At 44.2% G+C, this 57,671-nt stretch carries 44 protein-coding genes (2 of these 44 cut by a window edge); 16 read left to right on the top strand and 28 right to left on the bottom strand.

Annotation, left to right across the window (positions count from 1 at the left end):
* On the bottom strand, positions 1 to 1,104 hold the 5' portion of the coding sequence (locus BW716_RS00470) for a TonB-dependent receptor (RefSeq protein ID WP_083720130.1). It extends 1,896 nt beyond the left edge of the window; 1,104 of the gene's 3,000 nt are visible here — the first part of the coding sequence; the start codon lies at positions 1,102 to 1,104; its stop codon lies beyond the left edge, outside the window.
* A 312-nt stretch (positions 1,105 to 1,416) separates the two neighbouring features.
* Between BW716_RS00470 and BW716_RS00465 the strand changes: the two genes are divergently transcribed.
* From BW716_RS00465 to BW716_RS00455, 3 genes are all read left to right on the top strand, one after another.
* On the top strand, positions 1,417 to 2,787 hold the full coding sequence (locus BW716_RS00465) for a DUF1080 domain-containing protein (protein WP_083720129.1): 1,371 nt from the start codon (positions 1,417 to 1,419) through the stop codon (positions 2,785 to 2,787).
* A 269-nt stretch (positions 2,788 to 3,056) separates the two neighbouring features.
* Positions 3,057 to 4,802, top strand: a complete 1,746-nt coding sequence (locus BW716_RS00460) for a DUF885 family protein (RefSeq protein ID WP_235643380.1) — start codon at positions 3,057 to 3,059, stop codon at positions 4,800 to 4,802.
* 365 nt (positions 4,803 to 5,167) lie between these two features.
* Entirely contained in the window at positions 5,168 to 5,512 is a 345-nt protein-coding gene (locus BW716_RS00455) for an MmcQ/YjbR family DNA-binding protein (RefSeq protein ID WP_220388690.1), read from the top strand.
* A 142-nt stretch (positions 5,513 to 5,654) separates the two neighbouring features.
* On the opposite strand, the gene BW716_RS00450 is transcribed toward BW716_RS00455, so the two are convergent.
* The 12 genes from BW716_RS00450 to BW716_RS00395 form a co-directional block, all read right to left on the bottom strand.
* Entirely contained in the window at positions 5,655 to 6,449 is a 795-nt protein-coding gene (locus BW716_RS00450) for a sulfite exporter TauE/SafE family protein (RefSeq protein WP_235643378.1), read from the bottom strand.
* Between the two features lie 473 nt (positions 6,450 to 6,922).
* Entirely contained in the window at positions 6,923 to 8,287 is a 1,365-nt protein-coding gene (locus tag BW716_RS00445) for an alkaline phosphatase family protein (protein WP_083720126.1), read from the bottom strand.
* A 40-nt stretch (positions 8,288 to 8,327) separates the two neighbouring features.
* Positions 8,328 to 9,545 (bottom strand): metabolite traffic protein EboE, encoded by a 1,218-nt coding sequence (gene eboE / locus BW716_RS00440; RefSeq protein ID WP_083720125.1) that lies wholly within the window; start codon positions 9,543 to 9,545, stop codon positions 8,328 to 8,330.
* Between the two features lie 11 nt (positions 9,546 to 9,556).
* Positions 9,557 to 10,762 carry a 3-dehydroquinate synthase gene (locus tag BW716_RS00435; protein WP_235643376.1) on the bottom strand — a complete coding sequence of 402 codons (1,206 nt, stop codon included), beginning with the start codon at positions 10,760 to 10,762 and terminating at the stop codon, positions 9,557 to 9,559.
* Positions 10,763 to 10,839: 77 nt separating this feature from the next.
* The gene (gene eboC, locus BW716_RS00430) at positions 10,840 to 11,799 is read right to left on the bottom strand and encodes a UbiA-like protein EboC (RefSeq protein ID WP_235643374.1); all 960 of its coding nucleotides are present in this window, start codon (positions 11,797 to 11,799) and stop codon (positions 10,840 to 10,842) included.
* 127 nt (positions 11,800 to 11,926) lie between these two features.
* Entirely contained in the window at positions 11,927 to 12,910 is a 984-nt protein-coding gene (locus tag BW716_RS00425; RefSeq protein WP_083720122.1) for a TatD family hydrolase, read from the bottom strand.
* 213 nt (positions 12,911 to 13,123) lie between these two features.
* Positions 13,124 to 13,999, bottom strand: coding sequence for an EboA domain-containing protein (locus BW716_RS00420; RefSeq protein ID WP_083720121.1), 876 nt, complete (start codon positions 13,997 to 13,999; stop codon positions 13,124 to 13,126).
* A gap of 417 nt (positions 14,000 to 14,416) precedes the next feature.
* Positions 14,417 to 15,847 carry a VCBS repeat-containing protein gene (locus BW716_RS00415; RefSeq protein WP_083720120.1) on the bottom strand — a complete coding sequence of 477 codons (1,431 nt, stop codon included), beginning with the start codon at positions 15,845 to 15,847 and terminating at the stop codon, positions 14,417 to 14,419.
* Between the two features lie 127 nt (positions 15,848 to 15,974).
* Positions 15,975 to 17,759, bottom strand: a complete 1,785-nt coding sequence (locus tag BW716_RS00410; RefSeq protein ID WP_083720119.1) for a RagB/SusD family nutrient uptake outer membrane protein — start codon at positions 17,757 to 17,759, stop codon at positions 15,975 to 15,977.
* Between the two features lie 21 nt (positions 17,760 to 17,780).
* The gene (locus BW716_RS00405) at positions 17,781 to 21,026 is read right to left on the bottom strand and encodes a TonB-dependent receptor (protein WP_083720118.1); all 3,246 of its coding nucleotides are present in this window, start codon (positions 21,024 to 21,026) and stop codon (positions 17,781 to 17,783) included.
* A gap of 511 nt (positions 21,027 to 21,537) precedes the next feature.
* On the bottom strand, positions 21,538 to 22,149 hold the full coding sequence (prfH, locus tag BW716_RS00400) for a peptide chain release factor H (protein ID WP_083720117.1): 612 nt from the start codon (positions 22,147 to 22,149) through the stop codon (positions 21,538 to 21,540).
* Between the two features lie 3 nt (positions 22,150 to 22,152).
* Complete coding sequence (locus BW716_RS00395; RefSeq protein WP_083720116.1) at positions 22,153 to 23,553, bottom strand: RtcB family protein; 1,401 nt, start codon at positions 23,551 to 23,553, stop codon at positions 22,153 to 22,155.
* A gap of 228 nt (positions 23,554 to 23,781) precedes the next feature.
* On the opposite strand from BW716_RS00395, the gene BW716_RS00390 reads away from it, so the two are divergent.
* Positions 23,782 to 24,162 carry a transmembrane 220 family protein gene (locus tag BW716_RS00390; RefSeq protein WP_143708669.1) on the top strand — a complete coding sequence of 127 codons (381 nt, stop codon included), beginning with the start codon at positions 23,782 to 23,784 and terminating at the stop codon, positions 24,160 to 24,162.
* Positions 24,163 to 24,267: 105 nt separating this feature from the next.
* Complete coding sequence (locus BW716_RS00385) at positions 24,268 to 24,579, top strand: hypothetical protein (protein WP_083720114.1); 312 nt, start codon at positions 24,268 to 24,270, stop codon at positions 24,577 to 24,579.
* 61 nt (positions 24,580 to 24,640) lie between these two features.
* Here BW716_RS00385 and BW716_RS00380 read toward each other — a convergent pair whose 3' ends face one another.
* From BW716_RS00380 to BW716_RS00355, 6 genes are all read right to left on the bottom strand, one after another.
* The gene (locus tag BW716_RS00380; RefSeq protein WP_083720113.1) at positions 24,641 to 28,036 is read right to left on the bottom strand and encodes a ThuA domain-containing protein; all 3,396 of its coding nucleotides are present in this window, start codon (positions 28,034 to 28,036) and stop codon (positions 24,641 to 24,643) included.
* A 51-nt stretch (positions 28,037 to 28,087) separates the two neighbouring features.
* Complete coding sequence (locus BW716_RS00375; protein WP_083720337.1) at positions 28,088 to 28,855, bottom strand: ThuA domain-containing protein; 768 nt, start codon at positions 28,853 to 28,855, stop codon at positions 28,088 to 28,090.
* 5 nt (positions 28,856 to 28,860) lie between these two features.
* On the bottom strand, positions 28,861 to 29,565 hold the full coding sequence (locus tag BW716_RS00370) for a DUF1080 domain-containing protein (protein ID WP_083720112.1): 705 nt from the start codon (positions 29,563 to 29,565) through the stop codon (positions 28,861 to 28,863).
* 158 nt (positions 29,566 to 29,723) lie between these two features.
* A complete protein-coding gene (locus tag BW716_RS00365; RefSeq protein ID WP_083720336.1) occupies positions 29,724 to 30,137 on the bottom strand; it encodes a c-type cytochrome in 414 nt (137 codons plus the stop codon).
* A gap of 104 nt (positions 30,138 to 30,241) precedes the next feature.
* A complete protein-coding gene (locus tag BW716_RS00360; protein WP_083720111.1) occupies positions 30,242 to 31,297 on the bottom strand; it encodes a sugar phosphate isomerase/epimerase in 1,056 nt (351 codons plus the stop codon).
* A gap of 6 nt (positions 31,298 to 31,303) precedes the next feature.
* Positions 31,304 to 32,467, bottom strand: coding sequence for a Gfo/Idh/MocA family protein (locus tag BW716_RS00355; protein ID WP_083720110.1), 1,164 nt, complete (start codon positions 32,465 to 32,467; stop codon positions 31,304 to 31,306).
* 625 nt (positions 32,468 to 33,092) lie between these two features.
* On the opposite strand from BW716_RS00355, the gene BW716_RS00350 reads away from it, so the two are divergent.
* Positions 33,093 to 33,716, top strand: a complete 624-nt coding sequence (locus BW716_RS00350) for a DUF4253 domain-containing protein (RefSeq protein ID WP_083720109.1) — start codon at positions 33,093 to 33,095, stop codon at positions 33,714 to 33,716.
* 217 nt (positions 33,717 to 33,933) lie between these two features.
* A complete protein-coding gene (gene secA, locus BW716_RS00345) occupies positions 33,934 to 37,278 on the top strand; it encodes a preprotein translocase subunit SecA (RefSeq protein ID WP_083720108.1) in 3,345 nt (1,114 codons plus the stop codon).
* 68 nt (positions 37,279 to 37,346) lie between these two features.
* Here secA and BW716_RS00340 read toward each other — a convergent pair whose 3' ends face one another.
* Positions 37,347 to 37,976, bottom strand: a complete 630-nt coding sequence (locus BW716_RS00340; RefSeq protein WP_083720107.1) for a hypothetical protein — start codon at positions 37,974 to 37,976, stop codon at positions 37,347 to 37,349.
* A complete protein-coding gene (locus BW716_RS36020; RefSeq protein WP_143708668.1) occupies positions 37,969 to 38,181 on the bottom strand; it encodes a hypothetical protein in 213 nt (70 codons plus the stop codon). The genes BW716_RS00340 and BW716_RS36020 overlap by 8 nt, the downstream gene beginning before the upstream one ends.
* Positions 38,182 to 38,365: 184 nt before the next feature.
* On the opposite strand from BW716_RS36020, the gene deoC reads away from it, so the two are divergent.
* Genes deoC through BW716_RS00320 form a run of 3 tightly spaced genes read left to right on the top strand, consistent with a single transcriptional unit; the run spans position 38,366 to position 40,693 of the window.
* Complete coding sequence (gene deoC / locus BW716_RS00330; RefSeq protein WP_083720105.1) at positions 38,366 to 39,058, top strand: deoxyribose-phosphate aldolase; 693 nt, start codon at positions 38,366 to 38,368, stop codon at positions 39,056 to 39,058.
* 29 nt (positions 39,059 to 39,087) lie between these two features.
* Positions 39,088 to 39,534, top strand: a complete 447-nt coding sequence (locus tag BW716_RS00325) for an SPOR domain-containing protein (protein WP_083720104.1) — start codon at positions 39,088 to 39,090, stop codon at positions 39,532 to 39,534.
* Positions 39,518 to 40,693: a M20 family metallopeptidase gene (locus tag BW716_RS00320; protein WP_083720103.1), complete on the top strand. Its 1,176-nt coding sequence runs from the start codon at positions 39,518 to 39,520 to the stop codon at positions 40,691 to 40,693. Before BW716_RS00325 ends, BW716_RS00320 begins: the two co-directional genes overlap by 17 nt.
* 218 nt (positions 40,694 to 40,911) lie before the next feature.
* Here BW716_RS00320 and BW716_RS00315 read toward each other — a convergent pair whose 3' ends face one another.
* Genes BW716_RS00315 through BW716_RS00300 form a run of 4 tightly spaced genes read right to left on the bottom strand, consistent with a single transcriptional unit; the run spans position 40,912 to position 43,654 of the window.
* A complete protein-coding gene (locus tag BW716_RS00315) occupies positions 40,912 to 41,598 on the bottom strand; it encodes a hypothetical protein (protein ID WP_083720102.1) in 687 nt (228 codons plus the stop codon).
* A 15-nt stretch (positions 41,599 to 41,613) separates the two neighbouring features.
* Complete coding sequence (locus BW716_RS00310) at positions 41,614 to 41,985, bottom strand: GntR family transcriptional regulator (RefSeq protein WP_083720101.1); 372 nt, start codon at positions 41,983 to 41,985, stop codon at positions 41,614 to 41,616.
* An 11-nt stretch (positions 41,986 to 41,996) separates the two neighbouring features.
* A complete protein-coding gene (locus BW716_RS00305; protein WP_083720100.1) occupies positions 41,997 to 42,815 on the bottom strand; it encodes a hypothetical protein in 819 nt (272 codons plus the stop codon).
* 8 nt (positions 42,816 to 42,823) lie between these two features.
* Entirely contained in the window at positions 42,824 to 43,654 is an 831-nt protein-coding gene (locus BW716_RS00300) for an ATP-binding cassette domain-containing protein (protein WP_083720099.1), read from the bottom strand.
* A 461-nt stretch (positions 43,655 to 44,115) separates the two neighbouring features.
* Between BW716_RS00300 and BW716_RS00290 the strand changes: the two genes are divergently transcribed.
* Complete coding sequence (locus BW716_RS00290; protein ID WP_083720097.1) at positions 44,116 to 45,159, top strand: hypothetical protein; 1,044 nt, start codon at positions 44,116 to 44,118, stop codon at positions 45,157 to 45,159.
* Between the two features lie 123 nt (positions 45,160 to 45,282).
* Here the strand turns inward: BW716_RS00290 and glyA are convergent, their stop codons facing one another.
* Positions 45,283 to 46,560, bottom strand: a complete 1,278-nt coding sequence (glyA, locus tag BW716_RS00285; RefSeq protein WP_083720096.1) for a serine hydroxymethyltransferase — start codon at positions 46,558 to 46,560, stop codon at positions 45,283 to 45,285.
* Positions 46,561 to 46,794: 234 nt separating this feature from the next.
* On the opposite strand from glyA, the gene BW716_RS00280 reads away from it, so the two are divergent.
* Both BW716_RS00280 and BW716_RS00275 read left to right on the top strand, forming a co-directional pair.
* Positions 46,795 to 47,787, top strand: a complete 993-nt coding sequence (locus BW716_RS00280) for a sugar phosphate nucleotidyltransferase (RefSeq protein ID WP_083720095.1) — start codon at positions 46,795 to 46,797, stop codon at positions 47,785 to 47,787.
* A 211-nt stretch (positions 47,788 to 47,998) separates the two neighbouring features.
* Complete coding sequence (locus tag BW716_RS00275; RefSeq protein ID WP_083720094.1) at positions 47,999 to 48,940, top strand: nitronate monooxygenase family protein; 942 nt, start codon at positions 47,999 to 48,001, stop codon at positions 48,938 to 48,940.
* Between the two features lie 148 nt (positions 48,941 to 49,088).
* On the opposite strand, the gene BW716_RS00270 is transcribed toward BW716_RS00275, so the two are convergent.
* On the bottom strand, positions 49,089 to 50,372 hold the full coding sequence (locus BW716_RS00270; protein ID WP_083720093.1) for an ABC transporter permease: 1,284 nt from the start codon (positions 50,370 to 50,372) through the stop codon (positions 49,089 to 49,091).
* 4 nt (positions 50,373 to 50,376) lie between these two features.
* Positions 50,377 to 51,303 (bottom strand): ABC transporter ATP-binding protein, encoded by a 927-nt coding sequence (locus BW716_RS00265; protein ID WP_083720092.1) that lies wholly within the window; start codon positions 51,301 to 51,303, stop codon positions 50,377 to 50,379.
* A gap of 599 nt (positions 51,304 to 51,902) precedes the next feature.
* On the opposite strand from BW716_RS00265, the gene BW716_RS00260 reads away from it, so the two are divergent.
* The 3 genes from BW716_RS00260 to BW716_RS00250 all read left to right on the top strand — a co-directional run.
* Positions 51,903 to 54,929 (top strand): TonB-dependent receptor, encoded by a 3,027-nt coding sequence (locus tag BW716_RS00260; protein WP_083720091.1) that lies wholly within the window; start codon positions 51,903 to 51,905, stop codon positions 54,927 to 54,929.
* A gap of 12 nt (positions 54,930 to 54,941) precedes the next feature.
* On the top strand, positions 54,942 to 56,495 hold the full coding sequence (locus BW716_RS00255) for a RagB/SusD family nutrient uptake outer membrane protein (RefSeq protein ID WP_083720090.1): 1,554 nt from the start codon (positions 54,942 to 54,944) through the stop codon (positions 56,493 to 56,495).
* Positions 56,496 to 56,608: 113 nt separating this feature from the next.
* Positions 56,609 to 57,671, top strand: partial view of an RICIN domain-containing protein gene (locus BW716_RS00250; RefSeq protein WP_083720089.1) — the 5' portion only. 404 nt of this gene lie beyond the right edge of the window; only the first 1,063 of its 1,467 coding nucleotides appear in the window; its start codon is at positions 56,609 to 56,611; its stop codon lies off the right edge, out of view.

The raw sequence follows: 57,671 nt of genomic DNA, 5'->3' as shown, positions 1-57,671 counted from the left end.
AATACGTTTACTGATTTCCTGGTCCACTGCCACATGCAGGTTATAGCGCTCATAACTTTGTAATTTCAATACCCCCTGATCTTTGAAGTATCCACCCGTCACTGCATACTTTGTTTTATCTGATCCTCCACTCACACCCAGGGAATGCCTCGTTTGCCAACCCGGACTAATCAACAACTTCTGCCAATCTGTATTCACGCCTCTCTTGATATTCGCCAACTCTGTTGCATTAAATATCTTCGCATCCGAAGCATCCGGGTTACTATCATCATAAGCCCCTGTGGTACGATACGCCTCTCTTTTCATTTCGGTATACTGCTGGGCATCCATCATATCCGTACGCCCCAGTGCATGCACATACCCATACAACCCTCCATAACTCACTACTGGTTTATTCCCACTTTTCCCTTTTCGCGTAGTCACCAGCACCACTCCATTCGCACCTCGCGAACCATAAATAGCAGTCGCAGATGCATCTTTCAAAATATCCATCGACATGATATCCGCCGGATTGATATCATTCATCGCCCCTGCAAAAGGAATTCCATCTACTACATACAAAGGATCATTTCCGGCAGAAAGCGATCGCGTTCCCCGCACACGTACTCTCGGCTCATCACCCGGCTTCGCACTATTATTAATGACATCTATACCAGGGGTCCTTCCCTGCAGCGCCTGTTGCGCATTTGTAACCGGTACTTCCATGATCGCCTTGCTACTGATCGAAGCAATAGACCCGGTCACATCTTTCTTCTTTTGCTGTCCATAACCAACTACGACCACTTCTTCGAGTTTCTTGTTGTCTTCGGCCAACATCACATCAATAGACGATCGGTTGTTGAGGGGGATTTCCTGTGGCAAATAACCAATAAATGAGATGACGATTGTGGCGCCGGGCGAGACTTTCAACTTATAAGCACCCATGTTGTCGGTGACAGTACCGGTCGATTTGCCTTTCACAGCTACAGTAGCACCTATCACGGGTGTTCCATCTGGTGCTGTCACCCTTCCCGAAAGGTTCACCAACTGTTGTGCGCGTACCAGGGTTCCCAACAATAGCAGATACAGGAGTATCACCCCCGTTTTCGATAACGTGTTTTTCATTACGTAGAATTTTAGAGTAACAGAATAAGTACTAGTTTATTTTGAGTATACAATGAGCCCTTCCTTTTCCCGGCGGGTAATAACTACAGCTTATTTATGTTCAATTTTAATCCAGGTTTTTCTTACAATTCCGGGTCGGGGCAATACAAGTTAAGTAGATTCGTTATAAATTGCAAACGATTGCATAAATTTAGAGACAAGTTAGTACTCCTTGGATAAATTGAATTTCTACCGTTCATCACATAAATGGTGCAATCGGTTGAATAAATGAAGGTTAATATTTATTTTTAAAACTAGTTTTGGTTCAATGTTATGAAAAACACGTTACTGGTCTGTAGTGTCCTGTTCCTCAGTAGTTGGGCAACGGCACAAAAGAAAGCTCAATGGCATTCACTCTACAATGGTAAGGACCTCACGGGATGGAAAGAAGTAAATGGGACAGCTACCTATGAGGCCAAAAAAGATGAAATAGTAGGCACATCCGTCACAGGAAGCCCAAATTCTTTTCTTGCTACCACAAAAGACTACGGTGATTTTATTTTAGAGCTGGAACTCAAGCTCGATGCGGAAATGAACTATGGTATTCAATTCCGCTCGGAAAGCAAACCTGACTATAACAATGGTCGGGTACATGGTTACCAGATGGAAGTAGACCCCAGCGACAGAGCATGGAGTGGTGGTGTATATGATGAAGCTCGTCGTGGTTGGCTCTATCCGCTGGACCTGAATCCAGGTGCGCAAAAGGCGTTCAAAAAGAGTGACTGGAATAAATATAGAATAGAATGCCGTGGATCGGAGATCAGAACATGGATCAATGGCGTTGCCTGTGCACATGTGATCGACGATATGACACTAAAGGGTTTCATCGCCCTGCAGGTGCACCAGATCTACAAGCCCGAAGATAAAGGCAAACAGATCCACTGGCGCAATATCCGCATATTAGAAAACCCGGATGCTTCACAATATTCTCCTTACGATAATATCTATGTGGTGAATAATGTACCGAACACGGTGTCTCCACAGGAGCAGAAGAATGGGTATGCGTTATTATGGGATGGCAAAACATCGAAAGGATGGAGAAGAGTGAATAAACAAGACTTCCCCACCACCGGCTGGACAATGGAAGATGGTTTACTCACTATCCACCAGTCTACCGGCGATGAAGAAGGTTCCGGTGGCGACATCATCACCGACAAACAATACGGTGCGTTCGATCTCGAGTTCGATTTCAAACTCACAGAAGGCGCTAACAGCGGTGTCAAATACTTTGTAAAAGAAGATTACGATACCAAAGGGAAATCAGCCATAGGCCTGGAATTCCAGGTACTGGACGATGAGCGTCATCCGGATGCCAAACTGGGCCGCGATGGAGACAGAACCCTGTCTTCTCTGTACGACCTGATCCCCAGGAAAAAAGATGCTAACCAGAATGCATTTAGAAAAATCGGTGAATGGAACCATGGCCGTGTCATTGTATATCCAAATAATCATGTGGAACATTGGCTGAATGGCATAAAGATGGTAGAGTATGAAAGAGGGTCTAAAGAATTTAAAGACCTCGTAGCGATTTCTAAATACAAAAATTGGAATAACTTTGGTCTTTGGCCAGAAGGGCACATCCTCCTCCAGGATCATGGTAATACTGTATCCTTTCGTAGCATAAAAATCAAAAATTTAAAATAGGTTAACAAGTTGCTTTTAATTATTAACCTAATTTTGCAGCGGGTATATAAAGCCGGAGTCGACTGTAATGTGGAAATTTCCAAATGAAACCAGGCTGAAGCTTAAACGATTGAGTAAACCAGCAAGCATTTGAAAATGAATGGAGTTACGCTGATAAATACCTGGTATTAATAAGTTTTCATTGTTCACTGTTCTATATAAAACATTCCGATTCTTCGGAGTGTTTTTTTATTTTACGCCAGTTTCCATCAACAAAATCTAAGTTAACAATGCTGTTTAAAAAGCACTATCTCCTACTGCCATCGATTCTGCTGGCAATGGCTTGTGGTCAGCCTGGCAAGAAATCCGGCAATAACGCCGATTCGCTGCACCACCTCGTCCAGAAATATTATGATGACAGAATGGAACTGTTTCCACTGGAAGCAACCATGAATGGAGAACATCAGTATGATAGTCTCCTGCAAATTGACATCAGCGAGCAATTCCGTCATCGCACTGATAGCTTTTACACCAGCTATTTAACAGCACTCAACGGAGTAGATACTGCAGGCCTTACGCCCAATGACCTGATCAGTTATCTCATGTTGCAACGCGACCTCACCCTGAGCAAAGAGCGCCTGAAATTCCCTGATCATTACATGCCGTTTGATCAATTCAGTGGCCTTACTTTAATGCTCCCTTTACTAGGCTCCGGCGCCAGCGCACAACCATTCAAAACGAATGACGACTACCGCCACTTCATGTCACGCATGAAATCATTCTCTGAATGGGCCGACACGGCTATTGCTAACATGCGCAAAGGCATGGAAACAGGTGTCGTATTACCCAAAACACTGGTTGTAAAAATACTCCCGCAACTGGCTGAAATCGCTAAGAAAGATACCGGCAATGTTTTCTATGCACCACTCAGAACCCTGAAGGATACTGCACTCGCCACTGCTTACAAAGCAAGCATCGAACAGTATATTTTGCCTTCTTATGCACGGCTGCATGACTTTATCGAAAAAGAATACCTGCCCAAAGCACGCACTACCAGCGGTTATGGCGCACTACCTAACGGTAAAGACTGGTACGCGCTCTACAGCAAATACTGGACAACCACCAACTTCACACCTGATGAGATCTTTGCCATCGGTGAAAAAGAAGTAGCCCGCATCAAAGGTGAAATGGAAAAGGTAATGACGGAGACTGGCTGGAAAGGCGATCTGCCCTCCTTCTTTACTTACATCAGAACCGACAAAAAATTCAAGATCTTCTCTACCCCAAAACAAATCCTCGATAGCTTCGCAAGCATCAAAGACAGGATTATGCCAAAGGTAAAAGAACTATACGGTCACCTGCCCAAAACACCTTTCGAAATCAGGCAGACAGAAGCTTTCCGCGCCGCTTCTGCAAGTGCGGAATACATGCAGGGTGCTGCTGATGGTTCAAGACCAGGCGTATTCTACGTACCCATTTTGAATGCAAAAGAATTTGGTTACACTGGTATGCAATGCCTGTTTCTGCACGAAGCAATACCCGGTCACCACTTCCAGATCTCTATACAACAAGAGAACGATTCGTTGCCTAAATTCCGCAGATTTAACTGGATCGGCGCATATGGGGAAGGTTATGCACTATACTGCGAAAGCCTGGGAAAAGAGTTAGGAATATATACAGATCCATACATGTACTTCGGCAGATTAAGTGACGAAATTCATCGCGCTATCAGACTCGTTGTGGATGTAGGTTTGCACTATAAAGGATGGACCCGTGAGCAAGCCATCAAGTATATGCTTGATTATGAACCAACAAGCGAGCAGGAAGCGATTGCCGAAATTGAACGTTATATGGCGTTGCCGGCACAGGCTTTGTCTTATAAAATAGGCGAAATGAAAATCCGCGAATTGAGGAATAAGTATACTGCTGAGTTGGGAGATAAATTTAATATCAAAGATTTCCACGACGAATTGTTGAAAGATGGTTGTGTACCATTGGATGTGTTGGAAGAAAAGATGGCGAGGAAGTTCAAATAAAACCATTTTGCCCTTTGCAGGATGCATTCATACTGCAAAGGGCAAACATTATGAAAAAATCTATATACCCACAATTACTGCACAGCTTCCTGATAATCCGGATTTAACAATAAAATATGTGTCTGCTTTGAGAAAAGATACTTAAATTTATAGAAGTAAATATAGAATTACTGGGAACATCGGAACCACCAAGGTTTTAAGGAACGTTGCCATATCACTAAGAGACTCATCTATATCGAAAGCTATCTGCTCAACGCGCCTTTTACCATTTCACGTTACAAAAGATATTGCACGCTTGTGCCTTATAATTATCACTGAGAGAAAAGGAATTTTTTAACTTTTAAGCTGCCAGTATTATGTTTGACATGACCCTTAATTACTGCCTTGCTTTCCCTGCCGTGGTGCGGGAAGATAAGTGGGATGATGATGTACGGTTTTCCGTAGGTGAAAAGCTTTTTTGCATGATCTCTAAGGCTTTTCCACATCAGGTATCTCTGAAATGCAGGCTGGAAGATTTCCACCGCCTCATTTCCCAACCAGGTATCGTACCGGCGCCATATTTGGCCCGTTATCACTGGGTACAGATCAAACAATTGGAAACTTTGCCAGTTCCCGAATTACAGTCTTTATTACAGAATGCCTACGATCTGGTGGTGAATTCATTACCTCCGGAAGAAAGGGCGCAGATTTTGCGTGAGCAAAGGGTATAGGACCCCTGGATTTTTTGTGGTAGGAAGGTTTGCGCCTGACGCTGGCAGCGTTCAGGACTTCTAATTACCCTGAAAATATTAAAAGCTTTTACCCAATCAGGTAAAAGCTTTTTTATTTGGTGGGTGGCCAATGGCCGACATTTTAAAAGAAGACGGTGTAGATGATATCATACACCCCAAACACGATCAGCGTACACGCAAATACTTTTTCAAGTAAGGGTGATTTCATTTTCACCGCTGTTTTCGCCCCTAAATATGAAGATGGTATCGCTGTGAGCGCCAGCAAAAGCGCTATGTTCCAGTCGATATGACCCAGGTACCAGTGCGCGATTGCCCCGGGTATAGATAAGATGGCAGATAATACGATGGAACATGCCAGCGCCTGCTTGATAGGCATTTTTAACCGCTTAATAAAGAAACTACTAAACAATACCCCGCCCGCGTTCGCCAATAAACCAGATAATAAACCAATACCTATCGCCGCCACGATCATTAACCCGGTATGAAACGCCTCTTTTTCAGCAACTTCCTCAGACTTCTTTCTTAAAAATGAAATCAACAACGTCGTACCGATGCCCATGATGAATAACGCGGTACAGATCATCAATGTTTCACCCTTTAAGTAATGGCTAAAATAAGCCCCTAATACCGTAGCAGGCACGCCAAATATTGCCCCTAATCCAATCACTCTTTTATCGAAAAGCTTCTCCTTGCTGTAAACCGCCGTTGCTGATATCGTACTCGTAATGGCCGCAGGTAATGGAGAGGCCAGGGCATAAAAGGGGTTGATGCCGGCAAAGATCTGTAAAGCCGGCGTACTCACCGCACTCCCTCCTTTGCCCAGTAAACCGGAAAGATAGCCCACTACCAATCCTATGGATAATATTACCCAATAATCTGTCTGTTGAAATAACGCAATCATATACAGGTTAGACACACACGTGCCGGTTGGCAGGTCGTCGGTTGGTTTTGATGAATTTCCTTTTTAGCAAAAATAAGTGTCGCGTACAAGCCAAAAGTACTGTGTTGACAGAGGTTCAACAAAATAATCAGGGGGATTAGGTCATTACTAAAAGTTATGGGATATAACTTTATGTTATGATTCTGACTGTCGTGAGTTTGAAGGGGAATAGCCTACCAAGTCTAGGAAATATAGGAAATATAGGAAATCAGGGGATTAGCTGAAATAATCCCCTGACAGCCAGTTTTATTGAAACAAGGTTCATTTTCGATGGTGAAACGATGGTGAAACCTGCTTTTTTTATAAAAACAGATTTCTCTTTTTTAGAACCAGACACCTTTTTTAGCCAATGCTTACCTGGAACTCATTTCATAAATGGATATTTGTAATTGATAGTCAATGCTTGAAGGGTAATTATGAAATGAGTTCTAGTATTAAATGAATACGCTCTATTGCATCGTTTTCCAGATCACATCATATATATCAATCGCCTCTACCGCACTCGTCTCCTCCCCTTTCGCCGTTATCAACACCGGGTGATACTGGCTATCTTCCGAAATTCGCCCATGTGACCCCTTAATTAATGTCGCATCCAGCGGAATCACATTCATCAGGTACCGGAAACCCAATTTCTTCTTTAACAGCTTAAAACCTGCCTTTAATTTGATCAAGGGATCTGCAGGGTTCATAAACATCTCCACCGGGTCATACCCTGGCTTACGATGAATATCTACCAACCTGGCAAAATCCGGCGCCTTCGCATCGTCCAGCCAATAATAGTAAGTAAACCAGCTATTGGTATCTGCTACCAATACCAACTCCCCACTCCTTGCATGATGCATATTGTGTGCACGCTTGCCTTCGCGATCCAATACCAGTTGTACACCAGGCGTATTTTCCACAATCGCCCTTACCTTCTTATACACCGAAGGATCATTTACATACACATGCGCAACCTGGTGATCCGCTACCACAAATGCTTTGGAAGCTCCTGCATCCAGCAGCTCCAACCCACGCTCTTCTCTTACCGCTATCAAACCTTCCTGCCGGAAAATGCGATTCAGATGAATAGGGTTATTCACATTCGTAATACCATATTCTGAAAGAATGATCACACGGGTATCCTTCTTTTCATAATGATTCACAAGCTGTTTCACCACCTCATCTACCTCACGCAATTCCTTGCTGATGCGGGGCAGATCCTGCCCGAATTTTTGTAAACAATAATCCAGGTGGGGTAGGTAGATCAATGTCAGGGTAGGATCATACATATCATCCGTCATTACAGATGCATCTGCAATCCACTGGGTAGATTTGATATTCGCACCCGGTCCCCAGAACTGAAACAGCGGAAATGTGCCTAACTCTTTTTGCAAATGATCACGCAGGGATGATGGATGTGCATAACAATCGGGCGCCTTACGGCCATCTGCTAAATACTGCGGACGCGGCGTCACAGAATAATCTGCACTGGAATACATGTTGTACCACCAGAACATTTTGGAAACAGTAAAGGAAGGATCTATCTTCCTCGCTCTTTCCCATATTTTCGGTGCATCTACCAGCTTATTTGATTGTTTCCAGAACTTGATTTCACAATCCTCACGGTCATACCAGCCATTACCGACTATGCCATGCTCCGCAGGCCATTGTCCGGTGACATAAGTACTCTGTACCGCTGTGGTGACTGCAGGCACCATAGGTTTAATTGTGCGTAACTGGTGCTGCTGTACATACCCCTTTAAAAAAGGTGTATGTTCTCCAATCAGGGAGGAGGAGAGACCTACGACGTCAATAACAACTGTCTTTTTCATGATCGTTGAGCCATTCTTAGGATATGATTCTTGTTCAAATCTAGCCTTCCATTTTCAGAATTCCAAGCTGTTGCATCACCCAGCTCACCTCGCGCGAAACTGATTGATCCATTGGCAGTTTCAATGCTGCTGGTAATACGCCCCATGTGTAGGTTTCTACCTCCATATGCTGCGTAAATAACTGTTCAATTTGCAACGCCAATACTTCACGAATATCAGACTGTGTTGAATATAGTAACTCGTAGTGTTCTAAAAATACCGGTACATGAAAGTGTGATCGCCACTCCACTACATCCTTATTGTCCGCATCTTCCAGTGCCTGCGGTAAGTCAGGATAATGCAGAAAATCACCGTTCGATTTTCGCGCAATGACCTGGTGTAAATAAGTCGGTTCGTTGAATGCACTGAATGCCTGCACCACCGCTTCTCTTTCTACAGGAGCTGCTGGCATAGCAGCTTTCAGCGCTGCACTGATTTGTAATTTACCAACTTTCAACCCATACTCCTGCAACTTTCCTAATACAAATGCAGGCGACTCATATACCAATGCAAAGTGGCATACGTCATAGCATAATTGAATATGCATTTTTATAGTAGCACCAGCTTCTTTTTCTGTCATATCAAACTGGTCCAGCAGATAGTTAATACCCAATGGCATCAGGTAAGCAAAGTACCAGTCTATATACTCCTGAATATTCTCCATCAATCCATCTGGCTCGGGTTCTATATCCAGGTGCATCACAGGACCCCCTGCGCGATGTATACGTACTAACTGACCCAGTACCTGCAACATATTGAACGTGGCAGTTTCCATCGCCGCTTCTGTATCATCATGCCATAGTTTGTACGACAAGGGCGCTGTAGAAATACCACCTTCCATATCTGCCGGCAACAAAGCAGCGAGAATACGGAACAAACGAATGGTATATTCCACTCTGTCCGAAGTGGTCCAGTCAGGTGTATGTACCTGATCTTTTACCACGGTATGATGAAAGCCTCCGTATGGAAAACCATTCATCGTAAATACATAGCAACCCTGTTCTTTCAGCCATTGCTTGAAAGCCAGCAGATTGGTTTCTTTAGAAAGCTCTAAACTCGCCGTGTTGGCAAGACGCAGACCAATACCAAAAGGTTTATCAGGTGAAATACCAGACTTAATAGCTGGAATATATTGTTGCAATTGCGCGAAATGATCCGGCCAGGTTTCACCCGGGTGAATATTCGTGCAATAGGAAAGATGACCTGTAACTGTTTGCATGAAAATAGGTTTTAAGAAAGCGATTTGACTGTCTCTACAGCTTTGTCTAAAAGTGTCAGATCCATCACATGCACTTCTGCTGCCACACCGATCCCCTTTAATAAACAAATGGTGAGTCTGCCGCCAAGGTGTTCCCTGAACTCTTCCAATCCCTTGATAACCGGCGAAGGAATACCTTCTTTATGCTCCATTAATGGATGGTACACCGGCAGTTGTAACTGCTGCAATAACTTTACTATCCGCAAAGCAGATGCCTGATCCAGCCACCCCAGCAATGAAGCATAGATACTGTCTACTGCCATACCAATAGACACAGCTTCTCCATGGCGCAATTCGAAATTGGATAACTGTTCCAGCTTGTGCGCACTCCAATGGCCAAAATCCAATGGCCTGGAAGAACCACTTTCAAATGGATCGCCCGCACCACCAATGTGGGCCATGTGTAAGGCGGCACAACGATACACCAGTTCCTGCATGAGCGGAAGATCTCCGTTTGCCAGCGCTGTAGCATTCGCTTCCAGCCATTCAAAGAAAGGAGCATCTTTGATCAGTGCAACTTTTACCGCTTCAGCAATACCTGCCCGCCAGTCTTTCGGATCCAGCGTGGTAAGCAAATGTGCATCGTTGAATACGGCTGCAGGTGGTGCAAAGGTGCCCAGGAAGTTCTTCTTCCCTTTGTAGTTAATACCATTCTTGACACCTACACCTGAATCATTCTGTGATAATACGGTGCCTGGTATACGAATATGACATACCCCACGATGAGATACGGCGGCTGCAAACCCTACCAGGTCCAGTACGGCGCCACCACCAATGCCGATTACAAATGAATGGCGGTCGATGGAATACTGATCAATCGCGTCAACAAGGCTGTAAAATAACGGCATGTCGTTCTTTACAACTTCGCCACCCGGAATAACCAGTATGTCGCCAGCAAGTTCAAAACCCTTCACGGTTTCGCAATAATGTTTAATTTGTACAGGAAGGTTCGGATGATGTTTGATCAATCCTTCATCAGCAATAACCAGTAAGCGCTTGCTGAGATTGTTCGCGGCCTGGGATTCCAGGTAGTTCTTAAGCAGTGGGTTCCCTGAGTCAAAGAGATGGGTGGTAAAAAATACCTCGTAGGTATATGGTACACTGAATGTCTGTTGAATAACGTGCATAGCTATGATTGTGTGCTCATCAAATAATAAAAGCCGTTTTAAAAGTAGCATAAAAAAATCGCTTTTGCCAGTGACAAAAGCGATTTTCTTTGCGCTGGTCCTGCGGCCAACTATATAAATTTAAAATATCAGGTTACAGCAAAAGCTTTTGCAATCAGCATGGATATTGGCAACAATATCAACACCAACAATGCATGTTGCAGGGTGGAAAACGCCGCTACCCATGCTGCATTCATGGCTATCAACGCAATGATCCCTCCTTTCACCGCCTTACCAATATTAGGTCCTGTGGGATTTTTCATGGCAATCCACAATGGTCTGTTAATCATAATGATGAATAACAGGATGAACGGCGCTGCAATGAGCAGGTGTTCATTGTAATACGCGAGTGCTACCATCGTACCATATACCAATGCATAAGCAACAGCTGCAATCCGTATAGTCATTGCATTGCCCCCATGTACTTCACCACGACTGATGTAGGTCACTGCCGCTATGTACACGACAGGAATAATCCCCATCCACCAATACGCCTGCAAAGCAGGCATCACAATACTAATTCCTAACAATAAATTCAATCCCCTGCAAAGGCCCATATTCACAGGGCCCCATGCCCGGTGTTTTCCCCATTTATCATATACCAGTGCACATACAGTAATACCCAGTGCTATAAAACCAGTCACACGCGCAACTGTAAATGCCGCCAGTATACCTACTAATAAAAGGTACGAACCCAGTACAATTGCCTGGTTCATAGAAATTATGCCACTTGGAATCGGGCGTTCAGGGCGTTCTACTGTATCCAATTTTGCATCCATCACATCGTTGAATACCACACCTCCTCCATACAGACCTATAGTAGCCAGACAGAGACAAAGTACGGGCAACAGATGATCCAGGTAATTGACCATTTCTGACCCCAAAAAACCGGATATAGCTATCCCGGCCAAAACATCTGCTACAGCTGTCACGATATTGGCAGGACGCATTAAACGTAAATATCCTAGTAATTTGCTAATAATATAATTCACCGGGTACACGGGTTTTCTCAATGACGAATGACGAAATACGAATTGCAATTGATCCATATTCACATACATGTTTAAATTTGTTAGCGCAACGAACAATTCGTTGCCGGGTTAAAATAACCTGGCTATAGCGTACGATCTGTCTGGGTTTTAATCAGGACATTCGTCAATTCTTAATACTGCTGTTTTAACTGATAATAGTAGACTGAGCATTACGGAAAGGTTGTTGACCACCGCGTAATACGGTACTTCCGTTGAACTTCTGGCTCTGGTCTATATTCTTTACCATCTCAAAATCCGCTTCATCAATTTGCCCACTTTGGGCAAAGGCTGTTATAGCATTTCGGAAAGTTACCAAATGAATATCATTCGAGTCAATACCACTTTCGTGCATGAGGGCCGCTGTTTTAGGTACAGCCAATGGGTCACTGATACCCCAGTCGGCAGCAGAATTGATCATAATCCGCTCACTGCCATACTGTTTCACAACCTCCACCATGCGCTCATTCCCCATTTTAGTAAATGGATAAATGGTAAATGCAGCCCAGAAACCCCTGTCCAATACCTCTTTTACAGTCTCTTCATTATTGTGGTCTACAATCACCATTTTTGGATCAATACCATGCTCGATGGCGATGTCCATACTACGTGTGGTACCTTTCTTTTTATCTCTGTGTGGTGTATGGATCTGCACTGGCAAACCCGCTTCCTTAGCGAGTTCCAGCTGTGCACGATAATATTTTTCTTCAGCGGGTGTCTGGTCGTCAAATCCTATTTCTCCTACACCCACTACTCCTTCTTTATAAATAAAAAGAGGGAGTATTTCCATCACAGCTTCCGCCAGTTTTTCATTGTTGGCCTCCTTGCTGTTCAATCCGATGGTGCAATAATGCTTAATACCAAATTGTGAGGAACGAAAGCGTTCCCAACCAATGAGGGAATTGAAATAATCCCTGAAGGTATCAATGCCGGTTCTGGGTTGTCCTAACCAGAAAGCAGGCTCTATTACAGCAGTAATACCAGCCGCTGCCATAGCCTGATAATCGTCTGTGGTGCGGCTTGTCATGTGGATATGCGGATCGAAGAACTGCATTCCTTTTATACGCTCCATATACGCGGGTACCATTGTTAATGGTTGGGTTGTTCCATTCAGTTCGTGACTACAACACATGTCAAAATAATTTCGTGAGACCTGATAATTTGTTTAAAATTCCTGGTTGAATGACTGCAAGTTTACAGCATATACATTGAAGGTGTGATACACGTTTATGCTATTCCATGTTAATTCCGGTTTTCCGCAGGTTCATATCATGAATTAAGGCAATACATTTGCCTATTGAAGCTGCCGAATGCCCGCCCATGTTATGCATTTACCTGTTGTCAACTATGCATTCGCCTTTTCTGCAACAATATTCCATGTCAACGATTGATCGGCGATGGCACCAGCCAACTCCGGCGATTGCTGCAGGAGTGCTTTTGCCGGCGCAAACCCGGTATGAGCACAGGCCAATGCCGCAGCTTCTTTGTCTATGATCTGATCCGATGCCCAGATACGATTAATGTCAGGCATGATCTCATGATCAATGAAAGGAGCGATCAATCTCCACAACATAGGATTGATCTTTCTGCCGGCAGCCCAGCGTTCATGTGCATAATCAATCAGGATCTGCGCGAGTACCGGGTTAGCACGTTCGTCAAGACCAGTGATCAAATGCACAGGTTTGTCTGTAAAAATCGCTTTCATCACCAGCTGATTCCAGGCTGGTTCATCCAGGTACTGAGCAGGATAACTATTGTGTACCATAATGGCTTCCAGCACCCCGCCTATGTTTGAGCGGATGCCTTCAGCAGTACGTAGTTTCCACTCTTCCCCATATGCCAGCAAAGACAATGCACCATACAACGTAATCTGCTCATTCATATCTGCTGCCGAAAAGAGGTCTTCAATAGCAGCGACATAACGGGACCGGTCCTCCGAAGGAAATTGGAGCAACCACCAGATACGTGCGAGGCGATCTAACGTATATCCATAAATGAAAAAGTTATCTGCCTCGGGAATGTGAGTGTCAGGTATGACTTGTTTACCCGTGAAACGGGGCATGGCAGTGAAAGTGATGTTGAAGCGCTGAGTAGTCTTCGCTTCCTGTAGCAGCTGTAACTGTTGTTGAAGCCAGTTAAGCGCTTGTGGCGTGGAGTGCGTGGCGATTATTGCATGTATCCGGTTCTTTACCAACGCACAATCGTAATAATATGGTTCCATCTTTGAGACCCTGGTTGTCTGATTTTAAAGTTAACAGAATATGATGAAAAATAATAAAAGAGTTACGAAAGGTAGCGTGGTAATTTAAATGGCTGCATCATAGGTTATTTATTATTGGTTGTAAATAAAAGAGAGGCACATTGTGCCTCTCCTTCCGCCATTCTAAAACCTGATCAGTTCAATCAGGAGTATCTTTATAGACAAAACAATACAAGCGTATTGTTCATATATTTAAATGTATGTATCCAGAGAAATAATCAAGGTGGGCTAATCTCTATGTTAGCATTCCACGATTTAGATTTCTTACCTGTTGTTGTGTATGCAATATAAGGATTTATTTGTTACAACTATAATCTACCATGTAAAAAAAATGTCAACTTGAGTTACTATTTAATTGATGAGTAAGGTCGGGGCCGGTTATTTTTTCTTATTTTCCAACAGTACCAGTGGCGTATGAATATTCCAGGCCGGTTCATACCCATCCTGGATGATAAATCCCCTCGAATAGCTACCCAATACCAGGTCAATATCCCCATCTTTGTCATAGTCACCTGCCGCCATACAAATCCATCTACCCTGGTTTACTAACCCCGTAACTGAATGAGGTTCAAATACTAACGATTTTTTTTGTTCCAGATAGACAAATTTCTCCGAAGGGTTATTTTTCAGATCTGCAAAGAAAGCAATCGTAGCCAGATCAATATCCCCATCCTGATCAAAATCAGCAGCTATCACCTTGGTACACCCATTAATGTGGTAGAAGAAATCTGGTTTATCCACATCAAATTTGAAATTTCCCTTATTCAAAAACACATACACCCCATGGTAAGGCTTGAGGATCATAGAGTAATCACCATTGTCTCCAGCCGTGTATATAATGTCCGGCTTGCCATCTTTATTTATATCTGCCAGCTGAAAACTGGTGGACCCATAAACCGGTGGAAAACGAAGGATGTTCTCACTGGTAAATCCCCCCTTTTTATCATTCAGGAATAGCCATATACCTTCATCATCATAAGCATATAACACCATCATGTCAGGATAACCGTCATTGTTGAAATCACCGGTTTCAGCATGGATAGCACCCGGCACCTCCCGTATAGTTTTCCTGTTCTCTTCATTTACCAGATAAAGCCCCCCGAATTTGTGGCCAAACCCAAGGGTGACATAGTCCTTTCCGAATGGCAAAGTTTGAACAGGTCTGGGCAGCCCCATGGCTATCGTATGTACTTCTTTCAATGATGGGGTTATTCTCCAGATCACACCCGCCAACTGATCTACCGCCCTCAAATTCCCAATACAAGTCAAAATACCCGTATCCGCCCCCACCCAGTTTATATCCACTCCTGTTGATTGCAGATCAATTATTTTTCCCGCCTTCAAACTATCCCATTTAAACAGCGATGCCGTCTTCCCATTCTCTGCACTTGAATACACTCCACCCGTAAATGGATCGATCGAAACTAAGGTCGTACTCGCCCTATAAATAGTATCGGTTATTACAGGCGTATGCACGGCAAAAATCGAAGCATCTTCTTTTAAAGACGCAGACCCTGCTTTCAATGAATCAGGCGCTAATTCCCTATAATAACTCACAATCTCATTCCATTCATGGATGGAGATCCCACCTTTCTGCGCATAATACTTATCATCATCCCACACACCAATCCCCAGCTTTGGCGCCATCGCCGGCAATACATGCTTTAACCACGTCCCTTTATCTAACAAGGCTGGTGACACCGCCATGTGACAGCTACTACAATATTTAGTCGCCAATGCCTCACCTTTCGGCCGGCTTTTACAAGAGCAAATGATAACGAGGAATACGAAAGGAATATATCTAACCATAGATTACAAGTTAAAAAAAATTACGAATGGCAGCACCCGGCCGCCATTCGTAATTCAACTGCCCCGGATTAAGAGGCTCCCGTACTGACGGGCTCATTCATCACTCAAATGAGAACTTTAATAATTATTAGTAACCTTGATTTTGCTCCAATGTCTTTGTACCACCTTTTACACTCAGGTCAATCTGACGCTGTGGTATCGGATAATGCTCATTTCTTCCAGCCACAAACTTACCACCTGTAATGTCAGTAGTAATCTTTGACTCATACGCAAAGAACTTCGTCAGCTCTGTAGCCGCAATACCCCAACGAACTAAGTCGAAATACCGCTGTCCTTCCATAGCCAATTCCAGCTTACGCTCAAAGTAGATGGCCTTCAGGGAAAAATCCTTACCACCCGCTGCAAAAGTGCCGGCTGTATAAGTCGATACTACATAATTAGCTGCAGGTGTAGTGGAAAATCCACCCATCGGTGCCGCATCATTTGTGTATTTATACACCGCTGTCGCCGGCTTACCTGCCCTGGTACGTACCTGGTTTACATAAGTCTCTGCAGCTGTGTAGTTACCTAACTGTGCTTCTGCCTCTGCTGCCTGCAACAATACATCTGCATAACGGATCAACACAACATTCAATGCAGATCCCGGCGCCCAGGAGTTCGCATCTTTGTACTTATCCTGGTCATACTGCCAGTACACATTTTTCTTTGGCGCATAAGGCCCTGCATAATCCTGGTCACGTACCCATGAACGGCCCGGGTGATTACCCCAATCCAGGTAAGGAATACCACGACGACCTACCGTCCAGTCCAATCTTGGATCCAGGTTACCGGCATCAGGTGTGAATGGCTCGGTAGACAGGATCTTCATGTCATTCTTCACTGCATGATCATTTGCATCATCCAGGTAAGGTAATCCAGTGGCATCTGTACGATATGAATTCACCAGGTCCTGTGTAGGCTGGTAAAATCCACAACAACCAAACGGACTGTTATAAGGGAAGTTCAGCATCTCACCCTGATTCGCATTCGCAATAGAAAGGGTACCATCATTGGCTGTCATCTGGATCGCGAATACAGACTCCTTGTTATTTTTATTAGCCGGGTCAAAGTTATCTTCAAACCGATCCACCAATCCGTAAGACAAACCATTTGTAGTCTGTCCTTTTACGGTGATGATATCAAAAAGTGCTTTCGCCTCCGACCACTTTGCCTGGTATACATATGTCTTTGCCAGGTAACAGGCAGCTGCCCATTTGTTAGCACGACCTACACTGGTTTGTGTCTCTGGCAGGTTATCGTAGGCATACTGAAAGTCTGCTTCGATTTTAGGCCAGATCTCCACATTATTCGGTTGTTTGTAATCGTCCATGTTCGTTTCATCTACCCAGGGTACTTTGTCATACATCTTCTTCAGCTCAAAGTAATAATGACCACGCAGGAACAAAGTCTGTGCCTTCACACCCACCTTATCGGCATCCGTCATACCTGTAGCATCCGGCAATAATGATAACAATGTATTGGCCCTGGCTATACCTTCGAACAATACCTGCCATTTGGTATTAAAGAAACCATTACTTGGATCAAATACACCTGTGGCAATCTGGCTTACCGGCGGCTGGTCAGTGGCATCACTACCTTTGTGTGCATCGCCGGCAGCTACGCTACCATAGATCCAGTTAGTCGGCGCTGCCTCCCATGGGTTACCGCCATTCAGCGCTGTCGTACCGCTACTTTGCCCATCCAGTGCAGCATATACACCTACGAGCAAAGCCTGAATACCATCTTTATTCTGTACGTCACTACCTGTCAATGCTCCCTGAGGACTACGTTCCAGGAAACTCTTGCTGCACGCATCTACCAGTATGGCAGTAGACATCACTGCCGCTATGACTATATATTTTGACTTAATCATTGTTAGCGATTTTTAACATTTTCAGAATCCAACATTTACACCTATCAGGTACTGACGCTGGTTAGGATAAGCACCTTCATCCAAACCATAGTTGGTAGAACCACCAGAGATCTCAGGATCTATACCTTTATACTTCGTGATCGTGAACAGGTTCGCTGCCTGTACATATACGCGGAAGCGATCTATACCTACCCGCTTCAATGTTGACGCCGGGAAAGTATAACCCAGGCTCATATTCTTCGCTCTGAGGTAAGAACCGTTTTCTACGAGATAAGAGTTAGGTACGTTGTTCGTACTGAAAGAGTTGTCATTTTCCTGAATAGGAGCAGTAGCATTGTGATGATCAGGTCTCCATGAATCATAGAGCGCTGTCTTACTTTTTGCACCTGCAAAGTTAGCATAGTAGTCAGTCCACCAGCGAACCTGGTTCCAGATCTGATTACCTTGTACACCATACAGGAAGATGCTGAAATCAAAGTTTTTATAATCAAGTTCCAGGTTCAGACCATAGCTGAAATCTGGATTAGGATTACCAAGGAATGTTCTGTCTGCTTCAGTGATCTGACCATCATGGTTGATATCCGCATAGCGGAAACGGCCCAGCGCTGCCTGTGATTGGTAGGTAGCACTACTATTGCCGGTTGCTTTCTGTGCTTCCAGGTTAGCAGCTGTGATCTCATCCTGTTCATTCCAGAAACCGATTGTCTTATAACCAAAGAAACTGGATACCGGCTGTCCTACTGCGTTACGAATGATGAAGCTACCATTGAAACGACGTGACTCCTGGTCAAAATAAGGCGCATCATAAGAAATAGCTACAATCTTGTTCTTGAAAGTAGTGAACGTAGCATTTGCTTTGAACGTGAGTTCTTTCGTCAGGTGTATACCAGTAGCTGTGATGGACAGGTCTATACCATGGTTTTCCATCTGTGCAATATTCACAGTAGGAGGATCTGTACGACCAGCAGTAGCAGAAATTTCAGGCTTGTACAACAGATCTTTTACTTTCTTGTAGTAATAGTCTGCACTCACTTCCACTTTACCTTTGAAGAAGCTCGCATCAATACCTATGTTGGAGTTGATGTTGCTTTCCCATTTCGCATCCGGGTTACCAATGTGTGTTTTGGTAAAACCAGATACCAGCGTGTTGGATGTACCATTCAGGTCATAGAAAGAAGATCCTTTGTTCAAACCATATTGTGTAAAGGCGTTTGAACTTTCCACATTGAGCTGGTTACCCATGATGCCATAGCCACCCCTGATCTTCAGGTCTGATAGCCAGGATACATCTTTCAGGAAAGCCTCCTGAGAAATGCGCCAACCAGCACTTATAGCCGGGAACCAACCATAGCGGTAGTTAGCACCGAACTTACTGGAACCATCACGACGAATAACCGCACCTAACAAATAACGATCGTGGTAACTATAATCCACACGACCGAACAGGGAGAACAACCCATCTGAATAGGTGCCACTGCCAGTTGTCTGCGTACCGGTACCGGTAGAAAGATTGGTGAAGTTAGGATCGAAAATGAAGTAATTCTGTGTAGTCCCGGTAAGCGTGCGACCATGGTTGTCGTAAGCTTCAGAACCAATTAAAGCAGTAATATTATGTCTGCCAAATTTCTGGCGGAAAGTTAGGGTATTGGTCCATGTCCAGTTGTAACCGTTGCTGGAACCTTCGGTATATGAATTCGTTTTGTTGTTTTCCGCATTTTCATATTCCGGATAGGTAAAGGTGTGTGTGCTGGATGAGAAGATTTCACCACCGAATGACGTACGGAGTGTAAATACTTTCAGCACATCTGCTTCCAGGAACATGTTGCCCAACAGGCGTGAGCCCAATCCTTTGTTATTACGGATACGATCCTGGATCGCAACAGGGTTACGCGCATTACCCAGCTGGGCACTGTTGGTACTGAAAGAACCACCATAGTTACCTTTGATATCGTATACCGGAATAATAGGCTGCTCGCGGAAAGCCATACCAATTCCACTACCTTCTGTGAGTGCATCGATCTGTGGATTGTCGATGAGAGAGTATTCAATATTCTCACCTATCCTGATATGCTGACTCACATTGAAGCTACTATTTGAGCGGATCGCATAGCGTTTCAGGTAAGTATTTTTCAGCGTACCTTCCTGGTTAAAATAATAGAAAGAGAGGAAATAACTACCCTGATCGCTGGAGCCACTAACTGAAACGTTGTGACTGGTGATAGGTGCTGGTTTGAAGATCTCATGGAACCAATCAGTACCTTGCTTGTTAGCCTTGGTAATACGATAGAAATTATCCAGGTCTGAAGGGTTTTTATAATTCGGATCTACATTATACAAAGAAGGATTTACACCCGGATCACCTTCTTTCAAACCACCGGGAGCAATGTAATCAGGTAAAACAGGAGTAGCACCCGAGCCATACAGACCATCGTTGTACACAATATTCGGATCCGTATTTTTCAGCGCCATCCATTTCAGGTTAGCCTGCTCCTGTGAATTCAGCAGGTGCCACACATTACCACCTTTAGGTACCTGACGACCATAGTATGCATCGTAAGTCACTCTTACTTTGCCTGGCTTACCTTTTTTTGTGGTGATGATGATCACACCGTTTGCTGCTCTGGCACCATAGATGGAGGCAGAACCTGCATCTTTCAGTACCTGCATGGATTCCACATCATTTGGGTTGATGTCCACAATATTTTGTGTTGGCACACCATCAATTACATAGAGCGGGGTGTTGTTACCAAAAGTATTCACACCACGAATGCGTACCTGTGGCTCTTCACCGGGCTGACCGGAGCCGAGTACCATGATACCTGATACCTGCCCCTGCAACTGGTTGCTCACCTGTGCAGTAGGTTGGCGGGTGATCTGGTCTACATTCACAACAGATACAGCACCTGTCAGATCTTTTTTACGTTGAGTGGCATAACCGGTTACAACAACTTCATCGAGCGAACCGATTTTTTCGGAGAGAATAACGTCGAGTGAGGGGCCATCACCTACAGCTACTTCCTGCGAAGTATAGCCGACGAAAGAGAAAATAAGGACATCACCTTTTTTAGCTTGTAATGTGTAATGTCCACTTGGGTCAGTGGCACCACCTCTGTTTGAACCTTTTACTGCTACAGTAACACCGGGCAAGGGATTGCCGGAGGATTTGTCAGTAACTCTACCAGTTATACGGGTTTGGGCTAGTACGTTACCGGCAAGCAGCAACAAGGCCCAGCACCATATAATGGTGCGGCATACATGTTTCTTCATAACGTGAAACGTTGTTTTTTTAGGTGAATGAATGGCCTGATCCTGGTCCTTTTGTTGAGAAAAAGACACAGCGATAAGAGCCGGTTACAGCATAATCCGGGTAATTAAAGAGGGTTTTGCAATAATGCCAGTCGGAGATACTAATGCTCTTCACACTGCCCGCGAATGCAGTGGGAGGGTGTTACAATTCCGGTCAAGGTTTATTTTTATTGGGTATTTGCTACAGCACTATTTCAGGAGGGCACTTTTGCACAGGCGTACAAACTAGATACTACATACAGCTTGTTCTCATGTCATAACGTTGTTTAGAATAATAATCGTGGATATTAGACTTTGGTTACGCTTACCAAATTAACACATTCATTTGTTTTATGCAAAGATTTTTTTTTGTGCACAAAAATGCCCGCCTGTAAAGCGGACATTTTTCTTTGAAAATGGTTTTCATTCCCCATTGGGGAATTTCCTATTTCATGCATGTTTTATTAAACGTATTTTATACAATTACTCATCATTACAGCGCTTCTTCTATCGTCTTCACAGCACATCCTCTTTCCAGTTCATTGTGCTCCTGCCATTGCTCCTGTTGCTGCCTGATCAGCTTTTCACCCTGCCATGCCTGCACCTTCGCCTCCAGTCTTTTCAGACAAAGCTGTTTGTTCTCCCATTGAGAACGGCTATCCATCGCCAGCACCTGTATACCCGAAGGTATATGTGTACCACGCACCGCAGTTTCCACCTTATTCACATGCTGCCCACCAGGCCCTGATGCTCTGCATGTTTCCATTCTCACATCCGCCATATTGAACTGCAACTGTTTCGCTACATCAAAAAACGCCACCCCCACAAACCAGTTCTTTCGCTTGTGAAACTTTCTATATGGACTACGGGCAATCCACTGTACTGTGCCCGCCCATTCTTTTGATAAGTTGTCAATATCACCACGCACTGACAACAATGTGGATAAGAAGGTGCCTTTCAGATCACCCGGTGTACTATCCAGTAATTCTATTTCAATGCCTCCTTTCCGGCATTGTGCAAATAACCTTTCAGTTACTTTGGCCACCACCCTGCTACATTCCGCAGGCCCTCTGCCAGCCGTTATTTGTATAATAGCTTTGTCCATTACTTATTCTTTATACATTCTTACTATGCGGGGAACGAATCTTCCCTCAATGTTTACTAACTCCCGCTGTGCATCTATCACACGTTCTATGTCTTTGTATGCCAGCGGATTTTCTTCTACGCTCCCACCGATGAGTGTAACATTGGCATCGGCCAACATTTTCTTCAGTGCAGACATAGTTACGTTTTCTTTTGCGCGGGTGCGACTCATGGCCCTGCCTGCACCATGTGAGGCAGAGTACAAAGAAGCCGGTACACCTTTGCCTGATACCAGGTAAGCTGCAGTCGTCATACTACCCGGAATAATACCTAACTCACCTGCATGCGCAGGCGTCGCACCTTTCCGGTGGATGATCGCTTTGCGGCCATCTGCCAACGTATCTTCCCATGCAAAGTTGTGATGGTTCTCAATCGTAGCCAGTGCCTGCAAACCCGTTTCTTTCAGCAGATTTGCATGAATCCTGTCATGACATGCTTTGGCATAATCACCTGCCAGCTGCATACTCATCCAGTACTCCTGTCCTGCCTGTGTGTCGAGATCTAACCACGCCAGTTGTTGTGCCTCCCTGGGCAACTTGCAGGTATCCATCGCGATCTTTGTATAATACTGCGCAATTGCAGCACCTAACCCCCTGCTACCTGAGTGTGATAAGAGTGCGAGATACTCACCTGCTGCAATGCCCAATGCATTGTCTTCATTCAAGGTGATCAGGCCAAATTCCACAAAGTGATTTCCGGTACCTGATGTACCTAACTGCCTGGCTGCTTTTGACTGCAACCTTCTTAACAAATCAGTTTCTTTGAATGTAGAATGATCCAGCACAGCATGTTCCTGCGCTATATCCAATCCACCTTCCAATCCAAAGTGCGTGAAATTTTTCAACGCAGTTTTTAACTGAAAAGAATATCGCTTCAGAAAACTCTCGCCTGTATCTAAGATAGAGAGTGCCATTCTGCACCCGATATCCACACCTACTGCATAAGGGATCACCGCATTGTGCGTAGCGAGCACACCACCAATAGGCAGCCCATAGCCTGTATGTGCATCAGGCATTAAAGCGCCCTGCACAGCAACGGGCAGCGTCATCGCTATCTCCATTTGTCTTTTGGCACCGGCTTCTATTTCTTTGGCGCCATACACTTTTACATCACCTGTTGTTTCCAGGAGGGTATGTGCACGGAAAGGTTTTACTGCTACTTCATCAAGGAAGGTCGCAGCTATTTTTCCCAGTACTTCATCATTACGATAAGTAGTGGGATTGTCTTTAATATCAATCAATAAAGAGATCGCTTCTTCTTTTGTATGATGCTTAAAGTGTTTAGAAAATATATTAATCACAAGGCTCCGGGCACGATCGTCTGTATAGCCGATCCTGCTGAGCTCTTTTGCTTTTAAATTGCTCATAAGAATGCTTCGTGCGGGCATAGCAATGCCGCAACTAAATTTTTAATCAGGAAAAATTAATTGGAAACGGGGTGTCCTGCCGGACTATGCGGCAAGATCGATGGGTGATATGTGGGTACGGTTCAGCATGATTCCTTGTGTTTTAAAAAGTGATGAAATAAGGAATTCGGGGCAAAGGTATATTTTTTTTATATATTGGTGAAATATTCTACAACATCAGGTCTCTTTATGAAATTATTCAACATTATATGGTGCATCCTCTTCATCATTTTCGCAGGATTGCAATACAATGATCCGGATCCATATATCTGGATGCCTATCTATTTGTACGGAGCTGCATGCTGTGCACTGGCAGCCATGGGCAAATTTTATAAAAAAGCATATGTAGCAGGTAGTCTGGTATATCTGTGTTATGCAGTCTATAAATTCTTTGATCAGAATGGTGTATGGGATTGGGCGACCAAACATCATGGGGAGAACATTGCAGAGACCATGAAAGCCTCGCAGCCATGGATTGAAGAAACCAGGGAGTTCTTTGGCCTGTTCATCCTGATCGCTGTTTTGATGATCAATTATATTTATGCCGGACGTAAAAAAGCAGGGAAATAAGGGGAATAATCTTTATCTTCAGTAGGATTAAGTTTTGTTTTCCTGATAACCCACATCCTACTCATGAGAAGATTGATCCCAAAACACCTGCACTCCTCGTAATATATGTCCGGTTTTTCCATTTTGCCTGTTCGTTATTCTAAAATCGTGGCCGCTGCTGAGTCTATTACCTGGCCTGTTACAGGTCTTAGCGAGAGTTCCTTAGGTATGGTTGATTATTGTATCATCGCCCACGATCATATTCCTGTTTCAATTCAGTTTAATCTGGGTGCTGCTGTGTATGGGCCTTATTATTTCAGTGATGAAGGGGAGAGTGAATTTGTGGCTGTTGGAATGAAGGCGGAGCTTGATATATCAGGCGTGATCCTGAGAATCGGCGAGTGGTATACGATTGAGATTGTAAGTATTTATGCTTAAAAGAAAACGGCCTGCGGTGATCACCGCAGGCCGTTGCATTTATTTCGATAATAATTGCAATTTATTTTGATAACAATTCAAATCTACTCATCCCCAACGATGTCTTCTCCCCTGCATCTGCTGCCGTAATCTTTATATACAGATTATGCGGCTTACCATCTGCCACCGGTGCAAAGTTGATCGTAGCTGTATTGGGTACTTTTACTTTAGCTCCCGGCCCTATTACCACCTCGCCTAACTTAGTACCACTCTCTTTATCCAGGAACAACTGCACATTATATCCATACTGCAAAGACTCCTGTGAATAATAGCTGATACCCACACCCGTCACGCCTGTCAGATCCAGGTTATTATAACTTACCCAGCTGTTCGCAGTAGGGATCAGGAACTTGATGTCATTTGCTTCAAACGTAGTTACACCAAAAGACTGATCATAATTAGCCGCTACCAGTTTAGGGCTCTTCAGCATTGCTGTAGCCGTACCCGTTAGCGGACGAATATTCGGACCTCCCTGATCTGTATAACTGGCTATCAGGTACAACACACCATTATCTTTCTCCGGCTTACCTGCTGTTGGAGACACTGTTCCTTTCTGTGGCAACGAAGCAGGTGCTTTGTTATCTCCACTCTGCGACATCACATAATCTGCCAGTTGATGTGCTTCTCCTGATGTGAGGGTAGGATGCGCTGACATCGCTGTTTCGCCCCATACGCCACCACCACCCTGGATGATCTTATTCGCCAGATAATCTTTCGCATTCGGATCATCTTTATATTTCTCCGCTACCTGTTTAAAGGAAGGACCGATCGATTTTTCATCCAGCTTATGACAGGTCTTACAATCACCTGATTCAAACAGGTTCTTACCTGCTATCACCCCTGTGATGATCTGATGCCCCTGCTGGGGAATCGCCGCCTGATCGCTACCTTCCATGTATTCTGCACGGATGTACATGTTCTCAGGTTTTATATTGTTAGCATCTTCCTTGTCACTTACCTGTACATCATAAGCTACCTGTTTGCCTGGGAAGTAGAAAGTTTTATTACCCGTGATATTGATCTTTACTTCCGGTGTTTCATTACCTGCGTACAACGCAATGCCTTCACTGCGGGTACTGGTGCCTTTATCATCCAGCACTTCTACTGATACTGCATATTCACCAGCTACTGCATACGTTACTTCTGTCTCCGGTTCTTTCGTTTCTTTCTTATTTCCATTACCCAGGTACCAGATGTAAGTAAGCGGATCATGGTCAGGATCTGATGATCCTTTTGCACTCAGTTTCACTTTGAATGGTAAACCACCAGATAGTTTGTCTGCCTGGATCTTCGCTATTGGCGCACGGTTGCCACCATTAAAGTCAATTCTTGACAACCCTGCATCTTTGTTCTTACTAAACCAGCCATTCCCATATTCCAGTACATACAGTCTGCCATCAGGTCCCATTTCCATATCAATGATCGCATTGAATTTGGTATGCGGCATGAATGGTTCTGTCTTGGAGAGGTTTCCATCTTTATCAAAAGTTACCGCTTTGATCCAGCCTCTCACCCAATCGTAAATAAAGAACTTACCACTGTAGTAATCAGGGAAACGTGTTTCCTGGGGGTAATACTCATTGTAAAACACAGGGCCTGCCATGGCATTACGACCACCACTACCCATTGATGGAAAGTCAGGCGATTTATCGTACGGATACCAGATCATCGCTGGTGTAGCAGGTGGTAGATCTCTGATACCGGTATTATTACGTGAATCATTCACAGGTTTTGCAGGATCAAATGCAGCACCGGCTTTTCCTGTTTCGTAATCGTAACGATGGTAAGCATAGTTGTTACCCACGAACATCGGATAACCATAGTTACCCGGCTTCTTCGCCTGGTTAATTTCATCATACCCTCTTGGACCACGCTCCGGATCATCATTGTTTGCATCAGGGCCTACTTCACCCCAATACACATACCCCGTTTTACGGTCCACAGAAATACGGTAAGGGTTACGGGTACCCATTGCATAAATTTCAGGACGGGTCTTTGGTGTTCCCTTCTTAAAGAGGTTCCCCTCAGGAATGGAATAAGTACCATCCGGATTGATCTTCAAACGAAGGATCTTTCCTCTCAGATCATTTGTATTGGCGGATGTACGACGACCATCATAATTCAGGTGACCCGGACGATCATCCAACGGCGCATATCCTTTTGATACATATTGCTGGCCTGGTTCATCGAACGGTGTGGAGTTATCACCTGTGGACAGGTACAATAAATGATCAGGGCCAAAGGCGATAGAACCACCTGTATGACAACAGATATTACGCTGTGAATATAGCTGCAACACTATCTTCTCCGAAGCCGAATCGATCTGACCGTTTTCAAATGTAAAACGGCTCAACCTATTCACTGAGGTATCAACAGGAGAGTAATAAATATATACATAATGGTTAGTAGCAAAATCAGGATCTGCACTGATACCCAGTACACCTTCTTCTGCGTTCACATTCGGTACTTCTGTTTTGTAGTACACCCTTAAATAACCAGCCTGCGTCAGCTTATGCGCCTGCTGATCAAAGTACATGATCTCACCTCTGCGCTGTGCAATGAGGATATTGAGATCAGGCAGAATAGTCATCTCAGTAGGTTCGAAGAACTCACCGGATACAAGGGTATTCTTGGTAAAGCGATCTTCAGCCGGCACTCTCAGGGTAGTGGCCACATTATAATCCAGCACCTGGTTTTTACCAATGGCATATTTAATACCGCTCAATAACAATTTCAGCACATTCTCTTCTTTATAAGCAGCGTCTGTATGACCGAGTTCTGTGTAGAACGCACGGCCACCATCATAATCGTGGAACCAGCTTATAGGATGATTGTCTCCATTCTTCCCGCCTTCATACGTCTTCTCATCCACCGTCATAATAACTTTGATATTGGGACTGATCTTTTTGAAGTTATACCATTCGTCTTCGTGTTCCCATTTATCGGGCAACTGACCAAAGGACTTATCTTTTACAATCAGTGTCGCTTTGTGTGTACCAGCAGGATGACTGTCAAAGTAAGCACCCGCCAGTCCTCCATACCAACCCCACTCATATTCAGTATCCGTGGCAGCATGTACACCTACATACCCCCCACCGGATTGAATATATCTTTCAAAATCTGCTTCCTGGTAATTGTTCAGTACATCGCCGGTAGTGTTCAGGAAGATGACAGCAGCATATTTCTGCAAAGTATCTTCTACGAACATTTCGGCATTAGTAGTAGTGTCTACATCGAATCCATTTTCTTTTCCCAGTTTTTCAATCGCCGCAATACCAGCAGGAATAGAGGCGTGGTGGAATCCGGCAGTTTTCGAGAATACCAGTACCCTGGGATTACCGGGTCTGATCTTTGACTGGCAACCGGAAAGGATAATTCCGCAAAGCGCAGCCAGGTAAATAGCATACCTCAATCGCATGATAGTTGTTTTCGTGAAAAAGCCCCCATTTCCAGGGGGCTTTCTATATGATTAGTAAAAGGTTCCTGCTGTGCTGGCGGTAGCTGCTTTCAAGCCCATCACATATCTGAGTCCACCCAGTACATGCCGCATGTACGTCTTATCGCTATACGAGTCTTTGGTATGCCCCAGCTCTGTATAAAAAGCTCTGCCTCCATCGAAGTCATGATACCATGCCATGGGGTGGTTATCGCCGTTCTTACCACCTTCATAACTGCTCTCATCTATTTTGATGAGCACATGTACATCGGGGTTCAGGTCTTTGAAATTGTACCACTCATCCCATCTGGACCATTTATCGCCCAGGTGACGGGTGGCATCGTTATTCTTGTCTACTACCTGCAGGGTAGCCTGCTGTTGTGCCGGATGGCTGGTGAACCAGGCCCCTACCAGCTTATTGTACCATGGCCAGTCATACTCCGTATCAGTTGCAGCATGAATACCCATGAAACCACCGCCTTTGTGAATATACTTTTCCATAGCAGCCTGTTGTTTGTCGTCCAGGACATTGCCTGTCGTATTTAAAAACAACACCGCCGCATACTTCTTTAGATTCTTGTATTCAAATGCACTGGCGTCTTCCGTGGTGTCCACATCAAATCCATTTTCCTGGCCCAGCTTGATGAAAGCTACTTTAGCAACAGGAATACAATCATGACGAAAGCCCATCGTTTTAGAAAAAACCAGCAGGCGTGGACGATCCGCGGCTATCAACCGGGCCATGGGATACAACATCAACAGTGCGGTGGCACATACAATGCCAACAAACAGCTTTTTCATATTCATTAGAGTGTTTTGATCTTGAGACTGCGGTAGCTCACTACATTGCCATGATCCTGCAGGGCGATGTGACCTTTCGCATATTTCATAAAACCTTCCCAGGTTTTAAACTTACTATTCGCTAACAGCTCCTTCCATTCATCGCTGCCAATAGTGGTTTCAATGGTTTTGGTGCCATTGAGCCAGAAGGTGAGATGACCGTCCTTTTTCAGGATGCGTGCTTTGTTCCACTCTCCTACTGGTTTTGCGGCGTCCTTTGTTGATTTTTTCAAATCATACAGATCGCCGGAATTATGTTTAGGATATTTTCCATCCGGATGACGGGCATCGTCCAGCACCTGCATTTCAGCACCTGTCAGATAAGTAGCACCGTATTTTGGATCTTCATGAACGCTGAAGATCAGGCCACTGTTGCCACCTTCAGAGATCTTCCATTCGTAGGTAAAATCGTAGTTTTCATATTCATCGTTAGTAACGAGGTCGCCACCACCTTTCTTCACAGCAGTATCGAGTACAAATGCGCCATCAGTTACCTTCCACCTGTCAGTAGCAGTGGATTGCAGATAAGAGTGCCAGCCTGTAGTCGTTTTGCCATCAAATAATAATTTCCAGCCGTCCTTTTGTTCTTTTGCAGTTAAAGTGTTGGGTTGTTGCGCGAAAACAGCGGCCGACGAGAGACTGAGCGCCAAAACGGGAATGAGCAATTTCATATGATTAATGGATTTGTTTGGGTTTGGAATTTTAGCAAAGCGGATTACGAAAGAATCAATATACGTGCTATACAATGGTTCCGCAGTTCACCCACAGAATGACATAGTTGAGACCCGTAAATTATTGCATCCATAATCCGCTACGGATAATTATTTGACTACTTTAAAGCCAGAATGTATTTCACCATTTCTTTGGCGTCGTCTTTCGATACATTAGGGTGTGCCTGCATAGGAATTTCGCCCCAATGACCACTACCACCAGAGATGATTTTGTCAGCCAGCATTTCGATGTTTGCCTCAGAGGCTTCATATTTGGCAGCTACTTCTTTGTAAGCAGGGCCTACCACTTTCATATCTACTTTGTGGCATGTCAGACAGTCCGACTGTGCAATCAGACCCGCGCCTTTCGAAGCTGCTGCTTCCGCCGCACCTTGCTTTACCATTGAGTTATCAACAGGCGCTTCGCTGCTGCTTGTTGATGTGTCTTTCTTTTCGCTGCTGTTACCGCTGCCACCACATGAGGCTAAGAAAAATGCACTTAATACGAATGGTGCCAGATAACGCATTCTCATTTTAGATTCCATTTTATAAGTCCTATTTCAGATTATGACAAATACAGATTGTGTAATATAAGCAACCTTATAATTTAAATACGATAATTATGATGAAAAGCACCTTATTCCAGACCGAGTACCTTTCTGTTCAGACTTTCGTCCGCGCCTGCACTGGCAAAATCGTCGAACGCCTTTTCTGTCACACGAATAATATGATCTTTGATGAACGGTGCACCTTCTTTCGCACCTTCTTCCGGATGCTTCAGGCAGCACTCCCATTCCATCACCGCCCAACCTGAAAAATCATATTGCGTGAGCTTACTAAACACGGCTTTAAAATCAACCTGGCCATCACCCAGAGAACGGAATCTACCCGGACGATCTACCCAACCCTGGTAACCGCCATATACACCGGAACGGCCGGTAGGATTGAATTCTGCATCTTTTACATGGAACATTTTGATCTTCTCATGATAGATGTCGATATATTCCAGGTAGTCAAGACATTGTAATACAAAATGACTTGGATCGTACAGCAGGCAGGCACGTTTATGATTGCCGGTCGCTTCCAGGAAACGTTCGTAAGTAGCGCCATCATGCAGATCTTCACCCGGGTGAATTTCATAACAGAGGTCTACACCATTCTCTTCAAATTCATTGAGGATCGGCAACCAACGGTTCGCCAGTTCTTTAAACCCGGTTTCTACAAGTCCAGCAGGGCGCTGTGGCCATGGATACACTGTATGCCAGAGCAATGCACCACTGAAAGTAGCATGCGCATCGAGGCCCAGGTTACGACTTGCTTTTGCAGCATATTTCAGTTGCTGCACCGCCCATTCGGTACGTGCAGCAGGTTTACCTCTTTTATCAGCAGGCGCAAATGCATCGAACAGATCGCTGAATGCAGGATGCACAGCTACCAGTTGTCCCTGCAGGTGAGTGGAGAGTTCAGTGATTTCCAAACCGGTGGATTGCACTAATCCTTTGATATCATCAGCATAAGTTTTGCTTTCAGCAGCCTTTTGCAGATCGAAGATATTTGGATCGGAAGTAGGGATCTGCACGCCTTTAAAACCTAAGCCTGCCGCCCATTTACAGATGCTCTCCAATGAATTGAAAGGGGCAGTGTCACCCAGGAACTGCGCCAGAAATATACCGGGTCCTTTGATAGTTTTCATAATAGATCAGATTTCAAATTTTGTCCATTTTTCGTTGCTCTGTCCTGATTTCACGACGTTCTCAATGAAGGCCATGCCTCTTACGCCATCATCCACACCCGGGAAATCGAGTGCTTCAGGGGCAGGTGTTTCACCATTTAATTTAGCCTGCAGCGTGAGTGCGAAGTTGCGATACAGGTTGCCAAAGGCTTCGAGATAACCTTCCGGATGGCCGCCGGGAGTGCGGGTATTGTGGATGGCATAACTACTTTGCAGGACACCATAGTTATTACCGGCGCGATAAATTTCAGTAGGTTTATCCAGCCATTTTACCAGCAGGGTATTGGGTTCCATCTGTGACCATTCGATGCCGCCTTTTTCACCATATACCCGGATGGTGAGATTGTTTTCTTCACCAGCCGCTACCTGAGAGGCAATGAGCACACCAGAAGCACCATTATCGAATTTCAGCAGCACACCACCGTCGTCATCCAGTGCACGACCGGGAACTACGATATTGAGATCTGCACACAGTTTGTCTATTTTCAACCCACTGATATACTCGGCCAGATTGGCAGCGTGGGTACCGATATCGCCCATACAACCTGCTTTACCAGAGCGGCTGGGGTCTGTACGCCAGGCAGCGCCTTTACTATCTTTTTCAGAGAAAGTGCTGAGCCAACCCTGTGGATATTCAACATAGACCTTTCTGATCTTGCCAAATACACCGTTTTTCACCATTTGCTTCGCCTGCTTTACCATTGGGTAACCAGTATAAGTGTGGGTGAGTAGTAGGGAGAGGCCGGTAGCTTCCACCTTTGCTTTCAGTTGTTTGGCTTCTTCGAGGGTAAATGTGATGGGTTTGTCGATGGCTACATGGAAACCTTTTTCCAGCGCGAGCATAGCTGGTTCAAAGTGCACGTGATTGGGCGTAACAATGGCAATAAAATCCAGTTTTTCATCAGCCGGTTTGTTCGCTTCTGCCTCCAGCATCGTCTTATAGTCAGGATAGGTCCTGTCAGGGTGGAGGAACAACATTTCGCCAGAGGCTTTAGAAAGCTCCGGGTCAGAGCTGAAAGCACCTGCTTTCAATTCAATCAGTCCATCCATGTTCGCTGCAATTCTATGAATAGCACCGATGAAGGCATTCTTACCGCCCCCAATCATTCCCATTCTTAACTTACGGTTCATTGGCAAATACTTTTTGTTCTTTATGATAGGTTTTGTTTTTCTCTTCCCGCAGCATGAAACGGGGGATTTGTGCACGTGATATTATCTCATAACGTCGTTGCTTCACAGCTTTTAAATGTAGAAAACTCCGGGGAAATTTCTATATGAAATTTCTTAATCGCCTGAAATAGGAGAATTTTTATTGACTCAATAGTCTACTTGTATTATAAAAGTATTATAGTAAAAATGAAAGAAAAATATGAGCAGGAAGTATAGAATTAATTAACAAACAAATGTTTATATAAAAATAAAGAGCCTGATAAGACTATCCGGCTCTTGTTTTACTATCCTATGAAAACCCTAATAATGTAAAGGTAGACTGTTGTAACAAATGAAGGTGTTAAACGGTCGTTAATAATATCTTTTTTTTAAAGTGTACTTTTTACGGCTTATCCTAATTGAAACCAGAACGATATAGATGAAGGAATTGATTATATGGTGGTATAAAATATGTTTTTGAGTACAGCAACCAGGTCAATTATTTGCTTAAAACATTGATTATCAATCATTTTAATAATGCAATTTCGATCCAGGGTTGTCTGGTTATACTCATTTTTGTACATTGAGAACTATTATAATAATACCTATGAGCAAGGTTCTTTTATCCTTTGCGGCTGTCACCCTCCTTTTTTCCTGCACCAACTTTGGGAAAGAGGTACCTATCAGTGAACAGGATCGTGTTTTGGCGGATTCCCTGCATTTTGACCGGAGCGCTATTTCCGCCATCCGGACACTCACTACGGTACCATTACATTCCCTTGGAGAAGATGCAGGGATAGAGTTTGAGTATAACCCAAAGCCAGAGAAGTACGAGCAGATCCGCAAAAAACTAAGGTCTGCCGGTTATCTTCTCTTTAAATCTGAAGAAAATTATGGGAACCTTCCTGATCAATATGCCGTGATCAAATCCAATGATCAGTTTGACATTATCCGGTTAAAATCCACGGCTGCTCCTAATTATGACATCTCCAATGACAGCTTATTGTTCAGACTGCACGACTGGCATAACCGATACTCCCTGGAGATTCTTGGCGCAGGCAACGACTGGTTTGAAGCCAGAATAGAGCATATTCCACCCGCAGACCTCGAAGCCTTTGCCAGGGAAATACATAATTTTTGCCCGGATATAGCAGAGGAAGGGATTGGAAACGTGGAAGATCTCGTCCAGGAGCTGAAAGACACAAAGACTTTGTACCTCTGGTGGGATTAAAATTTATTTTTTCTGGTTTAACTGTCATCCTACGGCATTACAGCTTCACTATGTGCAAATAATTCCTAATTTTACGGGCCTTGCGCGAAACCCGGATAGCTGACACCTTGTCACCGGTTGCTTTCCAAGCATAATATTTGGGTAAGGAAACAGAAATGGAACATAGGTATCCTATGGCCCTACAACTATTTTAACAATCATTCGTAATAAACTAGACATGTTAGGTTTTTTAACAAAACTTTTTGGCGGGCATAAATCGGAGAGAGACATCAACACGATCATGCCTTTAGTGAAAAGGATCAACGAGGAGTATGAAAAACTGCAATCCCTGCCTGTAGACCAGCTGCGTAACAAAACGCAGGATTTTCGCCAACGGATCAAAGCCCATTTGTCGAAGATTGACGGAGTAATTGCCGAGAAACAGACTGAGGCTGAACAGACTGAAGAAGTAACCGCTAAGGATACCATCTATCAGGAAGTGGATAAGCTGAAGAAAGACAGAGATAAACAAATCGAAGAAATACTGAAGGAAATTTTGCCTGAAGCATTTGCGGTGGTAAAAGCAACTGCATATCTCTTCACCAACAATCCTACTATTACTGCTACCGCCACTCCGCTGGACCGGGACCTGGCAGTAAGAAAGGATTACCTGACCATTGAAGGTGACAAAGTGACGTGGAAGAATACCTGGACTGCCGCTGGTAGCCAGGTAACCTGGAACATGGTTCATTATGACGTACAGCTCATAGGTGGTATCGTGCTCCATGAAGGTAAGATCTCCGAAATGGCTACGGGTGAAGGTAAAACCCTCGTATCTACCCTGCCTGCTTATCTGAATGCATTGGCTGGCGAAGGTGTTCACATCGTAACGGTGAACGACTACCTCGCTCGTCGTGACTCTGAGTGGAATGGTCCTATCTTCGAATTCCTGGATATCACCGTAGATTGTATCGACAAGCACCAGCCAAACACTGCTGATCGTCGTGCCGCCTACCTGGCTGACCTTACCTATGGTACTAACAACGAATTTGGTTTTGACTACCTGCGTGACAACATGGTGCATACACCAGACGAAATGGTGCAACGTAAGCACCACTTTGCCATGGTGGATGAGGTGGATAGCGTATTGGTGGATGACGCCCGTACCCCACTCATCATCTCTGGTCCGGTTCCCCGTGGTGACGACCAGGAGTTCCATGCACTGAGACCCCGCATCCAACGTCTGATCGATGCACAACGCGCAGCTACTTCCCAGTACCTGCTCGAAGCAAAGAAACTGATTGCTGAAGGTAAAGACGATCCTAAAACAGGTGGTCTGGCCCTGATGCGTGCATGGCGCGGTTTGCCTAAAAGCAGCTCGCTGATCAAATATCTGAGCGAACCAGGTATCAAAGTATTATTACAGAAAGCTGAAAACTACTACATCGCCGACCAACAGCGCGAAATGCCGAAGGTAGATGAAGAACTGTACTTCAGCATCGACGAAAAGAACAACACTGTAGATCTGACAGATAAAGGTATTCACCTGATCACTCAATCCGGTGAAGATCCAAACTTCTTCATCATGCCCGATGTCGGCTCTGAGATCGCTGATCTCGAAAAGCTGGAACTGACAGCTGATGAGAAATTACATCGTAAAGAAGCCCTGCTGCAGGACTTCGCACAGAAATCTGATCGTATCCACTCCGTACAGCAATTACTGAAAGCATACACCCTCTTCGATAAAGATGTGGAGTATGTAGTAATGGATGGAAAAGTGAAGATCGTAGATGAACAAACAGGTCGTATCCTGGATGGCCGCCGTTATTCTGACGGTCTGCACCAGGCAATCGAAGCGAAAGAAAACGTAAAAGTGGAAGCTGCTACGCAAACATTCGCTACCGTTACCCTGCAGAACTACTTCCGTATGTATCACAAACTGGCTGGTATGACCGGTACAGCGGTGACAGAAGCAGGTGAGTTCTGGGAAATCTACAAACTGGATGTTGTTACCATTCCAACTAACCTCCCTATTACCCGTAAGGATAATGAGGATCTGGTATACAAAACCAAACGCGATAAATACAGAGCAGTCATCGAAGAAGTAAAGAAACTGCAGAACGAAGGACGCCCTGTACTGGTAGGTACTACCTCCGTAGAAGTATCCGAGTTACTGAGTAAGATGCTCACCTTCGATAAAGTGCCACACAATGTATTGAACGCAAAACAACACGCCCGTGAAGCACAAATCGTAGCAGAAGCTGGTCTGAAAGGTGCTGTGACCATCGCTACCAACATGGCAGGTCGTGGTACGGATATCAAGCTCGGCCCCGGTGTGAAAGATGCAGGTGGTCTGGCTATCATCGGTACTGAACGCCATGAAAGCCGTCGTGTAGACCGTCAGTTACGTGGTCGTGCCGGTCGTCAGGGAGATCCGGGTACTTCACAGTTCTTTGTATCTCTGGAAGATGACCTGATGCGTATGTTCGGTTCTGACCGTATCGCTGGTCTGATGGACCGTATGGGTTATAAAGAAGGCGAAGTGATTCAGCATAGCATGATCACCCGTTCTATCGAAAGAGCACAGAAAAAAGTAGAAGAAAATAACTTCGGTATCCGTAAGCGTCTGTTGGAATATGATGACGTGATGAACAAACAACGTACTGTGATCTATGCGAAGCGTAATCACGCCTTGTTTGGTGAGCGTCTGGCTATCGATGTAGACAATGCATTCTATGATGTAGCTGAAAACCTTGCAACGACTCATAAAGATACCGGCGACCTGGAAGCACTGAAACTGGATATCATCCTCAACTTCGCGATCGATATCGATGTAACGCAGGAAGAGCTGACGAAAGGTGATGTAAACCAACTGGCATCTAAACTGTACCACGCTGCGAAAGAAAACTACCAGCGCAAAGTACAGGAGATCGCACAGAATACACTGCCTGTGATCAAACAGATCCATGAAGAACAGGGCCACCATGTTGAGAATATCTCCATTCCATTTACTGATTTCGTGAAGAGAGGTGTGAATGTAATGGCGAACCTGCAGAAGGTCGTAGATACCAATGGGTATGAAACGATCAACTCACTGGAACGTAACATCACCCTGTCATTGATCGATGATGCCTGGAAAGAGCACCTGCGTGCGATGGATGACCTGAAACAATCCGTACAGAGTGCAGTGTGGGAACAGAAAGATCCACTGTTGATTTATAAGTTCGAAGCGTTTAACCTGTTTAAAGAGGTGACTGCTGAGACAAGTAAAGAGATTGTATCTTTCCTTTGTAAATGCGGTATTCCTGTGCAGGATGATGGTGGTCGTGCACAACAGCAACAGCGCCAGCAGGCACCTCCGCCAATCAGGGAGGCACGTGAGCAGAAGACTGATATGAGTAAGCTGAAGGCGACACATCAGGATTTTGAAACTACCAATGGTCATGAGGCGCAGGAGTATGCTACGAATGCAGAGCCGATGAAACAGGATCCTGTGAAGGTGGGACCTAAGGTGGGAAGGAATGATCCTTGTCCTTGTGGAAGTGGTAAGAAGTTTAAGCAATGTCATGGGAAGGATTTGTAGTCCTTGCCGGATGAAAATAGTAAAGGGTGTCTCAGCTGAGGCACCCTTTGTTTTTTATATACAAAGGATTACGCAGCTAGAATAGAGGAGGGTTTGAGGCGGGGACGGAAGAAGGCGAGGATACTATTTGGGTTACGAACGCAGATCTGGATATGGTTCTTGAGTTTTATAGCAGCACCGGGAAAAGCAGGAGCACCTTCAAGAAAAGCACAGCGAACGGTGTCGTAAGTGTCTCTTGTTACAAATCCATATTTCCGGCGTTCTATCTCCTGTTCAATACTCATTTCTCTGTGCATTTGTTCAATTACTGCACAATCTAATTTTCGAAGCAGTTTATCCTTATGTGGATCAGATTTAACGTCTTCATTATGTGGCATATTATCTAATCTTTTACTCAAATTCACATAATACGCTGCTAATTGCTCCGTATATTTTGAATTCAGAAAATCACAACAATTGCCTGGATGAATAAGTGCACCTAACACTGCCGCTTTTCTGATTTTTCCTTGCTTTTGTTTTTCAAGCGCCCACTGACCGGCTCTTTCTAAATTATTCTCCCAGAAATACATACCATTCCCTAACCAATCATAGGAATTTTTATTAAAATGGAACTCTCTGGGATCATTCACCAATCGCTGGCAGGTTTCCTCATCGCATCCATGGAAACCCAGAATTAAATGATGCCTGTTATCATACATAAAAACACTGATTTAATTGATCCCATTTTAAATATTGAAAATCTTCATACTCAGGCGTGTACTGCCCGTTTTCATCACAGATACCCATCTCCATCAGGTAACGGATATTTTCCTCCCGGGTGGCCTTCTTAGCTCTTTCCAATGCATTTCTTGCCGTCTCCCGGGCTTTTTCCAATTGGTACTCTTGCGAAAAAATGTTAATCATACTTTCTGTTTTAATAATGAACAATAATTTACCCCACAAATTTACCCCCTTCCCCTCTCCCAGCCTAGCTTTCCACGATCCATTTTTGTTCATTCTGCATAAACCTTTTCTCACCTTAACCATTCCCGTTCATTCCTGACAATCCTACAATTTTCCCTACCTTCGCACCCGAAAACCACTCGCTATGCAGCTGAACAAATACATCGACCACACGGTCCTTAAACCTACCACCACCCTCGAAGACATCAAAAACCTCTGCATGGAAGCCGTTGAATACGACTTCGCCGCAGTATGCGTCCCTCCCCCCTTCGTAAAACTTGCCAAAACCTTCACCAGCAGCACCACCACCAAAGTAGCCACCGTGATCGGCTTCCCCTTCGGCTACTCGGCCATCGAAGCCAAACTCGCCGAACTCGTCCTCGCCATCGTTGACGGCGCCGACGAAATCGACATGGTCGCCAACCTCCTCGCCATCCGTAACAAAGACTGGGACTATATCGAAAAAGAAATCAACAACATCATGGCAGTCATCCGCAGCCAACAACATAAAGTCATCCTGAAAGTCATCATAGAAAGTGGCATATTATTGGAAGAAGAGATCATAAAATGCTGTGAGATCTATGCGAAATACGGCGTTGACTATGTCAAAACATCCACCGGATACGCCGAAAAAGGCGCCTCCGTCGAAGCCGTACAACTGATGCGGGCACATCTGCCACAAAATATTCAGATAAAAGCTTCAGGTGGAGTTCGTACATTTGCCTTCGCCCAGGAGCTCATCGCTGCCGGCGCCACCAGATTGGGTACTTCCAGCGGCGTGGCTCTCATGAAAGAGGCTAAAGGGGAGGCGACTACCGGCACCACCGGTGCTTATTAACCATACCCCAATCCTCTAAACGACTGAACATGAAACACATAATCATATTATTATCCGGGTTACTGATCGGAACCCTCGCTTCCGCTCAGGACAATACCCTCACCGCTGCCAATACCGGCGGCGTGAAAGTGGTAAAAGACAGCCGGCTCGACCTGCTGATCAAAAAACAGATCTATATCAATACCCTCGCTATCCGTAACCAACCAGGTTTCAGGGTACAGGTCATCTCTACCAACAAGAGAAACGAAGCGACCGAGATAAAAGCGAAGGTGATGCAACTCTACCCTGATTACCGTACTTACCTGGACTACCAGGCACCTTACTTCAAAGTACGCATAGGTGATTTCAAAAACAGGGATGAAGCTGCGGACCTGAGAGATAAATTGTCATCCAGCTTCACAGGCGGTGTATTCGTAGTGCCTGCCACCATTAATCTACAACCAGAGAAAGAGGCAGGGAATGAAGAATCGTATTAAGGAACTCGCGCACCAATACGCGCCTGAGTTCATTGCTATCAGAAGACATATTCACGCTCATCCCGAACTGTCCTTCCAGGAATTTGAAACGTCAAAGTACATTCAGCAACAACTGGATGCATTCGGTGTGAAATATACTGCCGGTATAGCCGGTACCGGTATCGTGGCCATCATCGAAGGGAAAAACCCTTCCAAAAAGACCATCGCACTCCGTGCCGATATCGATGCCCTCCCCATCAAAGAAGCGAACGATGTACCTTATAAGTCATTGAACTCCGGTATCATGCATGCCTGTGGTCATGATGTACATACTACCTGCGTGCTCGGTGCTACCCGCATCCTGCAGGAGCTGAAAGATGAGTTTGAAGGCACCATCAAAATCCTGTTCCAGCCTGGTGAAGAAAAACACCCGGGTGGCGCAAGTCTCATGATCAAAGATGGCGCACTGGAAAACCCACGTCCCGATGCCATCATCGGTATGCACGTACAACCTTCTATGGAAGCTGGTTTACTGGGTTTCCGTGCAGGTCAGTATATGGCCAGTGCCGATGAGATCTATATCACTATCAAAGGCAAAGGCGGTCACGCGGCCCAACCTCACCTGACTACTGATACCATTCTCGTGGCATCACATCTCGTTGTAAGCTTACAACAGGTGATCAGCCGGAACAATAATCCTTTCTCTCCTTCCGTACTCAGTATCTGTGCATTCAATGGTGGATATACGACCAACGTGATCCCCAGCGAAGTAAAACTGATGGGTACATTCAGAGCGATGGACGAAACCTGGCGCTTTAAAGCCCATGAGATCATCAAAAAACAGGCGACTGAACTGGCCCATGCCATGGGTGCAGAGATTGAAATTGATATACTGGTAGGTTATCCCTGCCTGTATAACAATGAGGAAGTAACCAGCCGCGCCAGAACAAAGGCGGAAGAGTATCTCGGACAGGAAAATGTACAGGATACCGAAGTGAGAATGGGTGCTGAAGACTTCGCATTTTATAGCCAGATTATTCCCGCCTGCTTCTTTAGATTGGGTACAGGAAATGTGGCAAAAGGTATCACATCAGGTGTACATACACCTACATTTGATATCGATGAACGTGCGATTGAAACCGGCATCGGTGCTATGGCTTATCTTGCTACGCAGCTATAAAAGAGGATCTATCTCACTACACAAATCCAAAGCTGCACAAATCTAAAATTGGCCTACTTAGCCACACAGATCTAAAAATATAGAGAGCCCGCTCAATAGCGGGCTCTTTTTACATAGTTTTGCTTATATCAAAATCGATTATTAAATCTTAATTTTTTCAAACTTCACTCACCTCTAATTCCCTTAATCTTCGCCAACACTCTAATTTCTTTTACACTCTAATTCCTCTTAAACTGCGTTAGCTGTGACAACCCAATCTCATCCAATCTCAATGCCCGCATACTATCCGCTTTAACACTGAAATTCCTCACAGTCACATCCTGCAGTTCAACACTCCCATACCAACCCAACTGCACATTCATCGTATCAAAATTGCCCAGTTCACGCGTCAATATTTTATTATTTTTCCCTCCTTTATAGGTGAAATTTTCAATTTCCAACCCCGACATTTCCACATAACAATCATCCAATCCCGTTACTTCCAGTAATGGCTGTTTTAAAGTGACAATTTCCACATGCAAACTGTCTTTTGCTAACCTGATATATGTAACAGCCTTACAATACACTGAGATCCCATTCCCCTCACCTGGCAGGATGTATAAAGTATCTCCTACCTGTTTATAATAGTTTGAAGGCACTTCACTCTCCCCTCCCAAATTCCCTATACGATTTTCTGTATCATACATGATCCGTACATTATCTTCATTGATCACAATCGCCTTGAACGGACGTAAAACAGTCATCTTTGCTACCTCGACATTATCTCCCTTTTTCGGGAATCTTAAAACCGTTCCATCCCCATTTATCCCCTTCTTAAAATATGCCCATAATACCACATCTGACGCCAGCACCAACAACAATACGATGCCAACAAAAAAGAGTAACAATTTTATACTGGTCTTCATTTTTGTAAAATTTAATTACCTGAAATGTGAACGCTTATACTTCTCATAATGCGTCTTCAGCTCATCCAGCTCTATATCCAGCAAGTAGATATTCCGAAAGAACTGCGGCAGCTCATTCTCCATGAACCGTTCCTTCTTCAGCTGTTTAATCCGCTTCATCGCATCCGACGCTACGAAATAGCCAATCCCTCTTTTATTATAGATGATCTCATATTGCTGCAAATATTCACAGGTCCGCATCACCGTATTTGGGTTGACTTCCGTTTGCACTGCAAGTTCCCTCACGGATGGCAGCCGGTCCTCTGCTTTCCACTTTTCCAACAAGATCTGTTCGCATATATGATCCGCAATCTGCAGATATATAGCCTGTGATTCTTTAAATTCCATGAGTTGAAATTTTAAATTTCCTTATCTTTTAACCTGAAATATGCCAATACCCACAAGACCGGAGGCAATATAAACCGCCACATAAAGTACAGCGTCTCCCGCATCCAATGTGGCGACTCCAAAAAGATGGATCGATATTCTTCCACATGAGGATGTTCAGAAATTCCAACCCCAAAGAATGGCGCTGATGCTGCCCAATGCATTAAATGACCATAGAACAATATGTTCATAAATGCCGCATTTACCAATCCAATAACCAGGATAAAAATGAATACTGCAAATAGGGTTTTTATAATACTGTACTTAGGGAAGTAAACAGATCCCAACAAAATGATTGCCTGGCCCATAAACCACCAGTGGTAAAGTTGCGTCATGTCATTGCGGAAGTCATCAGGCATACTGGGATCCATGACGTGCGTATCTCTGCTTAAAGACACTAAACCTGCACCTATGAAAGTGGCTGTTCCAAATGCAATGTGATATACCAGTAAAAACCCTGCTGTCGTAATCAATAACGTAGTGAGGAATTTTTCAAAATGCGAAGCAGGCAACAACAGATAATCGATACCTTTTGGTTTGTCGCCTAACTGAATAAATGAAAACCCGGTAAAGATCAAACCTGCGCCAAACAACAGAATGGCATAAAAAGGATAAATAAAGGAAACCCTTACAGTCTCTCTGTTGTTGGTCAAAATACTGATTACACCTATCGCCACCAATACACCTACCAACACCACCAACGACATCAGGTACAACCGCAGATTATCAACAATATGCTTTTTAAAATATGCACCAAACCTCGGTGCATGAAATACATTGCTCGTTTGCATAAGGGAAATTAAAAGAGTTGGTTAATCCGTCCGGAAGGCTCCAGTACGGCATTAAAGAGCAGTTCCATATCCAGTCTGCCTGGTACGCCACCTGCATTTTCAGTGATGATAGAATGACCTAATCCGGTACTTTCTGCGAACAATACAAGATCTGCTTCTTCGAGTCGCTTCACACTTCTGAAACTCAGTCGCTCCGCCACAGTTTCCACATCCTGTTTGAAAATGATCTTATGATTGTCGATCACCACGATACTATCAATCAGGTTATCCAGGTCCCTTACCTGATGTGTGGATATCACAATACACTTCTCTTCATTCACCGCAGCGGCAATCACTTTGCGGAACTGGCTCTTGGACGGGATATCCAGGCCATTCGTCGGTTCATCCATAATCAGGCATTTGGTATTGGCTGCCAGACCAAAACTGATGATAACCTTTTTCTTTTGTCCATAACTCATGTCAGTGAGTCGCTGGTCGCGGGGAATCTGGAATTCATCCAGGTACTGCTGAAAAGCTTTTGTGTCAAAGTTGGGATAAAAAGGTGCATAGGTGTTCACATAACGGTTGATGGTCACCTGTGGCAGGTAAAACTCTTCTGGCACCAAAAAGAGTTTGCTGAGGAATGCTGGCTGACGGAGGCGGGATTCATACCCCATTACCGTACATACCCCACTTTTTGGAAAGAGTAGCCCGGCTATCTGCTTCAGCAAACTGGATTTTCCTGCCCCGTTTTTGCCCATCAGACCGTAAACGTGACCAGCTTCCAGCTCCAGGTTCAACCCCTCAAACAATGGCCTACCCTTTTTGTAGTGGAAATGAAGATCTTGGATAGTTATCATAGCAAGTGATTTAGTGTACTACATAACTAGTACACTACAAAGATAGAGAAGGAAATCATAATTCCAAATTCAATTAGATTTTTTTTCATACAGCCGGTTTTATACCATCAGGCATCGTGCTATACAGCAAAATCCCTTGCACCAGCCGGACAAAATCATCTCCCTTGCTGCCGCTGGCCTTCTTATAAAATTCAAAAGCCTCTCTGAAACAGGAATTTCCCTCATCGCTGCCAGCCGGACAAAAGCGTCTCCCTTGCTGCCGCTGGCCTTCTTATAAAATTCAAAAACCGCTCTGAAACAGGAATTTCCCTCATCACTGCCAGCCGGACAAAAGCGTCTCCCTTGCTGCCGCAGGCCATTCCTTAAAAATGTTAAAAAAATATTTGTAGCGACATTTCTACACATTAAGAATTTTTAATAAATTATATTTGTCACTGTGGTTTAAATTAAAACTAATCCCTATGAAAGGTACCATATCCGCCTTGCTTAGTTTAAGCCTCTTGTTAACTGCCTTTGTGGCTTCCGCACAGTTCGTAAAATCAAAAGATCTGGAGAAATTGAAAAAACGGACGAAAATTATCGTAGTAAAAGAAGTCCCTGATAAGAGTATTCTTAAACAACTACGTCGTCAAAGCCAAACAAAAGCAGAAGAGTATAGACAAGCAATTAAACAGTTAAACCTGGATTTCCCTGAAGTTGTCAGACAATTCTGGAACGTGGATGGAGTCACAGCTACAATCGAACAGAGAACAGAAAAAGAAGTTGAAAAGCTGCGAAAAAAGAATGATAGAAGCTATATCGTTATGGATTGTCAATCGCTGCATGTGAAACCCAGTAAAAGCCATTATGCCAAATCCGCACAAACATTTACATCTGACCTGGTGTGGAAGAGTGATTCAAAAGATCTCAGTGTTCCGGTGATCAACATGTACTTCATTGAGAATGATGTAACGCGACCATTCTATATTCAGAATATGTCGGAACGGTTTCCGGATTTCCTGGATCTGGCAGTGGGTATCCGGTTATCCACCTATGTATTCTCAGACCACGTAGATGATAAGGCGGCCAAAGCGATGATGCAGTCTACCAGCAAGCATAATGCGATCTTCCTGAAAGACAGGACCCTGATATTATGCAATAACTGGCTGGATGAGGATTTTGAAAAAGGGAAAGCTGGTACAGATTATCCTTATCCCATTAAATATGTGGATTACGAAGACCTGGAAAGCTTATTCAGAAAAGATGGTTTTGCCGGCACTGTCATGGCTTATGTACCAGCAGGTGTGTTCTCTACTTTTGATAAGAATACACCAAGTATGGAAGTGCATGTGCCAGTAGTGATCGATCCGATAAATGGAATGCCTTTGTGCCATACAGATATCAGTGATGAAATGTTTCAGGCATGGGGATATTCATTGATTCCTAAAATGGGGAAGTCGATAGTAGGGTTCAGGAAAATAAGGAACGAGGATATCCGGAATTTCGCAAAATCAATAAAAGAATAAAATGCGGCCTGGTCAACAAAACGACAAATCGAATGTACTTCCGCAGCCCCATCTCAAACTCATAGGGGAAGCCTCCTATTCGGGAGGCTTCCCCTTTTATAAACATTTTAATTCACCTCAAAACTACAACTCAGGATACAGCGGAAACTGCTTCATAAACTCATTCACCGCACCTCTCACTGACGCAATCTTCGCCTCATTATCCGCATCCATCAGCAACTCATCAATCCATGAAATCACCTGCCCCATATGCTCTTCTGTCAAACCTCTTGAAGTGATCGCCGGAACACCCACACGAATACCAGAAGTCACAAACGCTGACTTATCATCAAACGGCACCATATTCTTATTCACAGTGATATCAGCCTTCACCAACACCTGTTCCGCCTTCTTACCGGAAATATTCTTATTACGCAGGTCAATCAACATCAGGTGGTTATCTGTACCGCCAGATACAATCTGGTAGCCTTTCTCCACCAATGCCTTAGACATCGCCTGTGCATTCTTGATAATCTGCTTTGCATACACAGTATAATCGTCAGACAGGATCTCAAAGAAAGAAACCGCTTTCGCAGCAATCACATGCTCCAACGGACCACCCTGAATACCAGGGAACACCGCTGTATCAATCAGGCTGCTCATCATACGGGTTTCGCCCTTTGGCGTTTTCAGACCAAACGGATTTTCAAAATCCTTACCCAGCATGATCATACCACCACGAGGACCACGCAGTGTCTTGTGGGTAGTAGTCGTTACAAAATGACAATGTTCGAACGGAGAGTTCAACAGCCCTTTCGCAATCAAACCAGCAGGGTGAGCAATATCTGCCATTACAAAAGCACCTATCTGATCAGCGATCTCACGGATACGTTTGTAATCCCAATCACGGCTGTAAGCAGAAGCACCACAAATAATAACCTGTGGTTTCTCTTTCAGCGCAATCTCTTCCATTTTATCATACTCAACCAGACCAGTCTCCTTGTTCACACCATAAGAGAATGGCTGATACAACTTACCAGAAAAATTCACGGGAGAACCGTGTGTCAGGTGACCACCCATGCTCAGATCCAGACCCAGGATCTTATCACCTGGTTTCAGGATAGCCAGCAATACGGCAGCATTTGCCTGCGCACCAGAGTGAGGCTGTACGTTTGCATACTCAACTCCAAAGATTTCTTTAGCCCTGTCAATTGCCAGCTGTTCGCTCAGGTCTACAATTTCACAGCCACCATAATATCTACGTCCTGGATAACCTTCCGCATATTTGTTAGTCAGTACAGTACCCATTGCCTGTATTACCTGTAAGCTGGTAAAGTTCTCCGATGCAATCAATTCTATACCATGACGCTGACGCTCCAGCTCCTGGTCGATGATATTAAATATTTGCTGATCTCTTTGCATTTACTTTGAAAATTTGCGACAAAGTTAATCGAATTTATGGATAGTCAATAGTTCAATTTTAACCAATACTAGATTTTTCTTCTACAAAACTATATAATGATAGTTAATTCCACTGCTAAGCTATTACATACTATGCATTCCTCCCTGTGTAGGGGCATTTCCACTATTCTATTTATAAATTTTGTTCTACCTTCACGCCCTCAGTAGACTAAAAACATCTAATCGCTGCGGTACATGAAGGCCATTATACCTGTAGCCGGTGCTGGCACCAAGCTACGTCCACATACATATACTCAGCCTAAGGCATTGATCCCGCTCGCGGGCAAAACAATTCTAAGTATTATTATTGATCAGCTGGAAGAAGCAGGCATTACCGAATTCGTCTTCGTCATCGGTTACCTGGGAGAAAAGATCCAGCATTATGTTCAAAAGAAATATCCTCACCTTACCTGCCATTTCGTACAGCAAAATGTACGCGAAGGTACCGGTCACGCCATCCTGCTCACCAAAAAGGTGGTAGGTGACGATGAAATACTCATCGTTCTCGGCGATACTATCTGCGAAGGTAATATCAAGGAACTCATCGCTTCCCCCGTCTCGCAACTGGGATTAAAGAAAGTGGATGATCCCCGCAGCTTTGGCGTAGCCGAACTCAATGATGCCGGCGACATCGTACGCGTGGTGGAAAAACCACAGATTCCGAAATCGAACCTGGCCCTGGTAGGTATCTATAAAATCAAGGAAACCGACCAGCTCTTCGACTGCCTGGAACGGAACATAACAGAACATAGAAGGTCACATGATGAGTTTCAGCTCACTGATGCCCTGCAATGCATGATCGAACATGGGGTGCAGTTTACCCCCTTCAAAGTGAGTAACTGGTTCGACTGCGGCCGCAAGGAGACCCTGTTGGAAACAAATGCTATCCTGCTCAGTAAATATAAAGCACCCGCCAACCCTATTCTTCCATATGAGAATGCGATTATCATTCCTCCTGTAAGTATTGGCGAAGGTTGTAATATTAAAAATTCTATCATCGGTCCCAATGTCGCTATCGGAGATAATACTGTGATCAATTACTCTATCGTCAAGGACTCTATCATCGGCTCTTACAGCAATCTGTATGAAGTGGTGCTCAAGTCTTCCCTGATCGGTAGTGACGCCAATATTCGTGGCCTTAGTCAAAGCCTGAACATCGGCGATAATACAGAAATCGATCTCGGCTGAAATCTTCACTAACAGATAGTGATGCCAACTTCCATGAAAGAACCTTAGCCAACTTCCTGAACATTGGTCATCATTCAGAAATTGATCTCGGATGAAATCTTCACTAACAGATAGTGATGCCAACTTCCTGAACATTGGCCATAACTCAGAAAATCTTCCCGGCTGATTGTCATCACCTTCAGTTTAACATAACCTCCTTACATTTACGGCCATGAACCGTATATCTCAACTATTCAATATAGATTACCCAATCATACAAGCTGGTATGATCTGGGCCAGTGGCTGGCGCCTGGCCAGTGCTGTGAGCAATGCCGGCGGCCTTGGCCTGCTCGGTGCAGGTAGTATGTACCCTGACGTTCTCAAAGAACATATCGACAAGTGCAAACAAGCCACCGACAAACCTTTCGGCGTAAATCTCCCCCTCCTATACCCGAATATTGAGGAACACGTAAAGATCATTATCGAAAACAAAGTACCCATCGTCTTCACCTCTGCAGGTAATCCAAAAACATGGACTTCCATCCTGAAAGCCGAAGGTATCAAAGTTGTCCACGTAGTCGCCAGCGCAGCCTTCGCACTCAAAAGCGAAGCAGCCGGCGTAGACGCCATCGTAGCAGAAGGCTTTGAAGCAGGTGGTCACAACGGTAGAGAAGAAACAACTACCCTGGTCCTCATCCCCAGCGTATGTCAGGCTGTAAAAATACCCGTCATCGCTGCCGGCGGCATTGCCACAGGCAGAGCCATGACAGCCGCTTTCGCACTCGGTGCCAGTGGTGTTCAGGTAGGTAGCCGATTCATAGCCACACCTGAAGCTTCTTCACATGATCACTTCAAACAAGCTATACTCGATGCGAAAGAAGGGGATACCCTCCTTTCCATGAAGAAACTCACTCCCGTAAGATTACTGAAAAACGAATTTTTCAAAAACGTAAAAGCTGCCGAAGAAAGTGGTGCTGACAATGAATCACTAAAAAACCTCCTCGGCAGAGGCCGCGCGAAAAAAGGGATGTTCGAAGGTGATATGACGGAAGGTGAACTGGAAGTAGGACAGGTAAGTGCGATCATTGATAAGATCATGCCTGCAGCAGATGTAGTCGCTGAGATCTGGAATGAATTCCAGGCCACGAAAATAGAACTCTGTCTAAACTCTTAAAAAAGAACTTTGGCTAAACTCCTGAAACCACGCTTACCAGACGGCCGCAGGCCATGCCACAAACACAGGCCATGCCACAAACAAAAGATCCTTTGCCTTCGGCAAAGGATCTTTTGTTTGTAATATTAAGGATCTTTTGTTTTCAATATTATTGCCTGATCCACTTAATCGCTTCTTTCCACGTAATCTTCTTCCCATACATCAATATCCCCGTTCTATATATCTTCCCTGCCATCCACGTCGTTCCCAAAAACCCAATTATCAACAACGCCATCGACAACCCCAATTGCCAATAGGGCACCGTCCCCGGCACACCATAAGGAATCCTCGCCATCATCACCATCGGCGACGTAAACGGAATGATACTCCCCCAAAACGCCAACGAACTATTCGGATGCTGCACCGCCGCAATCATCACCATTATACCAATAATAATCGGCAATGTTATCGGCAATGTCAACCCCTGCACATCCGTAGGATCTTCATTCACCAAACTACCCACCGCCGCAAACAACGCCGCATAAAACAAATACCCACCCAGAAAATAAAATATAAAACAGGGAATAATCAACACCCAATTAATACTATCCATCACATATCTCAACTGTGACGCCACCTCCATCATCGCTACATTATTATTCGCATTACTCTGCGCCGCACTATTCATAACTGCTGTCGGAATAAACAATTGCAACACACAGATCAGCACCACCCAAATAGAAAACTGTAACAGCCCTACACCTGCAATCCCCACAATCTTCCCCATCATCAGCTGAAATGGTTTCACACTAGACACCATCACCTCTGCAATACGGTTCACCTTCTCTTCCATCACACCTCTCATCACTGCCATCCCAAAAAACATCAGGATAATATAAATAATGAACCCGCTGGAATACCCCACCGCATAAGCAATCACTGAACTCCCTTTCTTCTCCTCCTTCCCTGATCTGAATTCAATATTAATATTCGACTTAAATCCTTTGATCTGTGCAATGTCAATATTCGCCTTCTCCATCCGCACCTCTTCAATACGGGTATTCAGATACCTGTTCAGGTGACTCTCTATTCCCAGCCCCGGCTGACCACTACTATAATACGTAATACCCAATGGTCTTTCAATATCAATCGCAGGAATATATAGCACACCAGAATAACCATACTCCTCGTAATGCTTACTGAAAGTATCAATGGCCGTCTCCGTCAGGAATTTAAAATAGATCCCCTTCTCATCCGGCAATTTATTCAGGAACAAATGACTATCATCTATCACCGCAACACGCTGATCTTCGTTAGCACTCTTAGCTATCAACACCGGCACTACAATCATCGCCGCAAAGAACAGCGGTACTAAAAGGGTGACGACGAGAAAGGACCGCTTGCGCACGCGGAAGGTGAACTCTCTTTTGATGATGAGCCAGATCTTATTCATAGGATTAATTAATTGGTTCTTCTACTTCTATTTGCTGTACCTGTTGTATAAACACCTCATTGATAGAAGGTAGTATTTCCTGGAAGGATGTTATAGGGATTTCCTGCCTGATAAAATGTGCGAGAATATCATTTGTCGTACTGCCATCAGTAAGTTTCACGATATAACCGCTCTCTTCCTGTGAGACAATGGTAAAATGATAAGTCATTACTTCGGCAAAGTTAGGTACTCTGCCCAATCCTATCCGGAACAGGTCTTGTTTGAAATCGTGCCTGATCTGTTTCACCTCTCCATCCAGAATTTTCTTTCCTTTATTCACAAGAATAATACGGTCACAGATCTCTTCTACCTGTTCCATACGATGGGTGGAAAAGATGATCGTGGTACCATTCAAAGCAAGGTCAAAGATTTCCTGTTTGATCAGGTTGGAGTTGATCGGATCTAACCCTGAGAAGGGCTCATCCAGTATTAACAGTGATGGCTCATGGATAATGGTGGAAATAAACTGCACTTTTTGTTGCATGCCTTTACTCAACTCTTCCACTTTCTTATTATACCATGCGTTGATATCAAACTTATCGAACCAATATTTGATCTTTTCTTTGGCTTCCTTTTCCGTCATGCCTTTGAGCTGTGCCAGGTAGAGCGCTTGTTCCCCTACCTTCATTTTTTTGTACAGCCCTCTTTCCTCCGGCATGTAGCCGATGGAATGAACGTCATTATCCGGATGAAAAGGTTTGCCTTTGAAAAGTATTTCTCCCTGATCGGGATAAAAAATGCCGGTGATCATACGGAGCAGGGTGGTTTTCCCTGCGCCATTGGGTCCAAGCAGCCCAAAGATGCTACCCTCGGGGATAACAAAACTAATATCATCTACAGCCTTATGCGAGGCATAATCTTTATGCAAGTTTCTAACTTCGAGCAAACCCATAATTCTATATTACGGGACGGAAATTACAAAAAATCCTACTGGCCTGAATAGAATAAATTAAAAAGATAATCAAAAGGTCTATTAAAAATGCAGAAAATGTAAAGTATCTCAATGCCATAACTGGATTTTCGGATAACGTAAAGTTACAATAACAGGTTATTCAGACCCACGGCAGCAAATCTGGTTTTCTCTATGTATATAAAAAAATAAAATAAATCATCTGCTGATACCGCTGTAAAAAACCTTGCGCTTTAAGCTGGTTAATATTACATTCAGTTAAAAATTCAAATTGATATATTTCCTGACAGTATGATTTCAATCCGTTGAACCCGATTCCCACAAAATAAAAACAATTCATTTTCTTTAATTGTCAATTAGACATTAAAATAAAAGCACTGAAAGAACATGCTAAAAAAGAGAATAAATAGCATAAATACAGGATGTCAAAAAAATAAACGATTTTACCCCCCATTTTATACGATTTACCCCTGTTCGTAACAATGAATTTAATACTTGCTTTGTAACCGTCTATATATAGATGGGCTCAATAATCCTGAGACTGAGCATTTCATTTTAACCTACTTAAACAGATTCTCGTTATGAAAAGATTTCTAAGCATCTTTCTTTTCCTATTTCCGTACATGACACTTTTTGCCCAGCAATCGAAGATCACGGGCAAGGTGGTTTCCGGTACGGACCCATTACCCGGGGTAACAGTAAGGATTAAACACTCCAGCCAGGGAACAGTAACTGATAGTAAGGGTCAGTTTACCCTTATGGCAGGTACTGGTGATACCCTGGTATTCAATCATATCTCTTTTCTTACAAGGGAGATAGTGGCAAATGGCAACGGTATGATGAATGTATCGCTGTTGTCTGCCAGCCAGAATGTGAACGAAGTGGTGGTGGTAGGTTATGGTACACAGAAAAAAGCAAACCTGACAGGCGCCGTCGGCGTTGTTAAAATGGAAGACATGGAGAGCCGGCCATTAACCAATCCCGGTCAGGCATTGCAGGGTACTGTAGCAGGGGTATATGCTTTGCAAAGCTCCGGGAAGCCCGGCGATGATGGCGCTGTTCTGGATATTCGTGGGGTAGGTACATTCGGTGACAATACACCATTAGTATTAATTGATGGCTTTCCGGGTAATATAAATGATGTCAATGCCAATGACATACAATCCATATCTGTGTTAAAGGATGCCGCTTCCGCCGCTATCTATGGTAACAGGGCCGCCAACGGTGTCATCCTGATCACAACTAAAAAAGGCACCGCTGGTAAATTACGGGTAAATTATACCGCATATTATGGTTCTCAAAGCCCTACCAGACTGCCACATGTTTTGAACGCTGTAGATTATACCACACTTTATAATGAAGCTTCTGTCAATTCCGGCGGAACGGTAATGTATGCTGACTCTATCATCGCAAAGTATGCAGCACACAATGATCTGATGTATCCGGATATCAATTATTTCAAAGTGTACTATGGCAACGCAAATATTCAAAATCACCGCTTGAGCATTTCCGGAGGAAACGATAATGTCAACTATGCATTTATGCTGGGTCGCCTGAATCAGGACGGGATCCTTGTAGGCACCAGCTACAAGAAAACAGACTTCAGATCAAATATTGATGCCTATTTCCTAAAGAATAAAAGACTCCGGTTTTCTGGAAAATTATCTGGAAACCTGGGCGTGAAAAATGAACCAACAGACCTGTGGAATGCAGAGTGGTATGCAACACTTGCGCCAATTCACCCTTTACGAAATGCCGCCGGGCAATGGGTATCTGTTAACGGAGAACGAAACTACTATGGGGAAATTAAAGAAGGTAGCACTTCACTGACCAAACGATACAATTTCAACGGCCAGGTTGAAGCTGAATATAAGATAATAAACGGCCTGAGTGCCCAAATCACTTATGGTTATAATGTAATGACTTCAAAAGCAAATGCGTTTCACGCAAATGTTACATTGTATAATGAAAGCGGCACCACTACTAACCTGGTCTCCAATCTAAATGTTACCGACGAAACTGATGTTCAATCCTTGCTGACCTCCTTGTTAAAATACAACAAAGTGCTCGGTAAACATGAGTTTAACTTATTGGGCGGTTATTCTGAAGAAGAATTCACCTACGATTGGGAAAGCGCTTACCGTTCAGGATTTGTTAATAATACACAACGTGTGCTCAATCTTGGAGACCCTTCTACCCAAACGAATAATGCGGGCAGTTACGACCTTGGCCTGCGCTCCTATTTTGGCCGCCTGAATTATGTCTTTGATGGGAAATACCTGTTTGAAGCTAACATCAGAAGAGATGGCTCTTCCAGGTTTGCAAAGGAACACCGGTGGGGAACATTCCCCTCTTTCTCCGCAGGATGGGTAATCTCAAAAGAGCGTTTTATGGAAAACCTGACCTGGATCGATATGCTTAAACTCCGTGCTTCCTGGGGCAGACTGGGCAACCAGAACATCAGTAATTATTACAATGGAAGCGATATCCTGACATCCGGGCAAAACTACTCCCTGGGCGGTGCATTGTATTCAGGTGTAGCTGTTACTGCTATGACCAATAAAGATCTTACCTGGGAAACAGCACAACAACTCGACTTTGGTATTGATATGTACCTGAAGAAAAACTTTGAAATCACTGCCGATTATTTCGACAAGCGAACAAAGGACTTACTACTGACCCAGTCTATACCACTAACGATGGCTCAATCTGCACCATATGCAAATGCGGGCGAGGTGCAGAACAAGGGGATCGAAGCTGCCATCACCTATAGAACTACCTTTTCTAACGGGTTCAAGTTAAGAGCAACAATCAATGCCTCTCATATGGTGAATAAGATTGTAAGAATGGATGTTGCGGAACAGCTGACTTCACCCAAAGCCATTAAGACCGGCGCAGCCATCAATTCATTCTACGGTTACAAAATGGACGGCATATACCAGATATCAGACTTTACCTGGCAAAATAACAGCGATCAGTCAATCCCTTATGCTGAACGCAACTATACAATAAAACCAGGAGTAGTACAGGTTTCCAACTACACGGCGCAACCAGGCGATATCAAGTATAAGGACCTCAATGGAGATAAGGTAGTTGACATGAATAATGACCGCACCATTATAGGAAATCAATTTCCTAAGCTTACTTATGGATTCAATATTAATATGGAATATAAAGGATTTGACCTGAGTATGTTTTTACAGGGTGTTCAGGGCATACAGGGATATACCTATTATGAAATTGCTACTCCATTCAGCGGATTTGCAAATATGGGCGACTGGTGGCTGAAAAGATGGACACCTGATCATCCATCCAATACCTTGCCACGGCTAACCTTAGATGGTGCACGTAATAATATCCATTCTTCTTTTTACATGGAAAACGCTTCATACCTGCGCTTGAAAAATATTGAACTGGGCTACTCTATAAGCCCAAAAATCCTTTCCAGGGCAGGTATCAGTTCCCTCAGGGTCTATGGAAATGTGCAAAACGCTTTTACAATTACAAAATTCAAAGGGTTTGATCCCGAGCAAACAGTTGGTCAAACCAGGGCGCAGGCTTTCCCGCAGGTCCGTATTATGACGATGGGTGCAAGTGTTAACTTTTAAAAAGGGCAGTTCATGAAAAACATATATAAAATAACTCTTTTCTTCTTTGCTTTGTCTATATTGGGTTGTAAGAAAGATCTTCTTGATAAAACACCAAAGGACAGACTTTCTCCCGCTACGTTCTTTCAAAACGAATCGCAATGCAAACAGGCACTGATAGGTATCTATAATGCCATTCAGCCTAATGCAACACCTTCCCATTTTTACCAGTTCGATTATATGTCTGATAATGGTTACTGCCAGGACTCCTGGCAGGGATCCAGGGAAATCGGCGAATGGCTCACCAATACTTCCAGCTGGGCCCCCTATGCTAAATGGACGATGGACTTTACCATCATCTCCAGGGCAAACGAATTTCTCCAGGACATCAGCAATGCAACCGTAAGTGAAACAGTTAAAACACAAATGTCTGCCGAAGCTAAATTCCTTAGAGGATATGCTTATACCGACCTGATCACCTATTTCGGGGATGTGCCACTTATCACAAAAGTGCTGGCATTGTCAGAGGCTTACGTATCAAGAACTGCTAAAAGCGATGTACTTACACAGATCATTTCCGATCTTAATGATGCAGCCGCCGACCTTCCTGTTTCCTACTCCGGAACAGATGTAGGACGTGCTACAAAAGGGGCAGCGATTGCTTATAAGGCAAAAGTCCTGCTGTATAACCAAAAATGGGCCGAAGCTGCACAAGCGGCACAGGATGTGATCGATCTGGGAGCATACAGCTTATTTTCAAACTATGAAACCTTGTTTGACGAGGCCCATGAAAATAATGTGGAAGTTATTTTTGATATTCAGTACATCTCTACTACACAGGCACAACCATGGCCCTCATCTGCTTTATCTCTCAGCAGCTGGCCTACTGCAAATGTTACAGCAGACCTGATCAACTCATATTACATGACAAACGGGTTGCCAATTACAAATGCAAATTCAGGCTATGATGAGCAGGATCCTTTTAAAAACCGTGATCCCCGGCTGGCGGCGTCAGTAGTCCTGCCTGGTTCATCATTCGGGTCATCTACATTCATACCATCTGTGGACCAGGTTCCCTGTGGCGCACGACCTCGCAAATACGCTGCGCTGGGCATTGCAGATGTCAACAACTGCTCTCTTAACACAATCCTGATGCGATATGCAGATATCTACCTGATGCGGGCAGAAGCACTGATCGAATCCGGAAGCACAGAGCAGGAAATATATACGCTGATCGATAAAGTAAGAGCCAGGGTAAATATGCCTACAGTGGAGTCCGTTGAAGGTGTGGGATTGACACAGTCTCAGCTCAGGAATATTGTACGTCACGAAAGAAGAGTAGAGTTTTACAACGAAGGAACACGCTATGCTGATATGCTCAGATGGCAGGATGCGTCTCTTGTACACGATGTATATGGCTATGATAAAGCATTGTTGTCAAACCCTGCCAGCCCTGCTACATGGACCTTTAAACAAATAAAAGTGGAAACAAGAACTTTCGATGCGTCAAAAGGATGGTTGTGGCCCATTCCCCAGGCTGATATAGATATCAATAAGAACCTGCTTCCTAATAATCCTGGCTATTAACTGCCCTGATACTACATTAATTTCCAAAGTGATCCGGAACATTCAGCGTCCGGATCACTTCTGAAATAGTTTGTTTTGCCTGAATTTTATCACCAAACCCAAATATCTCCGTTATGAAAAGAAACCCAATTATTCTGTTCATCTGCTTACTAACTATCTTAACTTCCTGTTCAAAAAAGGAAACGGCCCTGGACAAGATCCCGGCTTCTTCCCTTACAGCGTTGGCTACCACCACTCCGACAAATACAAATAGTTTGCGGGGAATTAACTGGGCTGACCCTAATGGCAATGAAGCACCCTCAAGGGTTGTTACGCCAAGCGGACTATCCGCTACCATAACGGCAGCAAATGCTGCGGCCGTAGGAAAACGAATAGCCGATTCTTTAAAACAGGCCGGCGGTACAACCATACGAATGCCTATCACTCCGCTAACTGCCAGTAATGTATCTTATTGGCCTGTATACCAGGCGGCTATTAATGCGATCGTAACAGAAGGTTGTAATGTTATACTCTGCTATTGGCCTGACGGCGTACATCATGTTCCTGACACTACCCAATGGTATACCATGTGGAAACAAGTGGATACTGTTTATAAAAACAATGCTGCTGTACTTTATGAACCGATCAATGAACCTGTAGATTATTCCAGCACTAATCTTTGCAACCTTTATGCAAATTTCTTAAATCAGCTGAATCCTGCTTCCTGGAAATGTATCCTGGATGGAACAGGATATGCAGGAGAAGTGATCTCTGTAGGTAATGACAGCCGGCTAACCAGTCAATATCTTGGACTCCATTGTTACTGGTGGTTCTATGGATCTTATAATGTATGGTCAAGTTACTATAATATCGTATCAGGTAAAGTGGGAACATACGCCTCCAGAACTGTAATTACGGAAGTAGGCGTTGAAACTTTTCGTAAAATCAGTTTCTGGTGGCAGTGGGATACAGGCGTTTATGAAGACCAGGCATTCCTGACAGGATCCCTGGCCTATTCAAAAGATAACCTGATAGGCACTATTGCCTGGTCAGGCGTAAATGATATTGACACCTATCGCTGGTTTTCGGCCAACAATAATCTTGTGGAAGTGAATCCTGGTTGTGCCAATATGTTCAGATGGTCATGGGGCCTTACTGCAACACCAAAATGGCAGGGACCAATCGCCGACGGGAGAT

Source organism: [Flexibacter] sp. ATCC 35208, assembly GCF_001975825.1.
Lineage (GTDB): Bacteria > Bacteroidota > Bacteroidia > Chitinophagales > Chitinophagaceae > Chitinophaga.
This window is presented reverse-complemented; position numbering and strand designations above follow the sequence as displayed.

Excerpts from the sequence above, each read along its gene's own strand:
- BW716_RS00465 (WP_083720129.1), top strand. The coding sequence starts at position 1,417 with ATGAAAAACACGTTACTGGTCTGTAGTGTCCTGTTCCTCAGTAGTTGG.
- BW716_RS00460 (WP_235643380.1), top strand. The coding sequence starts at position 3,057 with ATGCTGTTTAAAAAGCACTATCTCCTACTGCCATCGATTCTGCTGGCA.
- BW716_RS00455 (WP_220388690.1), top strand. The coding sequence starts at position 5,168 with ATGACCCTTAATTACTGCCTTGCTTTCCCTGCCGTGGTGCGGGAAGAT.
- BW716_RS00445 (WP_083720126.1), bottom strand. The coding sequence starts at position 8,287 with ATGAAAAAGACAGTTGTTATTGACGTCGTAGGTCTCTCCTCCTCCCTG.
- eboE (WP_083720125.1), bottom strand. The coding sequence starts at position 9,545 with ATGCAAACAGTTACAGGTCATCTTTCCTATTGCACGAATATTCACCCG.
- BW716_RS00435 (WP_235643376.1), bottom strand. The coding sequence starts at position 10,762 with ATGCTACTTTTAAAACGGCTTTTATTATTTGATGAGCACACAATCATA.
- eboC (WP_235643374.1), bottom strand. The coding sequence starts at position 11,799 with ATGGATCAATTGCAATTCGTATTTCGTCATTCGTCATTGAGAAAACCC.
- BW716_RS00425 (WP_083720122.1), bottom strand. The coding sequence starts at position 12,910 with ATGTGTTGTAGTCACGAACTGAATGGAACAACCCAACCATTAACAATG.
- BW716_RS00420 (WP_083720121.1), bottom strand. The coding sequence starts at position 13,999 with ATGGAACCATATTATTACGATTGTGCGTTGGTAAAGAACCGGATACAT.
- BW716_RS00415 (WP_083720120.1), bottom strand. The coding sequence starts at position 15,847 with ATGGTTAGATATATTCCTTTCGTATTCCTCGTTATCATTTGCTCTTGT.
- BW716_RS00410 (WP_083720119.1), bottom strand. The coding sequence starts at position 17,759 with ATGATTAAGTCAAAATATATAGTCATAGCGGCAGTGATGTCTACTGCC.
- BW716_RS00405 (WP_083720118.1), bottom strand. The coding sequence starts at position 21,026 with ATGAAGAAACATGTATGCCGCACCATTATATGGTGCTGGGCCTTGTTG.
- prfH (WP_083720117.1), bottom strand. The coding sequence starts at position 22,149 with ATGGACAAAGCTATTATACAAATAACGGCTGGCAGAGGGCCTGCGGAA.
- BW716_RS00395 (WP_083720116.1), bottom strand. The coding sequence starts at position 23,553 with ATGAGCAATTTAAAAGCAAAAGAGCTCAGCAGGATCGGCTATACAGAC.
- BW716_RS00390 (WP_143708669.1), top strand. The coding sequence starts at position 23,782 with ATGAAATTATTCAACATTATATGGTGCATCCTCTTCATCATTTTCGCA.
- BW716_RS00385 (WP_083720114.1), top strand. The coding sequence starts at position 24,268 with ATGTCCGGTTTTTCCATTTTGCCTGTTCGTTATTCTAAAATCGTGGCC.
- BW716_RS00380 (WP_083720113.1), bottom strand. The coding sequence starts at position 28,036 with ATGCGATTGAGGTATGCTATTTACCTGGCTGCGCTTTGCGGAATTATC.
- BW716_RS00375 (WP_083720337.1), bottom strand. The coding sequence starts at position 28,855 with ATGAAAAAGCTGTTTGTTGGCATTGTATGTGCCACCGCACTGTTGATG.
- BW716_RS00370 (WP_083720112.1), bottom strand. The coding sequence starts at position 29,565 with ATGAAATTGCTCATTCCCGTTTTGGCGCTCAGTCTCTCGTCGGCCGCT.
- BW716_RS00365 (WP_083720336.1), bottom strand. The coding sequence starts at position 30,137 with ATGAGAATGCGTTATCTGGCACCATTCGTATTAAGTGCATTTTTCTTA.
- BW716_RS00360 (WP_083720111.1), bottom strand. The coding sequence starts at position 31,297 with ATGAAAACTATCAAAGGACCCGGTATATTTCTGGCGCAGTTCCTGGGT.
- BW716_RS00355 (WP_083720110.1), bottom strand. The coding sequence starts at position 32,467 with ATGAACCGTAAGTTAAGAATGGGAATGATTGGGGGCGGTAAGAATGCC.
- BW716_RS00350 (WP_083720109.1), top strand. The coding sequence starts at position 33,093 with ATGAGCAAGGTTCTTTTATCCTTTGCGGCTGTCACCCTCCTTTTTTCC.
- secA (WP_083720108.1), top strand. The coding sequence starts at position 33,934 with ATGTTAGGTTTTTTAACAAAACTTTTTGGCGGGCATAAATCGGAGAGA.
- BW716_RS00340 (WP_083720107.1), bottom strand. The coding sequence starts at position 37,976 with ATGTATGATAACAGGCATCATTTAATTCTGGGTTTCCATGGATGCGAT.
- BW716_RS36020 (WP_143708668.1), bottom strand. The coding sequence starts at position 38,181 with ATGATTAACATTTTTTCGCAAGAGTACCAATTGGAAAAAGCCCGGGAG.
- deoC (WP_083720105.1), top strand. The coding sequence starts at position 38,366 with ATGCAGCTGAACAAATACATCGACCACACGGTCCTTAAACCTACCACC.
- BW716_RS00325 (WP_083720104.1), top strand. The coding sequence starts at position 39,088 with ATGAAACACATAATCATATTATTATCCGGGTTACTGATCGGAACCCTC.
- BW716_RS00320 (WP_083720103.1), top strand. The coding sequence starts at position 39,518 with ATGAAGAATCGTATTAAGGAACTCGCGCACCAATACGCGCCTGAGTTC.
- BW716_RS00315 (WP_083720102.1), bottom strand. The coding sequence starts at position 41,598 with ATGAAGACCAGTATAAAATTGTTACTCTTTTTTGTTGGCATCGTATTG.
- BW716_RS00310 (WP_083720101.1), bottom strand. The coding sequence starts at position 41,985 with ATGGAATTTAAAGAATCACAGGCTATATATCTGCAGATTGCGGATCAT.
- BW716_RS00305 (WP_083720100.1), bottom strand. The coding sequence starts at position 42,815 with ATGCAAACGAGCAATGTATTTCATGCACCGAGGTTTGGTGCATATTTT.
- BW716_RS00300 (WP_083720099.1), bottom strand. The coding sequence starts at position 43,654 with ATGATAACTATCCAAGATCTTCATTTCCACTACAAAAAGGGTAGGCCA.
- BW716_RS00290 (WP_083720097.1), top strand. The coding sequence starts at position 44,116 with ATGAAAGGTACCATATCCGCCTTGCTTAGTTTAAGCCTCTTGTTAACT.
- glyA (WP_083720096.1), bottom strand. The coding sequence starts at position 46,560 with ATGCAAAGAGATCAGCAAATATTTAATATCATCGACCAGGAGCTGGAG.
- BW716_RS00280 (WP_083720095.1), top strand. The coding sequence starts at position 46,795 with ATGAAGGCCATTATACCTGTAGCCGGTGCTGGCACCAAGCTACGTCCA.
- BW716_RS00275 (WP_083720094.1), top strand. The coding sequence starts at position 47,999 with ATGAACCGTATATCTCAACTATTCAATATAGATTACCCAATCATACAA.
- BW716_RS00270 (WP_083720093.1), bottom strand. The coding sequence starts at position 50,372 with ATGAATAAGATCTGGCTCATCATCAAAAGAGAGTTCACCTTCCGCGTG.
- BW716_RS00265 (WP_083720092.1), bottom strand. The coding sequence starts at position 51,303 with ATGGGTTTGCTCGAAGTTAGAAACTTGCATAAAGATTATGCCTCGCAT.
- BW716_RS00260 (WP_083720091.1), top strand. The coding sequence starts at position 51,903 with ATGAAAAGATTTCTAAGCATCTTTCTTTTCCTATTTCCGTACATGACA.
- BW716_RS00255 (WP_083720090.1), top strand. The coding sequence starts at position 54,942 with ATGAAAAACATATATAAAATAACTCTTTTCTTCTTTGCTTTGTCTATA.